This is a genomic window from Candidatus Ichthyocystis sparus, from assembly GCF_900078745.1.
In the GTDB taxonomy this organism is placed as follows: Bacteria; Pseudomonadota; Gammaproteobacteria; order Burkholderiales; family 2013Ark19i; genus Ichthyocystis; species Ichthyocystis sparus.
Genome location: NZ_FKII01000050.1, coordinates 1 through 53245, shown reverse-complemented (window position 1 = coordinate 53245; position 53245 = coordinate 1). Strand labels below are relative to the sequence as shown.

At 40.4% G+C, this 53245-nt stretch carries 33 protein-coding genes; 1 reads left to right on the top strand and 32 read right to left on the bottom strand.

From position 1 onward, the window contains the following. From A6733_RS05120 to A6733_RS05025, 29 genes are all read right to left on the bottom strand, one after another. On the bottom strand, positions 1-1640 hold a 1640-nt coding region (locus A6733_RS05120), incomplete at its 3' end, for a hypothetical protein (RefSeq protein ID WP_141663460.1). A gap of 1404 nt (positions 1641-3044) precedes the next feature. Continuing rightward, the gene (locus A6733_RS05115) at positions 3045-4841 is read right to left on the bottom strand and encodes a hypothetical protein (protein ID WP_092411418.1); all 1797 of its coding nucleotides are present in this window, start codon (positions 4839-4841) and stop codon (positions 3045-3047) included. A gap of 951 nt (positions 4842-5792) precedes the next feature. After that, a complete protein-coding gene (locus A6733_RS05110) occupies positions 5793-8099 on the bottom strand; it encodes a hypothetical protein (RefSeq protein WP_092460554.1) in 2307 nt (768 codons plus the stop codon). A 2627-nt stretch (positions 8100-10726) separates the two neighbouring features. Then, positions 10727-13435, bottom strand: coding sequence for a hypothetical protein (locus A6733_RS05105; RefSeq protein WP_092460552.1), 2709 nt, complete (start codon positions 13433-13435; stop codon positions 10727-10729). A 919-nt stretch (positions 13436-14354) separates the two neighbouring features. After that, positions 14355-14489: a hypothetical protein gene (locus tag A6733_RS09655; protein WP_278183852.1), complete on the bottom strand. Its 135-nt coding sequence runs from the start codon at positions 14487-14489 to the stop codon at positions 14355-14357. Between the two features lie 406 nt (positions 14490-14895). Then, positions 14896-15039, bottom strand: coding sequence for a hypothetical protein (locus A6733_RS08915; RefSeq protein ID WP_175330728.1), 144 nt, complete (start codon positions 15037-15039; stop codon positions 14896-14898). A 107-nt stretch (positions 15040-15146) separates the two neighbouring features. Next, positions 15147-15320 carry a hypothetical protein gene (locus A6733_RS08910; protein WP_176695666.1) on the bottom strand — a complete coding sequence of 58 codons (174 nt, stop codon included), beginning with the start codon at positions 15318-15320 and terminating at the stop codon, positions 15147-15149. 863 nt (positions 15321-16183) lie between these two features. Further along, complete coding sequence (locus A6733_RS05095) at positions 16184-18790, bottom strand: hypothetical protein (protein ID WP_092460550.1); 2607 nt, start codon at positions 18788-18790, stop codon at positions 16184-16186. Between the two features lie 700 nt (positions 18791-19490). After that, positions 19491-19640 carry a hypothetical protein gene (locus A6733_RS08905; RefSeq protein ID WP_176695562.1) on the bottom strand — a complete coding sequence of 50 codons (150 nt, stop codon included), beginning with the start codon at positions 19638-19640 and terminating at the stop codon, positions 19491-19493. 116 nt (positions 19641-19756) lie between these two features. After that, positions 19757-19930 (bottom strand): hypothetical protein, encoded by a 174-nt coding sequence (locus A6733_RS08900; RefSeq protein WP_175330534.1) that lies wholly within the window; start codon positions 19928-19930, stop codon positions 19757-19759. A gap of 641 nt (positions 19931-20571) precedes the next feature. Next, positions 20572-23610 carry a hypothetical protein gene (locus A6733_RS08330; RefSeq protein ID WP_141663459.1) on the bottom strand — a complete coding sequence of 1013 codons (3039 nt, stop codon included), beginning with the start codon at positions 23608-23610 and terminating at the stop codon, positions 20572-20574. A 1028-nt stretch (positions 23611-24638) separates the two neighbouring features. After that, positions 24639-24806 (bottom strand): hypothetical protein, encoded by a 168-nt coding sequence (locus A6733_RS08895; RefSeq protein WP_175330533.1) that lies wholly within the window; start codon positions 24804-24806, stop codon positions 24639-24641. Positions 24807-26237: 1431 nt separating this feature from the next. Then, positions 26238-28979 carry a hypothetical protein gene (locus A6733_RS09390; protein WP_242641597.1) on the bottom strand — a complete coding sequence of 914 codons (2742 nt, stop codon included), beginning with the start codon at positions 28977-28979 and terminating at the stop codon, positions 26238-26240. 164 nt (positions 28980-29143) lie between these two features. Further along, the gene (locus tag A6733_RS09385) at positions 29144-29395 is read right to left on the bottom strand and encodes a hypothetical protein (RefSeq protein WP_139057486.1); all 252 of its coding nucleotides are present in this window, start codon (positions 29393-29395) and stop codon (positions 29144-29146) included. A gap of 211 nt (positions 29396-29606) precedes the next feature. After that, positions 29607-32207, bottom strand: coding sequence for a hypothetical protein (locus tag A6733_RS05065; RefSeq protein ID WP_092460546.1), 2601 nt, complete (start codon positions 32205-32207; stop codon positions 29607-29609). Positions 32208-32796: 589 nt separating this feature from the next. Continuing rightward, positions 32797-32946 carry a hypothetical protein gene (locus tag A6733_RS09380; RefSeq protein ID WP_176696131.1) on the bottom strand — a complete coding sequence of 50 codons (150 nt, stop codon included), beginning with the start codon at positions 32944-32946 and terminating at the stop codon, positions 32797-32799. A 64-nt stretch (positions 32947-33010) separates the two neighbouring features. Beyond that, complete coding sequence (locus A6733_RS08885) at positions 33011-33157, bottom strand: hypothetical protein (protein WP_175330561.1); 147 nt, start codon at positions 33155-33157, stop codon at positions 33011-33013. Positions 33158-33312: 155 nt separating this feature from the next. Next, positions 33313-33462, bottom strand: a complete 150-nt coding sequence (locus A6733_RS09375; protein ID WP_176696132.1) for a hypothetical protein — start codon at positions 33460-33462, stop codon at positions 33313-33315. A 383-nt stretch (positions 33463-33845) separates the two neighbouring features. Continuing rightward, complete coding sequence (locus tag A6733_RS08880; protein WP_092415170.1) at positions 33846-36515, bottom strand: hypothetical protein; 2670 nt, start codon at positions 36513-36515, stop codon at positions 33846-33848. 605 nt (positions 36516-37120) lie between these two features. After that, positions 37121-37318, bottom strand: coding sequence for a hypothetical protein (locus A6733_RS05055; RefSeq protein ID WP_092403607.1), 198 nt, complete (start codon positions 37316-37318; stop codon positions 37121-37123). A gap of 630 nt (positions 37319-37948) precedes the next feature. Then, on the bottom strand, positions 37949-38119 hold the full coding sequence (locus tag A6733_RS08875) for a hypothetical protein (RefSeq protein WP_176696774.1): 171 nt from the start codon (positions 38117-38119) through the stop codon (positions 37949-37951). A gap of 153 nt (positions 38120-38272) precedes the next feature. Continuing rightward, complete coding sequence (locus tag A6733_RS08870; RefSeq protein ID WP_176695560.1) at positions 38273-38431, bottom strand: hypothetical protein; 159 nt, start codon at positions 38429-38431, stop codon at positions 38273-38275. Between the two features lie 862 nt (positions 38432-39293). Then, complete coding sequence (locus A6733_RS08315; protein WP_176696773.1) at positions 39294-42242, bottom strand: hypothetical protein; 2949 nt, start codon at positions 42240-42242, stop codon at positions 39294-39296. 588 nt (positions 42243-42830) lie between these two features. Continuing rightward, on the bottom strand, positions 42831-44894 hold the full coding sequence (locus tag A6733_RS05040; RefSeq protein ID WP_092415059.1) for a hypothetical protein: 2064 nt from the start codon (positions 44892-44894) through the stop codon (positions 42831-42833). A 775-nt stretch (positions 44895-45669) separates the two neighbouring features. Then, positions 45670-45804 (bottom strand): hypothetical protein, encoded by a 135-nt coding sequence (locus A6733_RS09650; RefSeq protein WP_278183873.1) that lies wholly within the window; start codon positions 45802-45804, stop codon positions 45670-45672. Positions 45805-46128: 324 nt separating this feature from the next. After that, positions 46129-46332 (bottom strand): hypothetical protein, encoded by a 204-nt coding sequence (locus tag A6733_RS05035; RefSeq protein WP_092411622.1) that lies wholly within the window; start codon positions 46330-46332, stop codon positions 46129-46131. 431 nt (positions 46333-46763) lie between these two features. Continuing rightward, positions 46764-46913 (bottom strand): hypothetical protein, encoded by a 150-nt coding sequence (locus tag A6733_RS08865; RefSeq protein ID WP_176695566.1) that lies wholly within the window; start codon positions 46911-46913, stop codon positions 46764-46766. Positions 46914-47014: 101 nt separating this feature from the next. Beyond that, entirely contained in the window at positions 47015-47293 is a 279-nt protein-coding gene (locus A6733_RS08860; RefSeq protein WP_092411623.1) for a hypothetical protein, read from the bottom strand. Between the two features lie 56 nt (positions 47294-47349). Further along, a complete protein-coding gene (locus tag A6733_RS05025; RefSeq protein WP_092411624.1) occupies positions 47350-47556 on the bottom strand; it encodes a hypothetical protein in 207 nt (68 codons plus the stop codon). A gap of 249 nt (positions 47557-47805) precedes the next feature. Between A6733_RS05025 and A6733_RS08855 the strand changes: the two genes are divergently transcribed. Then, positions 47806-47949 carry a hypothetical protein gene (locus A6733_RS08855; protein WP_175330544.1) on the top strand — a complete coding sequence of 48 codons (144 nt, stop codon included), beginning with the start codon at positions 47806-47808 and terminating at the stop codon, positions 47947-47949. Positions 47950-47954: 5 nt separating this feature from the next. Here the strand turns inward: A6733_RS08855 and A6733_RS09645 are convergent, their stop codons facing one another. The 3 genes from A6733_RS09645 to A6733_RS09370 all read right to left on the bottom strand — a co-directional run. Next, positions 47955-48077, bottom strand: a complete 123-nt coding sequence (locus A6733_RS09645; RefSeq protein ID WP_278183874.1) for a hypothetical protein — start codon at positions 48075-48077, stop codon at positions 47955-47957. Between the two features lie 640 nt (positions 48078-48717). Next, positions 48718-52896 carry a hypothetical protein gene (locus tag A6733_RS08850; protein WP_176696772.1) on the bottom strand — a complete coding sequence of 1393 codons (4179 nt, stop codon included), beginning with the start codon at positions 52894-52896 and terminating at the stop codon, positions 48718-48720. A gap of 161 nt (positions 52897-53057) precedes the next feature. Next, the coding region (locus tag A6733_RS09370) for a hypothetical protein (RefSeq protein ID WP_242641596.1) at positions 53058-53245 on the bottom strand (188 nt) is incomplete at its 5' end.

The window sequence follows — 53245 nt, the reverse complement described above, 5'->3', positions numbered from 1 at the left end:
GTACCTATCCGTCCTTTTAAATCTGAAAGAGCTGCTCTTGATAACTTACCTTTTACCTTACATCTCTTTAAATCTGAAAGTGCTGCTCTTGATAACTTCCCTTTTACCTTACGTCTTTTTGAATCTGAAAGCGCTACTACAGGAACACCAGCAACATCGAGAACATTAATAACATCCTCACAACAAACACCTCTCAATGATCCACCTTCTAGTTCGGACAAAACGCCACTAGTTGCTTCATCCCACCGAGATTTAAATATATTCTCCACTCTCTCGGCAATAGCACAATCCAAATTCGACAAAAAACCTAATAAAATACCTCCACTTAATGGAACTGGCTTACAATCAGAGGAACTTGATAATACTCTAACATTAGGAAGTGCACGTACAAAATCAGGACGGTACTTGTAATGGTAGATACACAGACACTTGGCTATAAAACTAGATAGATGCAATTCTCTATACATCCTGCACCAAATAGCTAGCCCAACCGTAGAGAGCTCACTACTCATAGCCGTTAAGAGGTAATTATCCATGGAACACGAATAAGACATGCGCGCAGATTCACAAACATCATGAAATAGCTTAGAAATTAGTCCATGACTATCAGGGTGCAACTTAAAGCCCAGCAAATCTACATATATAACGGACTGCACATCTCCAACAGTAGCACAAACAATTTCTGTATCAGAATGAGTAGAAACATGAACAGGAACACCACTGCTACTCGCGCATTTTCCTTCTGTTACTTCCGTTCTTTCTGTTCCTTCTGTAGTAGGAGCAGAAGAAGATCCATCTCCTGATGATTTACACTTATCAACATCCTTACTATTTGTCTTTGTTTTGGAATATCGTGCTTTCAAATGCGATGCTGAATACAATGCTATTAAGGGAATACCAGCAATGTCGAGAACAGCAATAAAATCTTCACAACTAACAGCATCCAAAAGCTCCTCTTCTAGAGTACTAGAAATGCCGTCAAATACTTCATCCCAACTAGAGCTAAAAATACGCTCCGCCCTACCGCGGATAGCGGAATCTAGTCTCGATAAAAAACTCAGCAACCTATCTCCGGTTAAGGTCTCTAGAGCACCGTCAGGAGAATCGGACAATACTTTAATGTTAGGAAGAGAATGTATAAAACCAGGTATATGCTTGCCATAGTACTTAAAAAAACATCTGTGCACAAAATTAGCCCTACACAGTACCTTATAAGTATTAAACCAAATAATCCGCCCGATCTTCGTAAGTTTATCACTCACGTTTGGTGGAAATTGTTCGCTTAACCTACTCTTGTAAGAAATTCCAAATAGTCCATCAGCTTTCGAAAGAAGATCGTTAATTATTTTAACACTATCAGGATGTAACTTAACCCCCAGCAAATCACAAACATCCTGATCAGCAATAATGGCTGGAGAAGAAACAGCAGCAATACCATATCTGGAAGTAGAAGCTTTGCCTATATCATCACAAGTACTCAACCCACCACCCACAGTGGTGGGTGAAGTAGTAACAGTAGAAGCCTCAACTTGCTGCAAATCAACACTAGAAACATCACTCTGTACGATGCACCCTTTACCATCACTCTCTGAAGGACCACTAAAAGTAGCAGCACTACCAGTCACGGGTACAGGATACATAACAAACCCTCTGTTTATTGCTATTATTATTCATTTATTATTTTTACCAACTACCAACTCACACACCAAGCTTGACATGATATCTTGTATATAATTTAAAAAAACAAACATCTACACCCAACATATAACAATTAATCATACAGGTGAAGCATTAATATAATGAATTAATTGCTAATTATTTAACTTAATAAACGTGCATTAATAAAATTAAAATTCAACAACCTATTTGATCGTCATTTAGGTTTATCATACTTTAACACCCTTATCAACCACTCACCAAAATCACAGAAGAGAAGTAGAATGGCCACATAAATGCAACCAAATGTACATAACACCACAAACAGGATCAGAAGCAAAACCCTACGTCATCACTCTTGTATCTCAGTTCATGAAATAAACTCACATCCAAAAGTAGTAATTCTCATGTACAAAGTAAGGAAAAAATCACTACCTGCAAGCAAAGAGTGTACTGTATTTATGTAAAAAATAACAAGATAAATTAAGTACCTACAAAGTACTAAATGAAAGTTAATCAATACAAAATACAACAAATAAGCCAAGTGCATATAACTCATATGGAACAATATATCGTGTCTCAAAAATCAAAACTAGCATGAGTAGTTCAAAATATCACCTGTGATACTTAAAAACATAGATTCCATAAATTCAAAGTAGGAAAGATAAAATAGAAACACGCCTTCAGTAGTTGACACTGATCGATGTTATAGTAATTGACGATGTTTCTAAAATTAGGTTTTTAGTACGGATCATGATCGCAACAACACTCTCCGGAATCATAGGTTAGCTATTCATTGTTCTTTGTCAAACTGGAGTTAACATTAGGATAATTTATGCTATGTGGGTAATATAAAGTTCATTGTTTCATTATTAGTATAATTGCATAAACTACTTTAATTGCCATTTAATCAATATACAATAGATAGTATCAATCCTACCCCTTGCATCCTTACCGTATAACAAACATTTAGAGTACACATATTGAAGCAACGATAATAGCATACAAAGAAAAACTCAATATTTTCACTTATGTATCAGCAAAACAGTAGCAATAACTACTACAAGAACATGATCAAGATCATACTATAAAGAGATTAGAAATCTAATGACACAATCACCTAATGATTACAATCAACAAATAATTTGGACAAACAAACCTCGCTGTGCCAACACAAGAAACATTATTGGACATAATTGCTTCAATACACTCCCCATACTACATTCATGATTCTAAGGCTAAAAGCAGGGGAACACAGATTAAGAATATCTCCCAATAAGATCGGACATAAAATAAATAACATTGGATTCAATATGACAAATAGCTATTGAAGCAACAAATAATAGTAAAACCATGTAGAATTCAAACCTTTGTCAATATACAAACAACTAATCCCCAGCAAGCAACCCAATAGTACTCTTCCATGAGTAATCCATAGCCTTAAGCTGCGAGTTATCAATATCAAAAACACAGCACCTTATAATATCAACTATTTCCTGTAAGTATGCCTTTCTAACCTTACCAGAATCCAGTATAAAAACGGAGTCTGACAAACTCTTCATACTTGGAATAAATTTTTCACAAAAAACTTCAGCACATTTTCTTCTAGCTATAGAAAATGCCTTATAAGAACAATAATATAAAGGCAAGGACTTCTCATCCCCAACATTATCAGACAAACAAGATGAGACTAATTTGTCAAACGAATAAGAAATACAATATTTAGACTCCATAAAAAAAACATCTTTAATATGGCTAATAATACCTGCTGTTAATTTGTCTATGCAATATCCATACATACAACTAAAATCGCCACTATTAATCGGTACATTGTCTAAGTATTTAACACTGTCTGTAGCACCACTGCAATTTTTGAGTATATTATCTATAAAGTCTTTAATATTTCTATTAACGATAACATCAACGTTATAAAACAAATCAGAAATAAAGGCATAAATAAATTCTATATCCTCTGACAAATCAAGTTTATCACTATTATCTGAATTGCTTACCAATCCTAGATTACTCAGCTTAGATGAAAAATTTCTGTCAAAAATATTAACAGCCTCCTCCCATACTTCTGATTTTAATAAATAAGAATTTAATTCCACATCAACTAAACATGAATAGATACCACAAGCATCTAATCTTGTTTGGGTAGATAGGCTAATGCCGTCAATCCTACGCATAACCAAATAATCAATAGCACTAAGAAAATCATCCTTGAGGTCATGTAGTAAGCAATTATCATCTCTAGTCATATTAGGACTAAATATCATTAATTTTTCTCTATTATAATTGTAATAAGAATCAGAGCATAATCCCAACCTAGAAGTAAAATGAATATTATTATCGCTCAAAGAAACATTATTTGAAAAGTTCAATATGAATCTAGATGCAAAAGCTGCGGCGGCACAATATGAAATAATATTCTCTCTGTATTCTTCACAAGTAACAACATCATCGGGCAATAAAATAACTTTAAGATAAAAAGTATATCTATCAATAGCGGCATCAATTAACATACGTTTATTGCTAGAAATAACGGCATTAAAGCACGATTCTAGTACACTAAGCTCATCAGGAAGCAATACTCTTATTGTGCTACCATCAAACAAGCATGACTTTACTAATATTTCCTTTAGTTCTTTACCAAATTTTGAACAAAAAAACGTGAAACATCTACTCTCAATTTCGTCCACGATATCATTCATGTTGTCTCTAATGTACGATACCATCCCATGAATCAAATTTTTTGTGGAAGTATCACTATGCCCTCTTGATATTAGTATGTCAGAAAATTTTTCTCCAAAACTAGATAATACATCCATAATATTTATGTATAGGCAATTTGTAAAAGAACTCTCAATATCACTCATACATCCTAAATCTTGGGACAACAGTTTATGTCCGAAGACGGTACAGCAACTACCAATCATAGAATTCAACAATACACCATAACTATTCAAAGAATTAAATGGAGTAAACATATCTTGACAAAAAACTGATTGATGTAGTGTAGAACTTCGACCTACAAGCGACTCTCCACCTGTTCTGCATATATTATATTCATGCAAAGGTGTAACATTGTCATCAAGCACTAAAGTAGGAGCAATACTGCTTGCACCATTATCTAAAATCTGACTGTCAACTAAAGAAGCATTCAAAGAATCAGTATGAAACATGCCTTAATCACCCATGCAAAACTAACTCATATGTATTAATCATTATAAATATAATGAAGATATTAATAGTGTACAAAACGTACACGTTACTTAATTATGAAGAATAAACTGCCTCAAGAGCAATAAATAATACATACAATTTAACTTTATAATCAAAAGTATTTGCATAGACATGTAAATACCACTTACATAATATACGTATAATTTTTATTATTACACTTCATACAAGATGATTTAAAAATAACCTGTCATTATTGATTAATACAAATTGTTATGTAACATGCTATGGATATAATAAAACGATTGTTTGTCGCATAGATAATATGAAGCTTGTATTTGACATATATACATTATCTATCAAACAACATGTCTTGTGTACTGCCAATGGAATATTTAAGAAATTCCCACTAAGTAAAACTTAGTGTACTATAAAAACATGCGGGAAACACTTAGAAAATGAGATAAATGGTGCTTATTGTTCAAAAAAATAGCACTCAATTAACAATAGTATGGATATGACATATAAAAATCAAGGATGTAAATTTACACAAAGCCCATACCAATGCAGTGCAGATATACTACACAAATTCGGACCCACCTATTACAGTGCAACATCACACATTACAAAATTATTTTAGCAAACAACATCTCAAAAACCACTCATGCAATGTATCACAAGCACTCTACTCAATTATCATACAATGTAAACAAGGCCAATACTCATCACTTAACTTTTACCTTTGCTGTCTTGATGTAAAGGAAAAGATTCACCTGCACTTGACTCAATTACAGGAGGCGGTGGTAGCCCAACATTCGACAATGCTACCAATCTCACTTCTACATCCTAACTCTCACAACTAGTACCAGTGTAGCTGCTACTGGCGAGAAACCACTCATCCCCACAGGCGGTGAAGATAGAGAGATCCAGCAGCCTACGTTATCACTGGAGGATCAAGAAGAAGGCCCACCAGTACTACTACTATTACTATATCTATTCATAAACAACTTCTTAGGCCCAATCAAACCACTAATAGAACTACTTATAGGTATTGTAGGAGATTCTTCTACCTTAGCAGAGGTAGTAACAGAAGAAGCACTAGTTGCTAGCACTACTATCCGAGGAGAAGCAGTGCCAATCGTAGACAATTCCACTTCCTCTTCTCCAGCCAATTCTGATGATTTCGCGGAATCTGGTGATTTCGCAGAAACATCAATAATCAATTCCCCCTCCTCAGATGAAAATGAATGTACAGATAAAGGGGCCTCATCCCCTGAACTTCCGGATACAGGAACGGGACCAGCGGATACAACAACTTCTGTAGAAACACCCTCCGCAGTAAGAAGGTCAACTTCTTCAGTAGATAGTTCCTCAGAAGGTTCTTCTAGTACTACTATTCCCAATTCACATAATAGTGGAGACAAAGGAGAAGATTCACCGTCTGAACCTCCTTGTACAACCACAGAACTGACAGATTCAACAACCTCACTAGACACACCCAAACCAACAGTTGGTGGCCTCTCAACAAAAACAGCTTCTTCTAATACTCCAGATACATGCGAACTACTTACAACATCTGCAACTCTTGTATTAACAACAACCTGTCCCTCCTCTAATAATGAACTCTCAGACTGATCTGTCGCAAGTTTAGCTTGTCTTCTTCTCACAGATTTAGCTTGTTTTCTTCTCACAGATTGAGATGCAGAGCTGCCCTCAAGGGCTTTAGCACTATCTGTTGTTTTGGAACGACTAGTTCTTCCACTCATTCCACTAGTAGTAGGGGCTGAAATTACTAATGTAGGAACACCAACAGTTTCGTGAGCACTAATAAAATCTATTCCAGAAAGAGCAATAGACGACGATTCCACTTGAAGATCCACTTCAGAAAAAACACTTCTGGTAGATCCTTCCCACTCCAATGTGAAAGCCTGTTGTATGGCATCTTTAACAGCTCCATCTGTGGCTACTAAAAAATCTCTTAATCTAGATCCTATTAGCGGCACCAGCCTACGGCTAGAAGAATCCAACAACACTCTGACACTGGAAAGAGCAGCAACAAAAGAATCCCTGTGACGGGAATAATACCCAGCAAGACACCTGTGGATAACGCCAGATTCAAAGAAAGGCTTATAAGTTAGGCACCAAGTATATCCTTGAATAGCAGAAAGTTTAGTAATATTAGCAGAGAGTTGCTGGCTTATCAGAGCCCCAAAAACACGCCTAGTCATGACACGAACTTCACGAACCATAGTGCTAACCATTTCATAAGTCTCAGGTAACACCAAAAATCCAAACATATCAACACATTCAGTAGAAAATGGGGCACAACAATAATCCTCGTCATGGGTAGTAGCAGATTCAGATGAACAAACATCACCTCTTACAGAAGAAGAATCAGCTGTAGAGGCTTTTAAAATCTCATTGTTCCATTCATATGATAGATGATCTCTAACTTTAATCATCACATTGGCGGAAAATGACTTCATAAATTCCGCAACTTCTGCTTCGTTAAATTTCCTTCTCTCCCCCTCACGAATATGCGTAGAAGCAACAGCCCTATGAAGAACCCTAGTAAGGTATACATTTTCAAGAAGAGTTCTTGCAGTCTCTAAGGAGGAATTCAACAATTCATTGTGTAAAGAAGAAATTCTTTCCTCTTTTTTTCCTGCTTCGGGAACACCGTGCACGGAAAAACATTCTCTAATACTAGTACTAAAGCTAGAACGAGCGCGCTCATTAACCGTACGTAAAAAATCCCCTTCTATAGCATACAATGTTAATAAATCTTGAAAATAGATCACAAAACCACAATAACTGAGGGCATCAAAAGGAACCACAGCAACAGGTTCGGCAGCAAATTCTACTAAAGTAGGACTTGATATTGTCCTAACGAGAGCAGTTCCCTCAGCAAGGGTAGGAGCAGTAGAAGAGCTAGGAGCAAATCTCTTAGCAGAAGTAGTAGTGTAACTAGGGACAAGAGCAGTTCTTTTAGGAGCAGGCCCTTTACCCTTTCCTCGACCTTTACCAACACCCCCACCTACAGTAGCAGAAGGGGCAGTAGTAGCAGTAGTATAGGTAGGAGCAGTATCAACAGTAGTAGCTATAGTAGAAATAGGGACAGCGGTAGTTATATCAGGATTGTCAGAAGATGAAACCTGAACTTGATGTAAACCACCATCTTGATCAGTATTATCATCCCCCTCAGCACAAATATCAGCATCACTAACTCCTGCACCACCAGTTCCAGTTACGAGGGACATTTACAACCTCTTGAACATTGCATTTATAGTTAATATAATCATGTATAGCTGTGGCAACACTGTTCATACAACAAAAACAAACCTATGTAGACATATATCACTTACACCTAAAAATTCACAGATCACGTAGAAGAAACGTCATACATGTCACAACCGTAGGTAAAGTCGCAAGCTGCAAAAACTCCCGTTCATCAACTAACAAACCTGATGCACACCCGCTACTAAAGTATCTCACAACTCACAAACGAAACATAAGTCCTAAGGGTAAGTTACAATTATCGCTCACCATACGTAAATGTATGTTGTACCATACATAAAAACTCATCTATGAAAAAATTACGATCTGTATTAATAGAATTTTTTTTACAAAAGATCACAATTAATACGCTATAAAATCATTGAAGTGTGAGTGCGGGTTAACCAGTCAATAATGACTGGTTATACTTTGTCACTAACCTTACACACAGACTCCAAGTACACATAGTTTTCATTACTGTTTTTGGATATACCATTTATCAATCACTCATATTTATATTATATATGGCAAAGATAATAGAACCTGGATAAATTGATAAACAAACTCTTTATGTTATTAGCATAATACAATTACCTCAACCATTAACTACTAGCATAAACTAAACCCATGCAATCTAGGAAAAAGCTTCTATTAAAAATTTCAAATGCATCTTTAGATACATGCATCTCAGTTTATAAGAATATAAATTCAATAAAACCCAAGCAAACATTAGAGTATGTATACTATTTTTATATAAAATAATTATATTTTTTACTCAATTAACCTAGTTATAGAAAATAATAAAATCACCATTATTTGATAGGCATCAAATTCGTTCAAACTTAGCTTAAGTAACATAAATTTTTCTACAGAATACATAAAATAATAATATTATCTTATATGTGAAGTAAAACAGTTATGATTATTTATGCCAATAATTGTTTTTTAGGAAGAATAAATAGCCTACAGCTGGGCAATATGAAATGCATACGAGATAATTCTTTATGAGTGATTATGTAATGTTTCATGCTGATTCTTTGTGTTCCTATTTAGTTAACTAGTTAACATTCATTTTGATAATGGTGCAAATAATATTGCTCCTGTCTTTATATTGCAAAGGCATAAACAATTTATCTAGATATAATACATGCATAACACAGGTATAGGATCTTATAGGTAAATATTCTACACTATACCAATCATCTTTTTTATCAAGATATGCTTACTTCAATTTCATTCTTTGAATAATTATGAGATATTGTTGAATTCTATTATTAATGGTTTCTGTACTATATTTGAGCATAAATTACTATCCCAAGAATTGTACTACGTGAGTAATACTGAGAGTTCTATTACAAATTTCTGACGTGTTAACATCAAAATTTTAAATGATAACAAAAGTGCAAGTACTATATTCACCCCACAAAAAGTTGATCCATGGGTTAGTGTAGTACATTAGGAACGGTATGAATAATGTTGCGGATAAGATTGAACATAAATGTTTCATGTTTTTTGTCCAAAATTTGGTAAAAAAACCAAGGTACATATTAGTGAGTTAAGTTGGTTTGATGGTAGTATCATTACCTCCTGATGAGACTGACGTATCGGAACTGTGCTTTAACAATGTTGTTTCCAGCAATAAATGTATATCAGCCAATGCCTCTATTGGATAGTCACACTTTTTAATTGTTTTACTTTCTATCAATATCATTGTTTGCAGAGACGTGCACTAGTCATTACAGATATAACAAGGATTATAGTTATAAATGACAATTTAGTATAAATTACCATGCCTATTACAATATGAAAAAATCAAAAATTATCCGCTTTCATTATTTTAGAAACATTCATTGATAATATCCTCGTTAGTAATGAGTAAAAAAATAATAGTTACTGCAAACAATATAAGTTAATAAAGCAACTTGTAGCACATACATTAGATCTTACTTGTTTTAAATTTAAGCACAAAAAGATTGATATTTTTATTTTATCACTTTATGCCAACAAATACCTGCACATTCACAATATAATAAGCTCTATCTTTATAGAAACATAGAGAATAAATCTTTGTTTTTCGGTTTCCCTACAAAGGTCTGTGCTAGTCAACAACTAACATAACTATAAGTATCAATTAAATTTATAAGAAATGTAAGTAATAAACACATTATTAAATAATGCCCTGTAATATATATTATTTATAACATAACATGTAAGATATAGAAAAAAACGCTATCGCTATGTTTGCCAACTAAATAAAAAAATGTGAAGCACATAATTATATTAGAATAAATCTTAATGTATTGGTGACATCAAACCGTCTATTATGTATTACTGCTGTGATCCTCACTAATCGATAGAGATGAGGATATTTAAAAAATTCCCATAAAACGAGGCGCAGCATACATATATAAAACTCAAGACATACTTAAAAATGAAAGAACGGACAATTCAAAAAAAAACAACATATAACTAACAGAAGATGTAGATACGGCACATAAAAAAATCAAGTAGATAAATCTACACAAAGCCCATATCAACGCAGGCACACAACAATCTAAGACTAATCTACTACAATGCAACACAAACAAGAACAATACTCAATACCTAGCTTTTAGCTTTTCCTTTTCCTTTTCCTTTTCCCACCTCCCCGATGTGAAGAAGAAGCACCTCCACCTGCAGGAGTCGATTCACTAGCAGGTGGTGGTGAAGGCGGCAGATCTCGATTCAGCAATGCTGCCAATCTCTCTCCTATATCACCACCTTCCCCAGAACCAGTGTCAGTAGTAGTTGCTAATGTTGAAATACTACTCATCCCTACAGATACCGAAGATAAAGGAACAGCAGACACAATACTACTGGAGAGCACCGAAGAAGAAGACACACCTGAAGAAGAAGTACCACTACTAAATCTACTCATAAATGATTTCTTAGGTCCAAGACCACTAAGAGGATTTCTTCTAGTAATTGTAGAGGATTCTTCTATTTCAACAACAGCAGTAGTAATGGAAGAAGCACTTACAGAACTACTACTAGCCACAGAACTACCGCTAGCTTCTTCAGCAACATGAGATACTTTCCGCGCTCTTCGTGCCCTCATAATTGAACCAGCCCCTGAAATTGCCAACGCAGGAACACCAGCCTTAGCACGAGCATTGACAAAATCTCTACCACAAAGAACAGTAAATGATGATTCCTCTCCAGGGCCTAAAGAAGCAAAAAATGGCCTAGTAAATTTACCCCACTCCGCCGCAAAAATATCCCCTACAACTTCCATAATAGCCCTGCCCAAAAGCATCCAAAAACTTCTTAAGCGTTCTCCCGTTAATGACAAGAAGCTACTACCAGGAGTATCCCATGCTCTAACACCAAAAAGAGAGTCAATAAAAACAGGACGAAACTCAGCACAATACTCGGCAAAGCACTTGGCCATAAAGGCAGTTTTATAAAGCATCACATTAGCTACAAGCCAAGCATGTTGTTCAGAAGATGAAAGCACACTCAGAGCATCCAACATTGGAACTCTTACTAAAGATGAATAAGTACGTCTAGCCAACGCACTAACCCCACAGATAAGAATATTAAACATTTCGCTAACCTCAGGAGGTACTTTAAACCCAAACAAATCTACAGAATGACCATCAGCTACAGAACCACCACCATGAGGTACTACTTGTGCTCTCGTTCCTCCAGTAATTAAACCAAATCTTGAAACTGATAACGAAGGAACACCAACCTTATCATAAGCATTAACAAAATCTCCTCCACAAAGAGCAGATGACCCCTCTCCAGGTCCTAATGGAACAGAAAGGTGCCTAATTAGTGAATCCCACCTTGCCGTAAAAAAATTCCCTACAGCTCTCAGAACAGCTTGATCTAAAGATACCCAAAAATCTCCTAACCTGTTTCCCATTAGTGGTAACAAGCTACGACTAGAAAAATCCCATGCTCTTACGCTGCAAAGAGGATCAATAAATTCAGGAAGGAACTTAGCATAATACGCAGCAAAACACCTGGCCACAAGATTGGTCTCATAAAACATCATATTATCTATACACCAAGCAAATTGTTCAGAACCTGAAAGCTTACAAAGGACATCTGTCACTGGAGCTCTTACCATATGTGGGTAGATACGTTTAGCAAATGCACAAACCTCAGATATTAGTCTATTAACCACTTCACTAAGCTCGGGAAGTACTCCAAACCCAAATAAATCTACAAAACCAACAAATCCTGGATCAAGGGAAGAAGGATCAGGAAGCAATGAAGGTGTAGAAGAAACAGTAGTAACAGTGGTGGTGGTGGTAGTGGGATCGTCAATGGAAGCGGGAGCAGCAGCGCGAGTGCGAATGTTAACACGTCGAGTGCAATCAGAAGCGGGAGCGGTAATTGGATTGGGAGAGGTAGTAATAGCAGCAGCTCGAGTGTGATCGGTAACGGTAGCAGGAGCAACAATGGCAGCGTGAGCGCAAGTGGTAGCACGGCGAGTGCAATCAGAAGCGGGGGCACCTAGAACGCTACCCAAAGTCCGGGAAATATCTGAATTCCACGTAAAAGCTAAAAGCTCTTCAATTTTAGTAACTGTATCAGCAAAAAACAATCCTCTAAACCTACAGGCCTCCTCGCTACTAAATACAATAATCTCTCCATCAACGAGATGCGAAGAAGAAAGAACTCTGCGATAAACATCCGCAAGGTACATTTCAGTAAAGTCACTCATATGTAATTCAACAGCAGCAAACGATCCATCACGCAAATCAGAAATCTCTCTTACTCCAAAATTACCATGAAATAAAGTGGATTCCCCAATCCGAGATCTAAAAATTGAACCAGCCACTTCTTCAACTGTGCATAAAAAATTACTTTCCATTGCACGTAATGCTAACAAATCCGGGGTACAAACAAGAAAACCGCAACACCTCATAGTCTGAGAAATAGTCTGATAAAAAGTAAGATCGGTTAACTCCAGAAAATTTGCGCCAGCAGTAGCGGTGGCTGTGGCGGTGGCAGTAGCAGCAAAATGAACAGCAGTAGCAGGAACTACAACACCAGTAGCACAACTCTTAGGAGCAGGTCCCTTGCCCTTCTTACTCCTACTACCACTACTACCCTTACCTACAGAGGTAGTGGCACCAGCGGAGGTAGTAGCAGCAGCGGTAGTAACAGCAGATGAAGTAGTAGCAGTAGTAGAAACGGTAGCCGCAACCAATCCATCACCAAGCGAAAACTGAACCTGCTGCAAGCCACTACCGTCAGCTTGATCAGCATCGTCATCACCCCCAATACCAGAACTAGCACCACCGAGTCCAGTTATAGGATTCACACCAAACTCCTTTTTCACTGATTATCAATCGTTGTTACTGATTTTTTATCATCGTTGCATCATTGTTATTAATTGCTAACACACATCACCTCTACATCAGAGACACAATCTAAGCACAGACACCAGGCACTTACTTACAACTATAACAAAACACAGAGCGCGCAGAAAAATCACCCACACTACTACCTCTATGTTCAGGAGTAGCGCAAGGTGCCAGAGCGAACAACCAAGAACACCAGCAAGAAACACATCAATTGGAAGAGGAAGTCAAGCTGGAAGAAGTTAAGCAGATCAAACATAAATCAACATACGAACAACTAGTTCGTTCTGTCTTAGGCATAACACTCTGTCTTGTGCATCACACACAAAACTACGGAGCTGATGCTATGCTGAACAACAAAAATCTCCTATTAAAAATAGCCAAATACATATACCAACTAATAGTCATATCTGCATCATAAAATATAAACCTCAATTTATGCTAAAACCAGACAAATCTGCACAAAACCAATATCAATGCAGATACACTAACAACAATCTAAGATTAATATATTACAATGCAATATAACATTACAAAATTACTGTTAGCGGGCAATATTTGAAATATATCATTCACACAACACAAAATGAACACAATCCCCTCGCTTAATCAACATATCAAGCAATACAAACAAGACCAATACTCATTACTTAACTTTTCCTTTTACCACTTACCAGATGTGAAGAATAGGCTTCACCTTCCATAAGAGTTGATTAACTTGCAGGTGGTGGCAAGGTGGGCAGACCTCGATTCAGTTATGCTGACAATCTCACTCCTATATCACCCCCCAGATAAGTATAATAAGCAACAGTAGCTGCTACTGTTGAAACGTTACTGTAAAACACCAAAGAAGAAGACATACCCTAAGAGGAAGTGCTATCAACGTTTAATCATAAATGATTTCTTGAGTCCTAAAGAATAATAAGTATGACCACCACTTCCAGCTGCTACAGTAAATTCTTCTACCTTAACATAAGTAATAACAGGATACTCATTAGTTGTTAGGACTACCATCAACTAAGATGATTCATCTCATAAAAACTCCCAAGAGAGCAGAAGAAGTACCAACCATATACAATTTAACTTCTTCTCTAGCTAAAATTGGTGGCTTTGGAAAATCTAAGGCAGAAGAAACAGTGCTACCCATAGATAACTAAAATTTCAGTTGTGGCGCAGAATCAGCACCAACTACATAACTACCACTAGCTACTTCAACAACATGAGATACGGCCCGTACTCTTCATTATCTTATAATTGAAGCTAACCCTGAAATTTCCAACTCAAGAGAGACAGCCCTAGTTAAGCATTAACAAAATCTCCTCCGCAAAAACAGTAAATGATGATTACTGCCCAGAGACTAATGAAGCAAAAAAGCGCCTAGTAAATTCAAACCTCTCTCCCATATAAGCTCACATAAGCACTAAACACTATCTAACCATAAAACTGTATTGGCAAAAAATAATTCCCTAAATTTAACAGTTTCCATGTCACTAAATCCCTTCCTCTCTTCACCAAAAAGATACAAAGAAAATTCTATGATGAACCTTCTCAAGGTACACTTCATTAAGACAGTGCACAACCACTTCAACAGCAACAAACAATTCGCAATGTAAAATTGAAACAGCCATTTCTTAAAGTGTACGTAAAAAATCATTTCCATACTACATAATTCTAATAAATCCGGAATATAAATATACAAACCGCATTACTCAATAGTTTGAAAAGAGTGAGATTAACTTCCTCTAGAATAACACTAGTGCCAAAAAGGGAAGGAGCAGGAGCAATTCTTATAGGAATAGAATAAACAGAGCAGTGACAAATATCAGCAATATAGCGGGAACACATCCGTTACTCTTCTTATTCTTACTACAGCTATCATAAGCTTACACACAGAGATAATAACGTCAGTGGAGATAGCAGCAGCTAAGAAAATAGCAACAAAGATAGAGTAGCAGAAGTAATACACGGTACACCTAATCACCATAAGGCAAAACCTGAACCTGCCGTGAGCCTCCAATATCAACTTGACCGGCATCATTATTACCCCAGAACAAGAACCACCGATTCCAGGTGGAACCCACAATCAACTCTTTTTTTACTTATTATTATTGTTGATCTTTGTTATTGATTTTCTATCACCGTTATTATTAATTTATAGCTAATACACACCACCACCATATCAGAGGCACAACCTGATCATATACAACACTAGGTACTCACTCATAACCAAAGTAAAGCACAAAGCATACAGAAAGAAACACTACATTATCATCTCTATGCACCGGATGGTGCATGCTGGAGCAAACAACCAAGAACAAAATAAAGCAACACACCAAATGAAAGAAACTAAGCAGATCAAATATAAATCAACATACGAACACGAGTTTATTCTGTTTTACACATTAGACACAAAACTGATAGTATGCTGAGCAACAAGTATCACCTATAAAGAATAGTCAACAAGCATAACCAACAGTAGCATCCACATTTGTATTGTCAAACAAACCTCAATCCGTGCCAAACCAAATAAATCTAAACAAAACCCACACAACGCAGATATGCAACAATCCAAGACTAACCTATTGCAATACGACATCATATTCCAAAACTATTACTAATGAGCAATGTCTGAAAAATCACTCACGCAACCTAAAATGAACACAAACCCCTCTCACCCAACGTTATAGCGCAATACAAAAACTAGCCACTCAACTTTTCTTCTTCCTTTTTCTTTTACCTATACCACTTTCCCGATTTGAAGAAGAAGCTTTGCCTTCAGTAAGAGTTGATTCACTAGCAGGAGTCGGTGAAGGTGGAAGACCACGATTCATCAATGCCGCCAATCTCACTCCTACATCCTCCTCCCCAGAATAAGTATAAGCAGTAGCAGCAGCAGCGGTAGTAGTAGTTACTAATGATGAAGCACCAACCATAGCAGATACCGAGGATAAAGATCCAGCAGCTACACTACTACTGGAGGACACCGAAGAAGTCATACCAGAAAAAGAAGCACCACCGCCAGCACTATATCTACTCATAAATGATTTCTTAGGTACACTAAAAGGACCTCTTCTAATAATCGCAGAGGATTCTTTTACCTCAACATAAGTAGTAACAGAAGGAGCACTTACGGAACTACCACTAGCCACAATACTAACAGCTACAGAAGCGGAACTACTACCAACTACAGAACCACTACCGTCTGCTTCATCACTACGAGACGCTACCTTTACTCTTCGTCCTCTCATAATTAAACCAGTACCTGAAGCTGCCAACGCAGGAACACCAATCTTAGAATAAGCATTAACAAAATCTCCACCACAAAGGACAGTAGATGATGATTCTAGCGAATCAAAAGATCGCCCAACGAGTTCACTCCACCCTTCTACAAAAATGCCCTCTATAGTTTCTACAATAGCCTTACTCAAAGATACCCAAAAATCTCCTAACCTGTTTCCCTCTAATGACAATAGGCTATCACTAGAAGCATCATCCTCTCCGACACTAAAAAGAGAGTGAACAAAATCATGACAAAGCCCACCACGGTACTCAGCAAAGCACCTAGACATAAAGGAAGTCTTATAAAGCATCATATTAGTTACAAGCCAGGCACATTGTTCAGAAGATGAAAGTTTACTCATGGTATCCAACACTAGAAGTCTTGACATGGACGAGTAATTACGTCTAGCCAGTACACTAACCTCACTGATAAGAACACTAACTATTTCGCTAACCTCAGGAAGTACTTCAAACCCAAACAAATCTACATGATGATCACCATGAGGCATTGACTGTGCTCTCATTCTTTCAGTAATTGAAGCAAATTTTGATGCTGACAACGGAGAACCAACCCTAACATAAGCATTAACAAAATCTCTTCTAGAAAGATCAGATAATGAAGCAAAACAGTGCTCAGTGAGTGCATTCCACCTTGCCACAAAAAAATCCATTACAGCTCTAAGAATAGCTCTATCTAAGGATACCCAAAAATTTCTTAACCCGTCTCCCGTTAATGGCAACAAGCTACGACTAGAAGAATCCCATGCTCTGATACTGGAAAGAGGATCGATAAAAACAGGAATGGCCTTAGCACAATGCGCAGCAAAACACCTGGCCAAAAATTTGATCTCATAAAGCTTCCTATTAGATAAACACCAAGCACATTTTTCAGAATTTGAAAGATTACGCAGGGCCCCTGACATCGGAATTCTTACCGAACTAATGTAAATACGTTTAGCCAATGCACAAACCTCAGATATGAGATTGCTAACTACTACAGTAATATCAGGAGGTACTCCAAACCCAAATAAATCTACAAGACCAAGACAACCTGGCTCAGGAGAAAAAGGACCAGTAGGCAATGAAGATATAGAAGAAGCAGTAGCAACAGTGGTAGTGGTAGTGGTAGCTATTCTAGTAAGAGCGGGAGCTGGAACAGGAGCGGGAGCTGGAATATTAGTGGAAACAGTAGTGGTAGTAGGAACAGGGGAGGAAGCACTTAGAGCTTTATCCAAGGCCCGGGCAATCTCTGAACTCCACGTAATCGCTAGGCGCTCTCTAATCCTATCAATTGTATTATCAAAAAATAATTCCCTAAACTGATTGGCCTCCTCACTACCAAACATCACAATATCTTCACCAACCAGATGAAAAGAAGAAACAACCATACTATAAACATCCGCAAAATACGAAACAGCAAAATCACTCATACCTGATTCGACAGTGGAGAACAATTCATCACGCAAATTAGAAACATCTTCTGCCACAAAAGCACCACCTAAGAAAGGGAACTCTCCAACCCGAGATCTAAAAATTGAAGCAGCTGCTCCCTGAACGGCACGTAAAAAATTATCTTCCATTCTACGTAATTTTAACAAATCCGGAGTACAAACACGAAAACCGCAACACTCCATAGTTTGAGAAGAATTAAAATCAACTGCTTCTATAACATTTGCGCCAGCAGTAGCAGGATGAACAGCAGTAGCAGGAACTGCAACAACGCCAGTAGTATAACTCCTCTTAGGAGCAGGTCCCTTGCCCTTATTACTCCCACCCCCACTAATACCCTTACCTACAGAGGTGGTGGTGGAACTAGTGGAAGCAGCAGCAGTGGTAATGAAAGCAGAAGCAGTAACAGCAGAGGGAATAGTAGTGGTAGTGTAAACAGTAGCAGTAGTAGCAATGGTAGCTACACCTAATCCACTAACAGGCAAAGTCTGAAGCTGCTGCAAGCCATTACTGTCAACTTGATCAGCATCATCATTACCACCACCAGGACCAGAACTAGCACCACCAACCCCATATACAGGATTCACAACAACCCCCCCCCTCTTTATTTATTACTGATTGTTGTTACTGATTTTCTACCACCATTACTATTAGATTTACAGCTAACACATCACCCCCCACATAAGAAACACGATCTGAGCATATTCGCCAGGTGATTACCTACAACAAAACGCAGAGCACACAGAAAAAGCTCTTACACCATTACCTCTATGTACCAGAAGGTAAAGCGTTGTAGTAAACAACCAAGCACACTAGCAAACAACGCACCAACTGGGGGAAAAAGTTAAGCAGATCAAATATGAATCAACACAGCAGATAGCGACATCAACATAAGAACACACTAGTTTATTCTGACTTACTCACCATACACACAAAACAGATAGTATGCTGAACAACAAAAATTACTTATAAAGTCAAATACACATACCAAAAATAGTCATATTTATGTCGTCAAATAAACCACAATCTTGTGCTAAAAACAGATAAACCTAGACAAAACCTATATCAACACAGACGCACTAATAACAGAAGTAGTAACAGAAAGAAGAAACATTAGTCGTTGGCGCTACTATCTACTCAGATGATTCCATCTCCTAAACATTCTCAAGACAGAAGAAGAAAAAGTATGATCATATATAATTGACATCTCAATTTCTCCTACTACCTACACCAACTAAATACAAAGAAGAAATAACTCCACGATGAACATTCTCAAGGTACACTTCATTAAAACCGTACACACACTTCAACAACAGCAAACAATTCACAACGCAAAATAGAAATCCCTCTTTCTCCAAAAGCAACACCTAAGAAAAACGGAGGTCTAAAAATTGAAGCAACCACTTCTTCGATAATAAGTAAAAAACCATTTTCCATGCTACGTAATTCTAATAAATATGGAATAACAGAAATAGCAATACTCCATAGTTTGAAAAGAGTGATATTAACCCACTCTAGAAGAACACTTGTGCCAAAAGAAGTAGGAGCAATTCTTATCTCAGCAGGATAACAAACAGAAGTGACACGAACAATAATATCAGAGCAACAGCAAATAAAATAGCAACAAAGGTAGAAATAGGAGAATTAATAGCAATAGTAACTACACCTAATCCACCATAAGGCAAAACTTGACCAGCACCATCATTACCACCCAGGACCAGAATCACCGACTCCAGTTACAGGATACACCCAACTTTTTTTTACTTATTATTGTTATTAATGAAGTTTACCACCGTTGCTATTAATTTATAGCCGATACACATCACCCCCTCATCAGAAACACAATCCGATCACAAACACTAAGCACTTACCTATAATCATGACAAAAACAATAAAACCCGGAGGGTGCAGAGTACTAGAGCTAACAACCAAGTACAAACAATAGAAAGCAACACACCAAATGAAAGAAATTAGGCAGGTCAAATATAAACCAACACGAACACGAATTTATTACGTCTTACTCATCACACACAAAACCTTACGAATCACACAAAACTGATAGCGTGCTGTAGTGTAATGAACAATAAAACTCACCTATGAAGAACAGCCAAACCAGGTATTGTACCAACTAACAGTGACACCTACACTTATATTATCAAACAAACCACAATCGTGCTAAACCAGGAAAATACACACAAAACCTACACCAACGCAGACACACAACAATCAATCTAAGACTAATATACTACAATGCAACACCACATTACAAAATCAACGTTAACGAGCAGTACCCCAAAAATCACTCACTCAGCATAAAATGAACACGAACCCCTTACTCAGCCAACAAGTGTAATACAACACTAATCATTTAACTTTTCTTCTTCCTTTTTCTTTTGCCCCTACCACTTCCCCGACTTGAAGAAGAAGCTTCGCCTTCAGCAGGAGTTGATTCACTAGCAGGTATCGAAGATGACAAACCACGATTCATCAATGTTGCCAATCTCGTCCCTATATCATCATTTCCATAATAAGTGTAGGCAGTAGTGGCAGCAATAGCAGTTGCTACTGATGAAACACTACCCAGCACTACAGGAGGTGCCGAAGATAAAGATCCACCAGCTACACTGCTACTGGAGGACACCGAAGAAGAAGGCATACCCGAAGAGGAAGGCATACCCGAAGAGGAAGGCATACCCGAAGAAGAAGGCACACCTGAAGAGGAAGGCATACCCGAAGAAGAGGAAGGCATACCCGAAGAAGAAGGCATACCCGAAGAGGAAGGCATACCCGAAGAAGAAGGCATACCCGAAGAAGAAGGCATACCCGAAGAAGAAGGCATACCCGAAGAAGAAGGCATACCCGAAGAGGAAGGCATACCCGAAGAAGAAGGCATACCCGAAGAAGAAGACACACCTGAAGAGGAAGACCCACCAATACTTCCTCTAATCATAAGTGATTTCTTTAATCCCAAAGAGTAATCAACACGACCACTACTTCCAGCTACCATAGCAGATCCTTCCACCACAACAGAAGTAGTAACAGAGGGAGCACTAGTTGTTACAGGACTATTACCAACCGTAGATAATTGAGGTCTCCTCAATTGAACCTCAGAAACATCAGCAGTTACAGAACCACTACCAGCTGCTCCAGCACGAGACACCGCCTGTGTTCTTGGTTTTATCACCTTCATAATCACACCAGACCCTGAAGCTGCCAATGCAGGAACACCAACCCTAGCATGAGCATTAACAAAATCCCCTCCACAAAGAACAGTAGATGATGATTCTAACGGGACAAAAGATTGCGTAATAAGTTTACTCCACTCTGATACAAAAATTTCCTCTATGGTTTCTTCAATAGTCCTACCCAAAGATAACCAAAAATTCTCTAACAACTCTCCAGTTAATGACAACAAGCTACTACCAGAAGCATATTCCGCTCCGACTCTGACTCTAAAAAGAGAGCGAGTAAAATCAGGATAAAGCTCTTCAAAATACCTGTCAAAGCACCTAGACACAAGGCTAGTTCTATAAAGCATCATATTAGATATAAGCCAAGCACATTGTTCAGAAGCTGAAAGCCTACTAATGGTATCCAAAACTAGAACTCTTACCATAGATGAGAAAATACTTCTGGCCAACTCACCAACTTCACGGATAAGAACATTAACCATTTCTCTAACCTCAGGAAGCACTTCGAAACCAAACAAATATGCACGATGACCATGAGGCATTGCTTGTGTTCTCATTACTCCAGCAGTTGAAGCAAATTTCGATGCTGACAACGAAGAATCACCAGCACAAGCATTAACAAAATCTCTTCCACAAAGGCGAGATAACGGAACAAAAAGGTCCTCGGTGTATGCATTCCACTTTGCCATAAAAAGACCCATCACAGCCTTGAGAATAGCGCCATCTAAAGATACCCAAAAACTTCTTAACCTACCTCCCGTTAATGGCAACAAGCTACGACTAGAAGAATCCCATGCTCTGATACTGCAAAGAGGGCCAACAAATCTAGGGAGGGCCATAGCGAAACACGCAGCAAAGCACCTAGCAACAAATCTGGTCTCGTAAAGCCTCGCATTAAATAAACACCAAGCACGTTGTTCAGAATTTGAAAGATTACGTACGGCCCTAGACACTGGAATTCTTACCGCATTAGTGTAAACACGTCCAGCAAATACAAGAACCTCAGCTATTATACTGTCAACCACTTCACTAGACTCAGGAAGTACTCTAAGCCCAAACAAATCTATAAGACCAACACCCCCCGGTTCAAGGGAAAGCTGTGTAGTAGTAGCAACAGTGGTAGTGGAAACGGGATCAGAAACACGAGTGGTAGTGGAAACGGGAGCAGAAACACGAGTGGTAGTGGAAACGGGAGCAGAAACACGAGTGGTAGTGGAAGCGGGAGCAGGAACACGAGTGGTAGTGGAAGCGGGAGCAGGAACACGAGTGGTAGTGGAAGCGGGAGCAGGAACACGAGTGGTAGTGGAAACGAGAGCAGGAACACGAGTGGTAGTGGAAACGGGAGCAGGAACACGAGTGGTAGTGGAAGCGGGGGCAGAAACACTTAGTAGGGCTTTATCCAAGGCCCGATAAATCTCTGAACTCCAGGTAACAGCTAGGAGTTCTTTAACCTTATTAACTGTATTATCAAAAAACAACCCCCTAAAACAATTGGCTTCCTCAATGCTGAATGCAATGCTCTCTCTGGAAACGACACGAAGAGAAGAAATAACTCTACTATAAATACCCTCAAAGTACGACAAAGCAAAACCACTCATAGCCAATTCAACGGCAGCAAACAATTCACCACGCAAAATAGAAACATCTTCTGCCACAAAAACACCGTGCACCAAAGGTAATTCCCCAACTCGAGATCTAAAAATTGAAGCAGCCACTCCTTGAACGGTACGTAAAAAATCATCTTCCATTCTACGTAATACTAACAAATCTGAAGTATAAACAAGAAAACCGCAACACTCTACAGTTTGGGCAGAAGTGAGATCAGCCAATTCCATAACACTTGTGCCGGCAGTAGCTGTAGGAGCAGAAACAGCGGCAGCAGAAACTAAAACATCAGCAGTGGTACAACTCCTCTTGGGGGCAGCAGGTCCTTTACCCTTATCACTCCTACCACCACTACTACCCTTACCCACAACAGAGGTAGCGGCACTAGTGGCAGCAGCAGAAGTAGTAGTAGTAACGGCGGCAGAAACAGTAACAGTAGAGGAAATGGTTACGCTAGAGGGAACAGTAGCAGTAGTAGAAGCTATATCCTCACCCAATCCACCACCAGAAGAAGACTGAGTTCGCTGCAAACCACCAGTGTCAACTTGATCAGCATCATCATCACCCCCAGGACCAGAACCAGCACCACCTACTCCAGGTATAGGATTCACACCAAACTCCTTTTTATTTTTATTTAGTATTGATTGTTGGTATTGACTTTTTATCATCATTGTTATTAACTTATAGCTAGCACAGAGTATGTACACTGGGTGCTTACCGACAGTTACAACAACAAAATGCGAGGCACGTGGAAAAGTCACTTACACTATTCGCACCAGAAAGCAATACACAGACAAAAATTAATCAGATTGAATACAGATCAACACACAAATGCAAGCCGCCCGTTGTATCTTACGCACCTCACAAAAAGACCAATGGTACATAGTATGCTGAACAGCGAAACTCACCCATGAAAAATGGCCAACTGTATATACCAACTAATCATATTTTTATCATCAAATAAATCACAATATATGCCGAAAACACACAACAATTTAAGATTAATCTATTACAATGCAACATCACATTACAAAATTACTGTTAACGAGCAATATCTCAAAAATCACTCATGCACCACAAAATTAAAACAAACACCCTTCTCAATAAAAATATCGTGCAGTACAAATAAGAATAATACTTAACATTTAAAACAATTAATTTTAACTTTTACTTTTACAACTTCCACGATATAATGGAAAAGCTTTATCTCTTCCATAGGAATTGATAAGTGGTGGTGAAGGTGGCAAATCTAGATTCAGCAAAGCAATGACACTAATCTCTCCCCTATACCACCGCCCTTCCCATAATCAGTATCAGTAATGTGCTACTACTGATGAAACGCTACTATAAAACACCAAAGAATAATACATACCAGAGGAGGAAGGACTACCAATAACTTGTCTAATCATAAACGATTTATTGAGTCCTAAAGAATAATAAGTATGATCACTGCTTCCAGCTGCTATAGTAAATCCTTATATCTCAACAGAAGTAATGACAGAAGAAGCACTAATTGTTAGCACTATATACACTTAGATGATCATCTCCTAAAAAATCCCAGGATAGCAGCAACAGAAGCACCGACCATAGACAATTCAACTTCTTCTTTCTAGCCAAAATACCGGCGGCTCTGAAAAATCTAAGGAAGAAGAATCAGTGCTAACATAGATACATAGATAACTGATATCTCTTCATCAACATGAGACACTGCCCATGCTCTTCGTTCTCTCATAATTGAACCAGAACTTAAAACTACCAACGAAGGAACACCATCCTCAGCATAAATATTAACAAAATCTCCCCTCACAAAGAACAGTAGATTATGATTCCTCTCCAGAGACTAATGAAATAAAAAAGCTTCTATCCAACATCCACTCCTCTGCTACAAAAACATCCTCCATAGCTTTTATATGGGCTCTATCTAGAGATATCCAAAAACCTCTTAACTATTTCTCGCTGATAACAAGCTAAGAACATAAGTATCCCTTGCTCCAACACTAAAAAAGAGTCAATAAACTCAGGACTAAATACAGCTCAACACGTGGCAAAAGACCCGGCAACAAGGACAATTTTATAAAGCTTCATAAACTTACAAACCAAGTATGTTACTCAGAAGGCTTACTTATCTTGGCATCCAACACTAAAATTCTCACAATAGACCGAAAATAAGACTAACCAATGCACTAATCATCTCACGGATAAGAACATTGACTATTTAGCTAACCTCAGGAAGCACCTCAAATCCGAACAAATCTACAAAAACAACAAATCAATGAAGGTGTAGAAGCAGAAACAGTAGTAACGCTTTTGATACTACAAAGGTACAAAAAACCTCTGAATTTCATGTAAGAACCAAACACTCTCTAGCCCTATTGACTGTATCGGCAAAAAATAATTACCTAAAACAAGCGCTCCCACGCCACCAAATCTCCTACTCTTTTCACCAACGAGATACAGGGCTACGATGATACGTTATCAGGACACACTTAATAAAAGCAATACATTCCCACTTCAACAGCAGCAAACAATTAACAACGTAAAAGAAAAACCCATCTTTCCCCAAAGCAACACTTAAGAAAAATAATTATCTAATCAGAGATCTAAAAATTGAAACGCCCACTTCCTCAACAGTACGTAAAAAATCATTCTCCATACTACGTAATTCTAGTAAACCCGGAATATAAATACGAAAAACGCAATACCCCACCGTTTGAAAAGAGTGAAAAACTCCCTCTAGAAAAACTCCTGTGCCAGAAGAAGCTATACTTATCTCAGCAAGATGATAAACAGCGGCTGATAGGAACTATATATCACCAGCATAACTCCTAGAAACACATCCATTGCCCCTCATTCCTATTGCCCCACCACCATATTACCCCTCCCACAGAGGCATCAGAACCAGTGGAGGTAGTGAACAGCGAAGGAAGTAACAACAGAGATGTAGCACCAGAAGTAGTAGCAGGGATAACTATATCAATCTACAACCAGGAGAAAACTTTAGCCCACTGAAGCTACCATTGCCAACTCCGGCATCATCACCAATCCCAAGAATCAGAACTAGCGCATAAACCCAGTTGCATAGTTCACACCTAATTCCTTTTCTATCTACACAAAAAGCACAATCTGGGAACAGAAACTTACTTACAACTAAAACAAAACACAAAGCACGTAATATAAGAAGAGCAACACTCCAAATGTTTATTTATATTACGAGTCACATAAAATCGATACTCACCACTTAATTTTTACTTTTCCTTTTCCTACCTCTCTTGCGAGAAACAGAACCACGACCAGCCGCAGCAGAACTACCACCAGCCGCAGCAGAACTACCACCAGCCGCAGCAGAACTACCACCAGCCGCAGCAGAACTACCACCAGCCGCAGCAGAACTACCACCAGCCACCGCAGAACTACTATCATCTACTTCGGAATCACAATAAGATACTAATCGTGATCTTAGTCTTCTCGTTGCTAAACCAGCCCCTGAAATTGCCGACGCAGAAACACCGCCCCTGCCACTAGCAGAAGAAGAAACGGCAGTAGTGACAGTCGTAGTTGGAGTAACAGTCGTAGTTGGAGTAACAGTGGTAGTTGGAGTAACAGTGGCAGTTGGAGTAACAGTGGTAGTGGGAGTAACAGTAGTAGTGGGAGCGGCGTTGGTAGCGGTAGCTCCTGAAACACCGCCCAAGGCTTGGGAAACCACTGAATTCCACAAAACCGCTAAGAGTTCTCTAACCCTAACAACTGTACTATCAAAAAATAATCTACTAAACTGATCGGCTTCATCATCACCAAACCTAAAACGCTCCCCAGCAGCTAAATGCAAAGAAGAACTAACTCTAAGACGAATATTTCGCAAGTACACTCCAACAATATCAGCCGTATCTACTTCAACAGTAGCAAACAATTCATCACTTAAACCAGAAATATCGATTCCTTCAGAGGCACTAAGTAGTAATAAACGGCATTCTCCAGCCCGAGATCTAAAAATTGAAGCAGCCATTCTTTCAAGGGCACATAAAAAATCATCTTCCATTCTACGTAATTCTAACAAATCCGAGGCAAGAACATGAAAACCGCAACACTCTAAAGTTTCTTCTTGAGAAGAAGTGAGATCAACTACTCCTAGAACGCCTGCGCCAGCAGGAGCAGGAGCAGGAGCAGGAGCAGGAGCAGGAGCAGGAGCAGGAGCAGGAGCAGGAGCAGGAGCAGGAGCAGGAGCAGGAGCAGGACGAACAATATCGGAAGAAACTACAACAGAAGCAGAACCAACCCTCACAGGTGTAGGACGAATAATAGTGGGAGCAACGGTAGGAGGAGGAGTGGTAGTAGTAATAGTAGTAGCAGGAGCGGCGGTGGTAGTGACAGTACCTGAAACACCACCCAAAGCCTGGGAAACCACTGAATCCCACAAAAGCGCTAAGCATTCTCTAACCCTAGCAACCGTACCATCAAAAAACAATGTACTAAACCGATCGGCTTCATCATCACCAAACCTAACACGCTCTCCAGCAGATAAATGCAAAGAAGAACCAACTCTAAGACGAACATTCTGAAAGTACCGTCGAGCAAAACCAACCATCTCTACTTCAACAATAGAAAGCAATTCATCACGTAAACTAGAAATCCCGCTTTCTCTAGAAGCACCAGGCAGTAACAAACTGCATTCTCCAGACCGAGCTCTAAAAATCGAAGCAGCCCTTCCCTCAACGGCACTTAAAAAGTCACATTCTATTCTACGTAATTCCAGCAAATCCGGGGTGCAAACATAAAAACCGCAACACTCTACAGATTCTTGAGAAGAAGCGAGATCAACTACTTCCACAACATCTGCACCAGTAGGAGCAGGAGCAGGAGCAGGAGCAGGAGCAGGAGCAGGAGCAGGAGCAGGAGTAGGACGAACATTACTGGGAGGAAATAAAACAACAACAGGAGCAACCTTTACAGGAATAGGACGAATAACAGTGGGAGCATGATTAGGAATAGGACGAATAACAGCGGGAGCAGCAGTCGTATCGGGAGCAGCAGTCGTAGTGGTTGTACCTGAAACACCACCCAAAGCTCGGGAAATCTCTGAATTCCACAAAGCCGCTAAGCGTACCCTAAGCTCACCAACTGTATGATCAAAAAACAGGTCACTAAACCGACCGGCTTCATCATCACCAAACCTCACACGCTCTCCAGCAACTAGATGAAAAGAAGAAGTAACTCTACAACTAATATTCTGAAAGTACCCTCGAGTAAAACAACCCATATCTACTTCAGCAATAGCAAACAATTCATCACGTAAATTACAAAACTCTCTTTCCCCAGAAGCACTAAGTAGCAATAAACGACATTCTTCAATCCGAGATCTAAAAATTGAAGCAACCATCCCCTCAACGGCACTTAAAAAGTCACCTTCCATTCTACGTAATTCTAGCAAATCCGAGGTACAAATATGAAAACCGCAACACTCTACGGGTTCTTGAGAAGAAGTAATATCAACTGCTCCCAGAACGCCTGCGCCAGTAGGAACAGAATGAACAGCAGCAGAGGTAGGACTTACAACACCAGCAGTATAACTCCTCCTCCCCCTCTTAGGAGCAGGTTTCTTGCCCCTATCACCAACACCCTCACGAACAGGACGAACAGTAGCAGCGGCAGGACTTACAACACCAGCAGTATAACTTCTCCTCCCCCTCCTAGAAGCAGGTTTCTTGCCCTTATCACCAACACCCTTACGTCCAGAGGTGGAAGTAGCGGTAGCGGTAGTAGCAGCAGAGGAAGTAGCAGCAGTGGTAGTAGCAGCAGTGGTAGTAGCAGCAGTGGTAGTAGCAGCAGTGGTAGTAGTAACAGTAGTGGTGGTGGTGGAAACAGCAGCTACACCCGATCCATCACTAGGTAAAGCATCAACCTGCTGCAAACCGCCACCGTCAGCTTGATCAACATCATCATTACCCCCAGGACAAGTACCACCGGCTCCAGCTACAGGATACACATCAAGCTCCTTTTTTATTTATTATTAATCGCTGTTGTTGATTTTTTATTACCGTTGTTACCAACTTACGGTCAACACGCACCACCACCGCGTCAGGAACACAATCCGAGCATAGACACTTGCTACAACCATAACAAAACAGGCAGAAAGAACACCCTACACTATTATTCTATGTCTACGAGAGCGCAAGGCGCTGGAACAAACAACCAAGAACACCAGAAAGCAACACACAAGCTGAAAGGAGTCGTGAGCAGATCAAACATAAACCAACGTACGAACACGGTACCGCCATGCCCCACGAACCACACACAGCCAATAGTATGCCTAACAACAAAACTCACCAATGAAAAATGGCCAACTACACATGCCAAATAATCATATTTACATCGCCAAATAAACCACACCAAATAAACCACAATATGTGCCAAAACCAGACAAATTTACACAAAACCCATATCAACTCAAACACACAAGAATTTAAGACTAATCTACTACAATGCAACATCACATTACGAAACTATTGCTAACAAGCAATATCTCAAAAATCACTCTCACAACATAAAATCAACACAAGCACCTTACTCAATAAAAATACCGTGCAATACAAACAAGAGCAATACCCAGCACCTAATTTTCCCTTTTCCTTTTTCCCCCACCACTTCCTCGACTTGAAGAAGAAGCTTCGCCTTCAGTAGGGGGAGTTAACTTACTAGCAGATGGCGGTGAAGGTGGCAAACTACTATTCATCAATGCTGCCAATTTAACTCCTATATCCTCATCCCCAGAATAAGCGTAGGCAGTAGTAGTTGATACTGACGGAACACTACCCATCACTGCAGGTGCTGAAGATAAAAGTCCAGCAGCAACATCACTACTGGCGGACACCGAAGAAGAAGACATACCCGAAGAGAAAGGCTCACCAATAGCCCGCAGTCTAATCATAAATGACTTCTTGAGTCCTAAAGAATAATCAGTACCGCCACTACTTCCAGCCGCCATATCAAGTTCTCCTACCCCAACAGAAGTAGTAACAGAAGGGACACTAGTTGCTACCACTGTTACCAATCCAGATGAAGAAGCAAGTAACTCACTCCCTAAAATTTCCGAGGCAGAAGAACTAGCATCAACCGTAGCTAACTGAGGTCTCAATCGAGACTCAGAATTACCACCAGCTACAGAACTACCACCATCTACTTCAGCAATACGAGATACTGCTTGCGCTCTTCGTTCTCGTATCATTGAACCTCCCCCTGAAATTGCCAACGCAGGAACACCAACCTTAGCATAAGCATTAACAAAATCTTCCCCACGAAGAACGGAAAATGCTGACTCCTCAGGGCTTAATGGAGCAAAAAACCGATTAGTAAATTTACTCCACTCCGATGAAAAAACATCCTCCGCAGCTCCTATAATAGATCTACCTAAGAATGTCCAAAAAATTATTAAATCGTTCCCACTTAGTGACAACAAGTCACGACCAAAAGTATCACGTGCTCCGACACCAAAAAAAGAGTCAATAAAACCGAGACGAAACTCAGCACGATACCCGGCGAAGCACTTAGCAACAAGGGCAGTTTTATAAAGCATCATATTAGCTATAAGCCAAGCACATTGCTCAGAATCTGAGAGCTTACTCAGAGCATCCAACACTTGAATTCTTACCACAGACAAGTAAATATTCCTAGCCAGTGCACCAACATCACAGATAAGAACATCAACTATTTCCCTAACCTCAGGAAGTACTTTAAACCCAAACAAATCTACATAACCATCATCACCATAAGGTACCACTCGTACTTTCATTCTTCCAATAATTGAACCAGATCTTGGAACTGACAACGAAGGAACACCGGACTTAGCATGAGCACTAACAAAATCTCCACCACAAGGAGCAAATAATCCCTCTTCAGGGCCTAATGGAACAAAAAATCTCCTAGTAAGTGCAGACCACCTTGCAACAAAAAAACTCCCTAAAACCTTGAGAATGGCTTTATACAAAGATACCCAAAAATCTCCTAACCTGTTTCCTGTTAATGGCAACAGGCTATGACCAGAGGAATCCCATACTCTGACACTGCAAAGAGGGTTAATAAAATCAGGAAGGAGCTTAGCATAATATACAGCAAGGCATCTGGCCAAGAAATTGGTCTCATAGAACATCATATTATCTGCACACCAAGAGCGTCGTTCAGAATCTGAAAGCTTACGCAGGACACCTGACACTGGAGACTTTACCATATAGGGGTAAATACATTTAGCCAACGCACCAACCTCAAATATGAGTCTGTTAACCACTCCACTAAAATCAGGAGATACTTCAAACCCAAACAAATCTACAAGACCAACAAATCCTGGCACAGGAAAAGAAGAACTAGGAAGCAATAAAGATGTAGAAGAGGCAGCAGCAGTAGTAGCAGTGTCAGTAGTAGCACTTCGAATACCACCCAAGGCCCGAGAAATCTCTGCATTCCATATAGGTACCAGGCATTCTCTAACCCTAGTAACTGTACTAGCAAAAAACAATCCACTAAAATTATCTGCTTCCTCGCTACTAAACCTCATCCTCTCTCCATCAACAAGATGCAAAGAAGAAATAACTCTACGATAAACATTCTCAAAGTACACTAAAGTAGAATCACTCATATCTGCTTCAAAAGCAGCAAACAATTCACTACGTAAGCTACAAATATCTCTTTCTTCAAGAGCACCAGGTAAAAAAGTGGACTCTCTAACTCGAGATCTAAAAATTGAAATAGCCACCTCTTCAGCGGTACGTAAAAAATCATTTTCCATACCACGTAATGCTAACAAATCCGGAGCATAAACACAGAAACCGCAACACTCCATAGTTTGAAAAGAAGTGATACTAAATACTTCTGGAAGAACATTTGCGCCAGTAGGAATAGGATGAACAGCAGCGGTAGAAACAACAACGCCAGCGGTATAACTTCTCTTAGGAGCAGGTCCCTTGCCCTTCTTAGTCCTATCACCACTACCACCCTTACCCACAGAGGTAGCAGCACTAGTAGAGGCAGCATCAACAGTGTTAACAAAAGAGGAAACAGTAGCGGTAGCAGAAACAGTAGCAATAGTAGAAACAATATCTACACCCCATCCACCATCAAGCAAAGTCCGAGCCTGCTGCAAACCATAACTGCCAACTTGATCAGCACCATCATCACCCCCAGTACCAGAACTAGCACCACCGATTCCAGCTACAGGATTCACACCAACTCCTTCTTTATTTTTATTTATTGTTGTCGTTGATTTTTTATCATCATTGCTATTAATTTACAGCTAACATGCATCATTACTACATCAGAGACACAACCCGAGTGTACACACCAGGTACTTACCAAAACGGCTACAGAAAAACGCAGAGCACATCACATATAAGAATCGCCACACCGTTACCGCTATGTTCCGGAGGGTTCATGGAGTTGAAGCGAACGACCAAGCAAACAGAAAGCAACACACAAACTGAAATAAATTAAGTAAAAATAAATACATAAATCAACGTTCTGACGCGAGTTATTCACTACATCTCACTCATCACACACAAAGCTAATGGTACGCTTAACAACTAAACTCGGCTAAGAAAAATAGCCAAATGCACATACCAACTAATAGTCACATTTGTATCGTCAAACGCACCACAATCTGTGCTAAAATGCTGCCAATCTCTCCCCTATACCACCCTCCCTATAATCGATACTAGTAGAGTAGCTGCCATTGATGAAACACTGCAGTAAAATGACGAAGAAGACACGCTCAATACACTAATCCCACAGATACATTATTATTTCGCTAACCTCAGTCAAACCCAAACAAATCGACAAAACCAACGAATCAGCGAAGATATAAAATCAACAGCAGCAACACCCTCCAGCTCTAATAAATGTATTGGCGAAAAATAATTACCTAAACTGAGCATCTCCTTCATCACCAAATCTCCTCCTCTCTTCATCAAAGAGATACAAAGAAGAAAACTATACGACTATACAATTAACATTCTCAAGCTCAAGGTACACTTAATCAAAACCATGCACATCCACTTCAGCAGCAGCAAACAATTCACAATGTAAAATAGAAACCTCTCTTTCTCCAAAAGCAACACTTAAGAAAAAATATTTATTATCTAATCTGAGGTCTAAAAATTGAAACAGCCACTTCTTCAATAGTACGTAAAAACCATTTCTATTCTATGATCCCGCAATTCTAACAAATCCGGAGTATATACACAGAAAGATCAATACTCCATACATAGTTTGAAGAGAAGTAAGATTAACTCCTTCTAGAAGAACACTTGTGCCGAAAATGGAAGGAGAAATTCTTATCTCAGCAGAATGACAAACAGCAGTGGCATGAAATATGATATCATTGATGTAACCCTAGGAGCACTTCCATTGTCCTTCTTATTCATGCTGCCACCAACTACCCTTATCCACAGAGACAGCGGAGCCAATGAAGATAGTAACATCACGAATAAAGTAGCAACTGTAGCTACATACAACCCTCAATCAGATAAAACCTGAATCTACTTCAATCAGCCACCATCAACTAGACCAGCATCATCTTACTCTACAACCTACATGATCGGAACTAGCACCACCGACTCAAGTTACAGGATCCACGCCCAACTATTTTCTTACTTGTTATTGGCATTACTGATTTTTTATCATCGTTATTATCAATTTACAGCTAACACATACCACCTTCACACCAGAGACACAATATAAGACACAATACAACACCGCATCACAAAACTATTGCCATCGAGCAATACATCAAAAAATCACTCTCAACATAAAACAAACACAAGCCCCTCACTCAAATAACATATAGTGCAATACAAAAACTAATCATTTACCTTTTCTTCTTCCTTTTTCGTTTTCCTCTAACACTTACACGACTTGAAGAAGAAACTCCGCCTTCCGTAGGAATTGATTCGCTAGCAGGCGGCGGTGAAGGTGGCAGACCTTGATTCAGCAATGCTGCCAATCTCACTCCTATATCCTCATTCCCAGAATAAGTAAAAGTAGTAGTAGTTGCTGCCGATGAAACACTACCCATCCCTACAGATGCCGAAGATAAAGATCCAGCAGCTACACTACTAGTGGAAAACAGCGAAGAGGAAGACACAACTGAAGAAGAAGGCACAACCGAAGAGGAAGACTCACCAATACCTTCCCTAATCATAAATGATTTCTTGAGTCCCAAAGAATAATCAACACGCCCACTAACTCCACCTGCCACATCAGGTTCTACTACCCCAGCAGAAGTGGTAACAGAGGAAGAAATCACAGAACCACTACCAGCCAAAGAAACACCACCAGCTGGTTCGGCAACACAAGATACTCCCTGTGCTCTTCGTACTTTCGTAATTGAACCAGACCTTGAAATTGCCAATTCAGGAACACCAACCTTAGAATTAGCATTAACAAAATCTCTCCCACAAAGAACGGTAAATGGTGGCTCCTCTCCAGGTCCTGGAACAAAAAATAGCCTGGCAGATTCACCCCACTCTGCTAAAAAAATATCCCCTACAGCATCTACAATAGCACTGCTCAAAGATATCCAAAAAATTCTTAAGCTGTCTCCCGTTAGTGACAACAAGCTACGACCAGAAGTGTTACAGTCCCTGACACTAAAAAGAGAATCAATAAGACCGGGACGAAACTCGGAACAGTACTCGGAAAAGCACTTAGCCATAAAGGAAGTTTTATAAAGCATCATATTAGATGTAAGCCACGCAAATTGTTCAGAAGGAGCTAAAAGCTCAAGCAGAGCATCCAACACGGGAGCTCCTACCATAGATGGGTAAGTACGTCTAGCCAACGCACTAACCTCACGGATAAGAACATTAACTATCTCTCCAACCTCAACAGGCACTTCAAACCCAAACAAATCTATAAGATCACCACCGGCCACATAAATATCATCATGAGGTACTGCTTGTGCTCCTATTTCTCCAGCAACTGAAGTACATCCCGAGACTGCCGACGAAGGAACGCTAATCTTAGAGTAAGCACTAATAAAATCTCCTCCACAAAGAGCAGAGGATCCCTCTAAAGGGCCTAGTGGTAATGGAACAAAAAAGTTCCCAATGAGTCCATTCCACCTTGAAATAAAAAAATTCCCCACAGCTCTGAGAATGGCTTGGTCTAAGGATAACCAAAAATCTCTTAACATGCTTCCCATTAATGGCGACAAGCTACGACTAGAAGAATCCCATGCCCTTACAGCACAAAGAGGTTCAATAGATTTAAGAAGGAGCTTAGCATAGTACACAGCAACACATCTAGACACAAGACTGGTCTCATAAAGCATCACATTATCTACACACCAGGCAAGTCGTTCAGAAACTGAAAGCTTACACATAACATCTGACACTGGAACTCTCACTACATAGGGGTAAGTACGTCTAGCAAATGCACAAACCTCAGAAATGAGCGTGTCAACCATTTCAGCAAATTCAGGAAGTACTTTAAACCCAAACAAATCTACAAAATGGGTAGTAGAAGGGGAAGCGGGAGCAACAACAGCGGGAGCAACAACAGCGGGAGTAGCAGTAGCGGCGGGAGCACGAAAGCAAGAAGAGGTAGCGGGAACAACTGGAGCTCCCTCCAAAGTACGGGAAATACCTAAATTCCACTTAATTGCTAAGCACTCCTTAACCTCAGCAACTGTGTCAGAGGTAGCGGGAACAACTGGAACTCCCTCCAAAGTACGGGAAATCTCTGAATTCCACTTAATCGCTAAGCACTCTTTAATCCTAGCAACTGTACCAGCAAAAAATAATCTTCTAAACTTATCGGCTTCCTCATCACTAAATCTAACACTTTCTCCACTAATAAAATGAAAAGATGCAACAATTCTACTATAAATATTAGCAAAGTATACTCCAACAAAATTACTCATATGCGCTGCAACAGAAGCAACCGATTCATCACGCAAATTAGAGATATCTACTCCAGCAGCACCACGGAATAAACGAGATCCTCCAACCAGAGATCTAAAAATTGAAAAAGCCACTTTTTCAAAGGCACATAAAAGATCATTTTCCATCCCACGTAATGCTAACAAATCCGGAGTACAAACATGAAAACCGCAACACTCCACAGTTTGAGAAGAAGTAAGATCAACTAACTCTAGAGCACTTGCGCCACCAGTAGCAGTAGTAGCAATTCCTGTAGGAGCGGAAACAGAAGCGGCAGAAACTACAACACCAGCAGTACAACCCCTCCTAGGAGCAGGTCCCTTACCCTTATTACTACTTCTACCACCACTACTACCCTTACCTACAGAGGTAGTAGCACTAGTGGAGGTAGCAGCAGAAGTAGTAATAGCAGAAGTAGTAATAGCAGAGGAAGTAGTAGCGATAGTGGGAGCATTAGCAACGCTAGCCTCACCCAATACAACATCAGAAAAATCCCGAACCTGAATTTGCTGCAATCCACTACTGACAACTTGATCAGCAACATCATCACACCCAACATCAGAACTATCACCACCTACTCCAGCTACAGGATTCATACCAAACTCCTTTTTTATTTATTATTATTGTTAATCCGTTGTTATTTGTTATCAATTTTTCACCATAGTTGCCATCAACTTGTAGCTAGCACACACTGCTTTCTACAATCTGAGTACAGACAGTGGGTGCCTACTTACAACTGCAGAAACAACAAAATACAAAGCACGCAGAGAAGTTACCTTACACAGTTACCTCCAACGTCACGTAGAGCACAAGGCGCTGTGGCGAACAAGCAAGCGTGCTAGCAGGCAACACGTCAACTATAAAAAGTCAAGGAATACCAACACGCGAAAACTAGTTTATTCTGCCTTAAGTATCATCACAAACAAAATTACAAAGCTAATGGTATGCTGAACAACGAAACCTACCTATGAAAAATAGCCAAATACACACAACAACTAATGGTCATATATTGTCAAATAAACCACAATCTGCGATAAAACCAGATAAATCTACACAAAACCTATATCAACATAGACACACTAATAACATAAGTAGTAACAGAAAGAAGAAACACTAATTGTTAGCACCACTATCCACTCAGATAATTCATCTTCTAAAAATTACCAAGACAGCAGAAAAAGAAGTACTGACTATGGACAATTCAACTTCTTCTATAGCTAACAAAGGGCTCTGAAAAATCTAAGGTAGAAGAATCAGTGCCAACCATAGATGATTTATATATCAATTTAGAAGTAGAACCAATATCGGCCACAGAACCACCACTAGCTACTTCATCAACATGAGATACTGCTCGTACTATTAATTCTCTTATAATTAAACCGGGCCCTGAAACTGCCAACGCAGGAACACCAGTACTAGCATAAGCATTAACAAAATCTCCCCCGCAAAGAAGAGTAAATAATGATTACTTCCCAGAGATTGATGGAACAAGAAAAGAGCCTATTAAATTCCCACTTTGCTACAAAAATATCCTGCGTAGCTTTTATAAAAACTCTACCTAGAGATATCCAAAAACCTCACCTCTTACCATATTTACCGCTAATTACAATAAGCTTAAGCTACGACCAGAAGTACCCCATGCCCTAACACTAAAAGAGAGTCAATGAAATCAAATAGCACAAAACCAAGCATGATAAGCATCAAAGAACTTGTCCACGGCCAATTTTATAAAGCATCACAGCTATAGCCAAACATGCTATTCAGAACCTTAAAGCTTACTCATGGCATACAATACCGTATTCTCACAATAGACGATTAAGTACGTATAGCTGATGAACTAATCTCACAGATAAGAACATTAACTATTTCGCTAACCTAAGGAAGTATTTTAAAACCAAACAAATCTACAAAAACAGTAAACCCTGGATCAAGAGAAGGAGGATCAGAAAGAAATGAAGGTGTAGAAGCAAAAGCAACAGTAGCAATAGCACTTTGAATCCTACCATAACCAAAAACTCTGAATTAATCTCTAAATTCCATATAAAAGCACCAAACACTCTCTAACCATAGCGACTGTATTGGCAAAAAACAATTCCCTAGATTGAGCAACTTCCATGTGACTAAATCCCCTCCTCTCTTCACCAAAGAGATACAAAGAAGAAATAATTCTATGATGAACATTTCTCAAGATACACTTCATTAAAACCGTGCACACCCTCTTCAACAGCAACAAACAATTCGCAACGTAAAATAGAAATATCTCTTTCTCCAAAGGCAACACTTAAGAAAAAGGTGGTCTCCCATAAGAGATCTAAAAATTGAAACAGCCATTTCTTAAAGTGTACGTAAAAAATCATTTCCATACTATACTCAATAGTTTGAAAAGAATGAAATTAACTCCCTCTAGAAGAGCACTAGTACCAAAAAGTGAAGGAGCAAAAGCAATTATAATTCTTATAGTAATAGAATGAACAGAGCAGTGACAAATATCAGCAATATAGCGGGAACACATCCGTTACTCTTCTTATTCTTACTACAGCTATCATAAGCTTACACACAGAGATAGTAACGTCAGTGGAGATAGCAGCAGCGAAGAAAATAGCAACAAAGATAGAGTAGCAGAAGTAATACACGGTACACCTAATCACCATAAGGAAAAACCTGAACATGCCGTGAGCCGCCAATATCAACTTGACCGGCATCATTATTACCCCAGAACAAGAACCACCGATTCCAGGCGGAACCCACAAGCAACTCTTTTTTACTTATTATTATTGTTGATCTTTGTTATTGATTTTCTATCACCGTTATTATTAATTTATAGCTAATACACACCACCACCATATCAGAGGCACAACCTGATCATATACAACACTAGGTACTCACTCATAACCAAAGTAAAGCACAAAGCATACAGAAAGAAACACTACATTATCATCTCTATGCACCGGATGGTGCATGCTGGAGCAAACAACCAAGAACAAAATAAAGCAACACACCAAATGAAAGAAACTAAGCAGATCAAATATAAATCAACATACGAACACGAGTTTATTCTGTTTTACACATTAGACACAAAACTGATAGTATGCTGAGCAACAAGTATCACCTATAAAGAATAGTCAACAAGCATAACCAACAGTAGCATCCACATTTGTATTGTCAAACAAACCTCAATCCGTGCCAAACCAAATAAATCTAAACAAAACCCACACAACGCAGATATGCAACAATCCAAGACTAACCTATTGCAATACGACATCATATTCCAAAACTATTACTAATGAGCAATGTCTGAAAAATCACTCACGCAACCTAAAATGAACACAAACCCCTCTCACCCAACGTTATAGCGCAATACAAAAACTAGCCACTCAACTTTTCTTCTTCCTTTTTCTTTTACCTATACCACTTTCCCGATTTGAAGAAGAAGCTTTGCCTTCAGTAAGAGTTGATTCACTAGCAGGAGTCGGTGAAGGTGGAAGACCACGATTCATCAATGCCGCCAATCTCACTCCTACATCCTCCTCCCCAGAATAAGTATAAGCAGTAGCAGCAGCAGCGGTAGTAGTAGTTACTAATGATGAAGCACCAACCATAGCAGATACCGAGGATAAAGATCCAGCAGCTACACTACTACTGGAGGACACCGAAGAAGTCATACCAGAAAAAGAAGCACCACCGCCAGCACTATATCTACTCATAAATGATTTCTTAGGTACACTAATAGGACCCCTTCTAGTGATCGCAGGGGATTCTTTTACCTCAACAGAAGAAGCGCTTACAGAACCACCACTAGCTACAGTACTAACAGCTACAGAAATAACATCAACTACAGAGGCTGAACTACTATCAGCCATAGAGCTACTACCAGCTGCAGAGCTACCACTAGCTACTTCAGCGACATGAGGTACCGCTCTCCGTGCCACTCGTCCTCTCATTCCTGAAATTGCCAACGCAGGAAGACCAGCCCTGTCAAGAGCATTAATAAAATCTCTCCCACAAAGAGCAGTAGATGATGATTCCTCTTCAGGTTCTAGTGGAACAAAAAATCTACCAGTAAACTTACCCCACTCTGCTAAAAAAACAGCCTCTACAGATTCCGTAATAGCATCATTCAAAGATAACCAAAAATTTCTTAAACTGTTTCCCGTTAATGACAACAAGCTACAACCAGAATCGCCCCCCACTCTGACGCTAAAAAGAGATCTAATAAAATCGGGACAAAGCCCACTATGATAATTGGTAAAGCACTTAGCCATAAAGCCAGTTTTATAAAGCATCATATTAGCTGTAAGCCAAGCACATTGTTCAGAATCTGGAAGCCTACTCATGGCATCCAACACTTGATCTCTTACCACAGAAGAGTAGGTAAGTCTGGCCAACGCACTAATCTCACATATAAGAACATCAAATATTTCTCTAACCTCAGGAAGTACTTCAAACCCAAACAAATCTACACAATCACCACGTACTACTTGCACCTCCACTCTTCCAATAATTGAAGCAAATCTTGAACCTGACAACGAAGAAGCACCAGACCTAGTACTAGCACAAGCATCAACAAAATCTCCTCCACAAAGAGCAGATGATCCCTCTTCAGGGCCTAAAGGAAAAAAAAATGGAACAGAAAAGCGCATAGTAAGTGCAGCCCACTTTGCAACAAAAAAATCCCCTACAGCTTTGAGAACGGCTTGATCTAAGGATGCCCAAAAATCTCTTAACCTGTTTCCTACTAACGGCGACAAGCAACGACTAGAGGAATCCCACGCTCTAACACTGCAAATAGATACAATAAATTCAGGAATGAGCTTAGCACAATACGCAACATAGCATTTGGCTGCAAATTTGGTCTCATAAAGCTTCATACTCATTAAACACCAAGCACGTTTTTTTCCAGAACTTGAAAACCAACACAGAGTATCTGACACTGGAGTTCTCATCGTGTATGGGTAAGCACCTTTAGCCAATGCACACATCTCAGATACGAGCTTATTAACCAACTCGCTAACCTCAGGAAGTACTCTAAAACCAAACAAATCTACAAATCCTGGATCAATATGAGAAGAAGCGGGAAGCAATAAAGATGCAGAAGGACCAGCAGTAGTAACAGTGGCAGTGGCAGTGGTAGCACGAGCGCGAGCGGTAGAGGGAACTCGAATGCGAGCAGTAGAGGGAGCAGTAGCAATAGCTGGAGCAGTAGCAACAGTAGCGGTAGTGACAACGAGAGCGCTAGAATCAATAGGGTCAGCAGCACAACCTCGAATGTCAGCAAGAACAAGATCGAGACCAAGATCAGGACCGGTAGCAGGAGTAGCGGCAGCGGCAGCAACACGAACAGCAGGATCGGTAGCAGGAGCAGCGGCAGCAACACGAACAACAGCAGCACGAGCACGGGCGCTAGCGTTAACATTAGCGCGAGCACGGGCACTAAAATTAGCGCGGGAGCGACTGGTAGCAGGAGCAGCGGAAGCACCTAGAGCTCTATCCAAAGCCCGGGAAACCTCTGAATTCCACGTAAGCGCCAAGCATTCTCTAACCTTGGCAAGCATAGCAGTAAAAAACAATCCTCTAAATCGACAGACTTCCTCACTACTAAATTTTGTAACCGCTCCACCAAGTATATGAGAAGAAGAAGCAACTTTACTACAAACATCCTCAAAGTACTCCTCAGAAAAATCTCTCACATCTACTTCAACATCAGAAAACAATTCACCACGTAACCTAGAAATACCTTCTACTACAGAAGCACCACGTGAGAAAGAGAACTTCCCAAGCCGAGATCTAAAAATTGAGGTAGCCACTTCTCCAACGATAAATAAAAAACCATCTTCACTCTTACGTAATTTTAACCAATCCTGAGCACAAAAATGGAAACCGCAACATTCCATAGTTTGAGAAGAAGTAGGATCAGCTGATGTTCGAGAAGAAGTGGGATAAACTAATTCTGGACTTGCACCAACAGGAGTAGTATGAACAGCAGCAGCAGAAACCGTAGAACCAACAGCATAACGCTTGGAAACAGGTCCCTTGCCCTTATCACTTCTACCACCACTACTACCCTTACCTACAGAGGTAGTAGCACCAGTGGAGGTAATGGAACCAGTGGATGTGGCAACAACAGTAGTAACAGGAGCATAAGTAGTAACGACAGAAGAAATAGTAGCAGTAGTGGAGATAGTAGCAACGGCAGCTACACCCAATCCACCACCAGGAAAAACCTGAACCTGCTGCAAACCACCACCGTCAAATTGATCAGCATCACCATCACCACTACCATCAGTACCATAACTAGCACCAACGCCTCCAGTTACAGGATTCACATCAAACTCCTTTTTTATTCATTGCTGATCGCTGCTATTGATTTTTTATCGACATTACTATTGAAAAGAAAAACACAAAACATACATAAAAGAAGAAACAATACACTACCACCCATATGCCCCGCAGGGTGCATACTGGAGCAAACAACCAAGAATGAAGAATAACAGAAAGCAACACACACCAAATGAAAGAAATTAAGCAGATCAAATATAAATCAACACACGAACACGAGCTTATTATGTTTCAAGCATTACATACAAAACCGATATTATGCTGAGAAATAGAACTTACCTATGAAAAATAACCAGATCAAATATACACACCAACACCAACTAACAATCATATCTACATTCATATCGCAAAATTAAGCCACAATCTGCGCTAAAACAAATAAATCTACACAAAACCCATATCAATGCAGACACACAACAATCTAGTACTGATCTAATCTATTACAATACACCACCACATTACAAAATCATCGTTAACGAGCAATATATAAAAGATCCAAAAATTGCCCAGAACACAAAACGAACACAAGCCACTTATTCAACCAACATATAGTGCAATACAAACACTAATATCACCTAACTTTTCTTCTTCCTTTTCCCTCTACCACTTCTCCTACTTGAAGAAGAAGCCTCACCCTCCGTAGGAGCTGATTCACTAATAGCAGGCGGGGGTGAAGGTGGCAAATCTCGATTCAGCAATGCTGCCAATCTCTTTCCTATATCACCCTCCCCAGAATAAGTATAAGCAGTAGTAGAAGTGGTAGCAGTAGCAGTAGTTACTACTGATGAAACACCAACCATGCCCACAGACAACTGAGATAAAGATCCAGCATCTGCACTACTACCGGAAGACATACCCGAAGAAGAAGTACCAACAGCGCTATTATATCTACTCATAAGTAACTTCTTAGGTCCAGTAGGACCGCTAAGAGAACCACTTCCAGGAACTATAGGAAATTCTTTTACCTCAACAGAAGCGGTAACAACAGAAGGAGCGCTTACGTAACCACCACTAGCTACAGTAACGCCAGCCATAGAACTACTATCATCCACCTCAGAAACATTATACACCACCCGCCTTGCTTCCCTTACTCTCATATTTGGATCAGCAAAATCAGGAATACCAACCCTAGCAAGAGCACTAATAAAATCTCTCCCACGAAGAACAGTGCACGGCGATTCCCCCCCAGGTCCTAATGGAACAAAAAATCGCCTGGTAAGCGCAGACCACTCTGTTGCAAAAATATCAACCACAATTTCTGCAACTATCTCACCCAAAGACATCCAAAAAACTCTTAAACTATCTCCTGTTAATGACAAAAAGCCACGACCATAAACATCCCCCGGTACGACACTAAAAAGAGAGCAAATAAAACCAGGACAAAGCCCATCACAATACTCGGCAAAGCACCTAGCCATAAAGGCAGTTTTATAAAACATCATATTAGCTATAAGCCAGGCACGTTGCTCACAATCCGAAAGCCCAATCAGGGCATGCAATACTTCAGATCTTACAGTATGCGAGTAGGTACTTCTAGCCAGCGCACTAATCTCACAGATAAGAACACTAACCATTTCCCTAACTTCAGAAGGTACTTCAAACCCAAACAAATCTGCAAAATCACCACCGTGAGGTGCAACCTGCTCTCTCATCCCCGTAATTGAAGCAAATCTCGAAACTGACAACGAAGAAGTACCAGCCTTAGCACAAAAACCAACAAAATCTCTCCCACAAAGAATGGACGATCCCTCCCCAGTATCTAAAGGAGCAAAAAAGGGAACACGAAGGCGACCAGTAGAGTAACGCCACTTTGCCATAAAACAATCCACTATAGCTCTGAGAATGTCCTTATCTAAAGATACCCAAAAATCCACTAACCTGCTTCCCATTAATGGCACAAAGCTACGACTAGAAGAATCCCATACTCTGATACTGCAAAGACGGTTAATAACATCAGGAAGGATCTTAAAACAATAATTAGCAAGGCATTTGGTCACAAATTTGGCCTCATAAAACTTCATACTAACTAAACACCAAGCAAATCGTTCAGAATTTGAAAGCATACTAATGGCATCTGAAACTTGAGCTCTTACCGTATACTGGTAAATAGCTTTAGCCGCTGCACGAATGTCAAATATGATCTTGTCAACCATTTCACTAATCTCAGAAAGTACTACAAATCCAAACAAATCCACAAAAACAGCAGGTCCTAACTCAAGAGAAGAAGGATCAGGAAGTGATGAAGATGTAGAGGAACCAGCAGTAGCAACAACGGTAGTAGTAGAAACGGTGCTAGCAGGAGCGGGAACAATAGTGGGAGCAGGAACAGCAGCGAGAACAGAACAACGCTTGGAAGCAGGTCCCTTGCCCTTCTCACTCCTACCACCACTACTACCCTTACCTACAGAGGTAGTAGCACCAATGGAAGTAGCAGCAACAGTAGTAACAGCAGCATAAGTAGTAACATCAGAGGTAGTAGTAGAAGTAGTAGAGACGGCAGCAACGAGGGTAGCTACATCCAATCCATCATAAGGCGAAGCCTGAACCTGCTGCAAGCCACCACTGCCAGCTTGATCAGCATCACCACCACCACTCTCAGGGCCAGAACTAGCACCACCGACTCCAGTTATAGTATTCACAACACCCACCCCTTTTTTATTACTGTTGATTATCGTTATTGAATTTTCGCCGTTACTATTAATCTGTAGCAGCACACATAAAGACTACACAAGAGGAACAACCTGAGCGTACACACTAGGCACATAACATCAACTACACAAAATACATGCGCGCATAAAAATCATCCCAAACAACCGCCTACATGCCCCGGAAGATGCAAAACTTTGGAGTAGATAACCAAGCACACTAGAAAGCAACACACCAACTGAAAGAAAACAAGAAGACCAAACATAACCCACGAACATCGATACACACTAGCTTATTATGTCTTACGCATCACACGCGAAACCGCGAGTCTAATACTATTCTGAGCAACAAAACTCAACTATGAAAAATATCCAAATACACATACCAACTAATATTCATATAGTCAAATAAATCACAATCTGTGCTAAAAACTAGACAAATCCGCACAAAACCTACATCAACCCAGGCACACTAATAACAATCCACAAGACTAATCTATTGCAACGCAACACTACATTACAAAATCACTGTTAAAGAGCAATATCTCAAAAATCACTCGCACAATATAAAAATTAATCATTTAACTTTTCTTCTTCCTTTTTCCTTTGCCTATACCGCTTCCCCCAACTTGAAGAAGAAGCTTCGGCTTCCGTAGGAGTTGATTCACCAGCAGGTGGCTATGAAGGTGGCAGACCTCGATTCATCAATACTGCCAATCTCACTCCATATCCTCATCACCGGAATAAGTATAGGTAGTAGCAGTTACTGCTACCGATAAAACACTATTCTTACCACTACAGGTACCAAAGATGAGGATCCGACAGCCACACTACCAGTAGTGTAGGACACAGAAGAAGAAGGAATAACCAAAGAGGAAGACCAATTAATACTTTCCCTCGTCATAAATGATTTCTTGAGTACCAAAGAATATCAGCACGAATATTACTTGCAGCTGCCATAGTAGGCTCTTATATCCCAAAAGAAGTAGTAGTAGTAACAGAAGGAGCATTTGCAGAACTATCACTAGCTACTTTATTAGGAACATGAGGTACTACACTCCTTGCTCTTCTTAATCTCACTGTTGAACCGGCCCATAAAATTGCCAACGCAGGAACAGCAACAATAGCACGAGCATTAACAAAATCTCTCCCACAAAGAACAGCAGATGGTGATTCTTATATAGGTCATGATGGAACAAAAAATCTCCTGGTAAGTTCGAGCACTCTTTTAAAAAATACCATCTACAGTCCCTAAAATATAACTACTCAAAAATATCCAAAAACTTCTTAAACTTTCTCCCGTCAATGGCAAAAGGCTATAACCAGAAGCATTACACGCACTAACACTAAAAAGAGAACCAATAAAACCAGGACAAAACCGGGCACAATACTCGGCAGAGCAACTAGCTAGAAAGCCAGTTTTATAAAGCATCGTATTAGCTATAAGCCAAGAACATCATTCAGAAGTTGAAAGCACACTCATGGCACCCAACACTTGAACTCTTACAACAGACGAGTAAATACGTCTAGCTTCATGGATGAGAACACTAACCACTTGGCTAACCTCGGAAGTACTTCAAACCCAAACAAAAATACAGAATCACCAGTATGAGGTGCTGCCCACACTCTCATTCCTTAAGTAATTGAACCAAATCTTGGAACTGATGACGAAGAAGTACCAGCACTAGCAAGTACCAACAAAATCCCCTCCACAAAGAGTAGATGATCTCTATTCAGGGTCTAATTGAACAAAAAATGGAACAAGAAAGTACTTAGTAAGTGTGCGCCAACCCACTTTTCCATAAAAAACTCACCACAGCTCTGAGAATGGCTTCATCTAAATGTAACCAAAAATATCTTGGTCTATCCAGTTAATGGCAAAAAGCTACGACTAGAAGAATCCCGTGCCATAGCACTGCAAAGGAAAACCATAAACTCAGGAAGGAGTCTAATACAACACAGAGCAAAGCACCTGGCCACAAATTTGGTCTCATAAAGATTAATATTAGCCATACACCAAGCACGTCGTTCAGAATTTGAAATCCTACTTAGGATATTTGACGCTGGAACTCTTGCTCATTATAACCCCAGATATGAGCTTATTAACCACTTCACTAAAATATGAGCTTATTAACCACTTCACTAAACTCAGGATGTACCTCAAACCCAAACAAATCTACAAAACATGGTGACACAAGAGAAGAAAGATCAGGAAGCAATGAAGACGTAGAAGAACCAGCAATAGAAACATTAGTAGTAACAGCGCGGACGTGAATGATAGTATTGGAATCGGTGGTGGGAGCAGCAGAAACAGCGAAAGTGGTGGTGGTGGCACAAGCGGTAGCAGTAGCGGCAGCCCAAGCACGACTGGAAGCACCTAGGGCTCTATTCAAAGCCCTGGAAACCTCTAAACTCCATACAAGCGCTAAGTATTCCCTGATCTTAGCAACTACAGCGGCAAGAAACGATACCCTAAACCGACCGGCTTCCTCAGTAATAAATTTCTTAATCTCTCCACCAACGAGATGATAAGAAGAAGCAACTCTACTATTAACTTTCGCAAAGTACTACCTAAAAAATCACTCATACCTACTTCAGTATCAGAAAACAATCCACCACGCAACCGAGAAATATCTGCTATTACAAATAGTACCACTTAATAAAGATGATTCTTTAATCCAAGATCTAAAGAATTTAGCAGCTTTTTCTTCAACGGCACATAAAAAATTATCTTCCATTCTACGTAATTCTAACCAATCCGAAGTAAAAACATGGGAACCTCAATAATCTGTAAGTTATAGAAGAAGTTAGACCAGCTAATTCTGGATTTGCGCCAGAGTGAGCAAAATTAACAGAAGTGGCGTAAGTACAGAACCAGCAGCATAAAGCTCGGAAGCAGATCCTTTTGTCACTCCTACCGCCACTACTACACTTACCTACAGAGGTAATATCACCAGTGGAGGTAGTAGCAGAAGCAGCAAGCGCAGCAGAAATAGCAACAGCAGAGAGGAGTAGTAGTAATAGTAGAGACAGAAGAAACGGTGGGTAGCTACATCAATCCACCACCAGTAGAATCTTGAACCTGCCGCAAGTCACGACTGGGGCAGCTTGAACAACATCATCACTACTGCCTCTAGGATCAGAACTAGCACCACCAAATACAGTTATAGGATTCACAATCAAATTCTTTTTTCATTTATTATCGTTGATGGTTGTTACTGATTTTTTATCACTGCCATCGTTATTATTAATTTACATCCTAATACACACCTCGCTTACATCAGAGGCACAACCCAAGCACATACTCCAGGTACTTACACTCCTACAACAAAACACAGAGCACGTAGAAAAAACACCCTGCACCACCACCTGCATGACCCAGAAGATGCAAGACTTTGGAGTAAACAGAAAAGCACAATGTAAAGCAACACACCAAATGAAAGAAATTAAGCAGATAAAATATAAATCAACACACGAGTTTATTCTATCTCACGCATCACACACAAAACTACGGACCCATATTATGCCGAACAACAAAACTCACCTACGGAAAATAGCCAAATGCATATACCAACTAATATCGATACATATAGCAAAATAAATCACAACCAGTGCTAAAAACCAGACAAATCTGCACAAAACCCATACCAACGCAGCTACACTAATAACAATCCCAGACCAACCTATCGCAATGTAACACCACATTACAAAATCATCATTAACAAGCAACACCTAGATCACTCACACCACTCTCAACATAAAACTAACACAAGCCTCCTACTCAACCAACATATAGTGCAATACAAACGCTAATCACTTAATTTCTCCTCTTCCTTTTCCTCCTAGCTCTAACACTTCCTCGACTTGAAGAAGAAGCTTCACCTCCCGTAGGAGCTGATTCGCTAACAGGTGGTGGTGAAGGTGGTAAACCTCGATTCAGCAATGCTGCCAATCTATCCCCTATATCACCCCCTCCAGAGGCAGTACCAGTAGTAGTAGCTAATGTTGAACCGATACTCGTCGCAATAGATACAGAAGATAAAGGTCCAGAAGATACAATGCTACCGGAGGACGTAGAAGAAGAGGACATGCCGGAAGAAGAAGTCACACCAGAACGATACATACTCATAAATAATTTCTTAGGTGCAACGGGTCCACCAGAAGAACCTATTCTGGGTACTGTAGAAAATTCTTCCACCTCAAAAACAGAAATAGTAACTGGAGAAGCACTAGTTGTTGACACTACTGTCATCCCAGATGATTCACCTTCTAAAACTCCCAGATCAGCGACAGCAGCACCAACAATAGGCAATCCAACCTCCGACACTTCAACTTCTTCTTCTCTAGCCAACACTAACATCTCTGAAGAAGAAGGAGGAGGAGGAGTACTTACAGATACAACACCAGCCACAGAACTACCACTAGTTACTTCAGTAACATGAGATACTGCACTTCTCCTCGCTGTTCTTCGTACTCTCATCCCTGAAGCTGCCAAGCCGGGAACACCAGCCTTATCACGAGCACTAATAAAATCTCCCACACAAAGAACAGCAGACGATGATTCCTCTCCATGACCTAATAGAACAGAAAATTGATTAGTTAGTACATTCCACCCCTCTGCAAAAATATCTTGTAAAACTCCCATAATAGTCCTACTCAGAGATATCCAAAAACCTCTTAAACTATCTCCCGTTAATGACAACAATCTGCGACCAGAAGCATCCCCAGGTATGACCCTAAAAAGGGAGCAAATAAATTCAGAACAAAGTCCACCACAATAATCGAGAAAGAATCTGTGCATAAAGCTAGTTTTATAGAGCATCATATTAGTTATAAGCCAAGCACATTGTTCAGAAGATGAAAGTCCTCTCATGTTACTAGACACTGGAACTGCTACCACAGACGAGTAAATACGCCTAGCCAACGCACTAACCTCACGGATAAGAACATTAACCATTTCTTCAACCCTAGGAGATACTTCAAATCCAAACAAATCTACAAAATTACCACCATCTAAAGAACCACCATCATGAGATGCTACTCGCACTCTCATTACTTCAGAAGCTGAATCAAATCTTGAAACTGATGACGAAGAAGTACCAGCCCCAGCACAAGCATTAACAAAATCTCCTCCACAAAGAGCAGATGATCCCTCTTCAGGGCCTGACATAACAGAAAGGCGATCAATAAGTCCGCACCACCTTGACATAAAAAAACTAGTTATAGCTTTGAAAACAGCTTTGTCCAAAGATGCCCAAAAATCTGCTAACCTGTTTCCCATTAATAGCACCAAGCTACGACTAGAAAAATCCCACGTTCTGACACTACAAAGAGTGTTAAAGAAGGTAGGAAGTAATTCAGTAGAATACGCAGCAAAGCACCTGACCACAAATTTGATCTCATAAAGCTTCCCATTAGTTAAACACCAAGCACTTCGTTCAGAACTTGAAAGATTACGAAGAATATTTGACACTGTTTTCATTATAAGATAGGGAATAATATCTTTAGCCAATGCACAAACTCCAGATATGAGCTGGTTAACCACTTCACTAAACTTAAGAGGTACTACAAACCCAAACAAATCCACAAAACCTGGTGGCATAAGAGAAGGATCAGGAAGCAATGAAGATGTAGAAGAACCATCAACAGCGGTAGTACAAGATCTATTGGAGATGAAATCGGAACCTGGGTCTGGACTAGGAACGCGGCTATCAGCAGCACGAGCTTGAGCAACAACACTACTGGAGGCAAAAGCACGAGCTTGGGCAACAACAATATCGGCAGCGGCGGCAGCAGCGCGAGCAGCGGCAGCACGAGTAGCAAGAGCGCGAGAGTAGCTCTCCGCAGAGCTGGCACGGGCACGGGCACGGTAGGCACAGGTACGAACGGCACCAGGATCGTTATCTGGGGTAGAAGAGTCAGCACGAGCAACATCAAGAGCACGAGCAGCATCATCAGCAGCAGAGTTGGCGCGAGCAGCAACAGCAGCAGCAGAGTTAGCTCGGGCATCAGCAACATCAGCAGCAGCGTGGCAATCACGAGCGGTGGTAATAACACTATCGAGAATAATATTGAAATCGGCACCTCCTGGACCAGGAACTAGACTATCCGCACCTCGATCTTGAGCAGCAATGAGATTAGCAGCGAAAGAACGAGCCTGATCAACAACAAAATCGGCATCGGCAGCGGCAGCGCGAGCAGCGGCAGCGCGAACAGCAGCATCGCAAGCATGTCTATCCTTAATGCGAGCACTGACACGAGCACGGGCACGGGTTAGATCAGGATCAGTATCGGGGATGGAGTCAGCATAATTATGGGCACGAACAGCATCAGCAGCAGTAGAGCTGGCGCGAACAGCAGCAGCAGCAGCAGCAGCGTGGCAAGTACGAGCGGTTTCAATAACGAAATTGAGAACGATATCAAAATCTAAATCGGCGGTGCGAGTGCAGACAGCAGTAGTTACAGAAGAAGTGGGACCAGATAATTCTGGATTTGCGCTAGAGTGAGTAGAACTAACAGAAGTGGCAGAAACAACAGAAACAGCGGCACAACGCTTGGGAGCAGATCCCTTGCCCTTGTCACTCCTACCGCCACCGCTACCCTTACCCACAGAGGTAGTAGCAACAGTGGAAGTAGTAGCAAAAGCAGTAAACACAGTAGAAGTAGTAACAACCGAGGAAATGGCAGCAATAGTGGAGACAGCAGTAACGGTAGTAGCTACATCCAATACACTACCAGGTAAAATATGAACCTGCTGTAAGACACCACTGTCAGCTTGATCAGCACCATCTTCACTAGGACTAGCACCACCTACATAGGGACCTGGACTAGAAGAAACGCTACTATCCGCAGCGAAATCTTGAGCAACAACACGACAGGCAGCAAAAGCACGAGCTTGGGCAACAACAATATCGGCAGCGGCAACGGCAGCGCGAGCATCGGCAGCATGAGTGGCAAGAGTACGAGAGTAGATATCCGCAGCGCGGGCGCGGGAACGGGCACGGCGGGTACAGGTACGAGCAGCACCAAGATCGGTATCTGGGATAGAAGAGTCAGCACGAGCAGCAGCAACAGCAACAGCAACATCACGAGCACTAGCAGCATCATCAGCAGCAGAGTTGGCAAGAGCAGCAGCAGCAGCAGCAGAGTTGGCGCGAGCATCAGCAGCATCAGCAGCAGCGTGGCAATCACGAGCGGTGGCAACAACACTATTGAGAATAATATCGAAATCGGCACCTCCTGGAACAAGAGCTAGACTATCCGCAGCTCGATCTTGAGCAACAATAAGATCAGCAGCGAAAACACGAGCCTGATCAGCAACAAAATCGGCAGCGGCAGCAGCAGCGCGAGCAGCGGCAGCGTGAACAGCAGCATCGCAAGCATGTCTATCCATAGCGCGAGCACGGGCACGGGCACGGGCACGGGCACGGACACGGGTTAGATCAGGATCAGTATCGGGGATGGAATCAGCATAACTATGAGCACAAACAGCATCAGCAGCAGCAGAGCTGGCGCGAGCATCAGCAGCATCAGCAGCAGCGCGGCGAGTACGGGCAGTTTCAATAAGGCTATCGAGAATAACATCAAAATTTAAATCGGCAGTGGTAGTGCAAGCAGCAGTAGTTACAGAAGAAGTGGGAACAGATAATTCTGGATTTGCGCTAGCGGGAACAGGATGAACAGAAGTGGTAGTAGGTACAGAGCCAGCAGCATGACGCTTGGGAGCAGGTCCCTTGCCCTTGTCACTCCTACCGCCACTACCACCCTTACCCACAGAGGTAGTAGCAACAGTGGAAGTAGTGGCAGAAGCAGTAAGAGCAGTAGAAGTAGTAACAACAGAGGAAGTAGCAACAATAATAGAGGCAGCGGTAACAGTGGTAGCTACATCCAATTCACCACCAGGTAAAATATGAACCTGCTGTAAGACACCACTGTCAGCTTGATCAGCACCATCATCACTAGAACTAGCACCACCTACTCCAGTTACAGGATTCACAATCAAATTCCTTTTTTCATTTATTATTGTTGATTTTTTATCACTGTCATCGTTACTATTATATATCCTAACACGCTCCACACTTACATCAGAGACACAACCCAGACACGTACTCTGGACACTCAACTACGGCAAAATACATAGCGCATGGAAGAAACACCTCACACTACACAAATACCCACACGGCCAGAAAAGCGCAAGACTCTGGAGTAAACATCGAAAAACACCGTAAAACTGCATACCAAGTGAAAGAAATTAAGCAGATCATATAGGTCAAACATACGAACATCGACGTGCACGAGCTTATTCCTTATTAAGCATCGACTCACCGCACACAAAACTAAGCAAT

Bases quoted from the DNA above. Each gene is read 5' to 3' on its own strand.
- A6733_RS05110 (WP_092460554.1), bottom strand. From the start codon at position 8,099: ATGTCCCTCGTAACTGGAACTGGTGGTGCAGGAGTTAGTGATGCTGAT.
- A6733_RS08870 (WP_176695560.1), bottom strand. From the start codon at position 38,431: ATGTGTTCCCGCTATATTGCTGATATTTGTCACTGCTCTGTTCATTCT.
- A6733_RS08910 (WP_176695666.1), bottom strand. From the start codon at position 15,320: ATGTGTTCCCGCTATATTGCTGATATTTGTCACTGCTCTGTTTATTCT.
- A6733_RS08880 (WP_092415170.1), bottom strand. From the start codon at position 36,515: ATGAATCCTGTAGCTGGAGTAGGTGGTGATAGTTCTGATGTTGGGTGT.
- A6733_RS09380 (WP_176696131.1), bottom strand. From the start codon at position 32,946: ATGAAGAGAGGAGGAGATTTGGTGATGAAGGAGATGCTCAGTTTAGGT.
- A6733_RS08875 (WP_176696774.1), bottom strand. From the start codon at position 38,119: ATGAAGTGTATCTTGAGAAATGTTCATCATAGAATTATTTCTTCTTTG.
- A6733_RS08905 (WP_176695562.1), bottom strand. From the start codon at position 19,640: ATGGAAAATGGTTTTTTACTTATTATCGAAGAAGTGGTTGCTTCAATT.
- A6733_RS05115 (WP_092411418.1), bottom strand. From the start codon at position 4,841: ATGTTTCATACTGATTCTTTGAATGCTTCTTTAGTTGACAGTCAGATT.
- A6733_RS08915 (WP_175330728.1), bottom strand. From the start codon at position 15,039: ATGAAGTGTACCTTGAGAAGGTTCATCATAGAATTTTCTTTGTATCTT.
- A6733_RS09655 (WP_278183852.1), bottom strand. From the start codon at position 14,489: ATGGTAGTCCTAACAACTAATGAGTATCCTGTTATTACTTATGTTAAG.
- A6733_RS09650 (WP_278183873.1), bottom strand. From the start codon at position 45,804: ATGACGAGGGAAAGTATTAATTGGTCTTCCTCTTTGGTTATTCCTTCT.
- A6733_RS05035 (WP_092411622.1), bottom strand. From the start codon at position 46,332: ATGCTTTATAAAACTGGCTTTCTAGCTAGTTGCTCTGCCGAGTATTGT.
- A6733_RS08865 (WP_176695566.1), bottom strand. From the start codon at position 46,913: ATGGCTAATATTAATCTTTATGAGACCAAATTTGTGGCCAGGTGCTTT.